Here is a 55,278-nt window from a genome sequence, read left to right on the forward strand (position 1 = left end):
GATACCCCCAATGATGATTACATCGATCGTCAGGCGGTGGCCGATGAAGTTGCCTATGCCCGAAAACTGAGCGCCAGATTCAGTTGGGCGCAGCTCGACGTGACGCGCCGCTCGATCGAGGAAACCGCGGCGGCGGTGCTGAAGCTATTCACCGATCGCCAGCGGCAGCGGCTTCCGGAATGACGCAGCCGAGATGACCATCTGGCGTGGACAACATCCGCTAATTCTCGCCTCGCAGAGCCGCGCGCGGCAGATGCTGCTCGCCGATGCCGGCATTTCCTTCGACGCCGTTCCGGCCGATATCGACGAGCGATCGGTGCAGAAGAATTCCGGTCTTTCTGCGCCCGGTGAAATCGCCGGCCTGCTGGCGCGCGAGAAGGCGCGGTTCGTATCTTCAAAAAATTCCGGCCGTTATGTCATTGGCGCCGATCAGACGCTGGCTTTGGGAAGCCGGCTGTTCAGTAAGCCGGCCGGCCGCGCGCAGGCCGCAGATCAATTGCGGCTGCTTGCCGGCCAGACGCACGAGCTGCACTCCGCCGTTGCGGTTGCCCGTGACGGCAAGCTAGTGTTTTCCGACGTCAGCATTGCCAGAATGACGATGCGGCGCTTGGCCGAGAGCGAGATCGAAGCCTATCTGGATCAGGCCGGTCAGGCGGTCACGACCAGCGTCGGCGCCTATCAGCTTGAAGGGCTAGGGGTGCATCTGTTCGAACGGATCGAAGGCGACCATTTCACCATTCTCGGTCTGCCGCTACTGCCACTACTGGCATTCCTGCGCGGCGAGGGTCTGCTCAATGTCTAGAATCATCACTTTGGCAGCGGCGATCTGATGCGGATTCTGGGACTCACCGGCTCGATCGGGATGGGGAAATCCACCACCGCAAAGCTGTTCACCGAGGCGGGCGTGCCGGTTTACGACGCCGACGCGGCCGTTCACAAAATCTATGAAGGCGAGGCGGCGCCCGCGATCGAAGCCGCGTTTCCCGGCACGACGGTGGACGGCAGGGTCGATCGCGCCAAACTGTCCGCCAAGGTGGTGCATGACCCTGCTGCCATCAAGCAGCTCGAGGAGATCGTTCACCCGATGCTCGGCGCCTCACGCAAGAAGTTCCTCGACGACGCCGAACGGTCCGGGACGCCGGTCGTGGTGATGGATATCCCGCTATTGTTCGAAACCGGCGGCGAGAAGCGCGTCGATGCGGTGGTCGTGGTCACGACCGATCCGAAAACCCAGCGCGAACGAATTTTGGCGCGCGGTACGATGACATCGGAGGCCCTCGACGCCATTCTGGCGCGGCAATTGCCCGATGCCGAAAAGCGCAAACGTGCGGATTTCGTCGTGGATACGTCGCATGGACTGGACCGGGTTCGCGCGCAGATCCGCGACATTCTGGCCGAGGTTGTTAAGATGCCGCAGCGGCGGATCTGATTCGCCGAAACTTTCGGTCTCTCACATCCATGCGCGAAATCGTCCTCGATACTGAAACCACAGGCCTCGATCCGCTGCGCGGCGATCGCCTGGTCGAGATCGGCTGCATCGAGATATTCAACCGCATGCCGACGGGGCAGACGTTTCACCGCTACATCAATCCCGAGCGCGATATGCCGGCCGAAGCATTTAACGTGCACGGCCTATCCACCGAGTTCCTCGCCAGCAAGCCGCTGTTCACCGAAGTGGTCGAGGAGTTCCTGGAATTTATCGGCGACGCGCCGCTGGTGATTCACAACGCCTCGTTCGACATCAGCTTCATCAATGCCGAGCTCGACCGCATCAAGCGGCAGCCGATTTCGCGTGAACGGCTGGTCGATACGCTGCTGCTGGCGCGACGCAAGCATCCGGGCGTGTCGAACCGGCTGGACGATCTCTGCTCGCGCTATGCGATCGACAATTCCCGCCGCACCAAGCACGGCGCGCTGCTCGACGCCGAGCTCCTGGCCGAGGTCTATATCGACCTGATCGGCGCGCGGCAGTCGCAACTTATCCTGGCGTCGGAAACCAGCATCACGATTACCAGCGGATTTGGCGACACGCCGCGGCGGCAGCGCGAGGTGCCGCTGGCGCCGCGAATCACCGAAGCCGATCGCGAGGCCCATCGCGCCTTCATCGCCACCTTGGGCGACAAGCCGATCTGGAACGATTTTCTTCTGGCAGCAGTCTAGCGGCAGAATAGACGCCGCCTGCTTTAGCTCGGCTTCGCGCCGGAAGCGGCCTGTGCGGCAGCCTGCCGCTCCATGTTCTGGCGGTACAGGCCGACGAAATCGACGGGGTCGAGCATAAGGGGCGGGAAGCCGCCGTCGCGCACGGCGGTTGCGATGATCTCACGCGCGAACGGGAACAAAAGTCGCGGGCATTCGATCATGACCAGCGGATGAAGCTGTTCCTGCGGCACGTTGACGATGCGAAATACGCCCGCATAGGCGAGTTCGAAGCTGAACATCACCTTGCCGGCATTTTCAGCCTTGCCCTCGATCGAGAGCGTCACTTCGAACTCGTTTTGCGCGAGATTGTTCGCCGAAACATTGATCTGGATGTTGATTGCCGGCTGCTGCTGTTGCGGCGCCAGCGAGGATGGCGCGTTCGGATTCTCGAACGACAGATCCTTCGTGTACTGGGCCAGCACGTTGAGTTGGGGAGGGGCCTGTTCGGGAGGCGCGCCGTTGCCGTTGGTCATGAAACTCTCTCCTGAAGCGCTCGCAAGCGCGGCCCGGGTTCGTCTGAAAATGCGTTTTCCGGGCGAGTGGCTATCATAGCCCCGGCTCATTCCACAAGGACGACGGCCCGGCGGCAGACCTGCCCGGTCACGAATTGTGGCGGATAGGCCCAATACCGCCCCGTCAGTCACCCGAAATGTATCCTAAATAATTGAATGTGCGTGATTTCCGGCCACGATCGTGTTTCCCCTCGCCGCTAAAACGCGCTACAATTAGCCCGCGCCAAAACGCGCCATTGGCCGGGCGAAGTTTCATGCCTACATGCTTCACTCTGAATGGATGATCAGGGAAAACTCGTAAAAGAGCTTCTCACCAGGAACGCTCGACCGCCGGGCCCGTTGCCGGCGCTGGAACCAGAAAGCGAATACGACGTGGATATTTACACCATCATCTTCCTGGCGCTGGCGGTCTTTATCTTCCTGCGCCTGCGCAGCGTCCTCGGACAGCGCACCGGGAGCGAACGGCCCTATGATCGGGCCGCGCCCAATGTCGCGCCGCGGACGCAGGACAACAACGTCGTTCCCATGCCGGGCACCGTCATTGATCAGGCGCCGCTGGCGCCGAACGCCGATGTGGCGCCGGCCGACCGCTGGAAAGGCGTTGCTGAGGCGGGCACGCCGCTCGCCGCCGGTCTCGACGCCATTGCCGCCCAGGACTCCTCGTTTGATCCGAGACACTTCCTTGCCGGCGCGCGCAGCGCCTACGAGATGATCGTGCTGGCCTTCGCCAATGGCGACCGCCGGGCGCTGAAGGATCTCTTGTCCAGCGAGGTCTATGAGAGCTTCGAGGCCGTGATCAAGGATCGCGAGAAGCACGAGCAGAAAACCGAAACGCGGTTTGTTTCGATCGACAAGGCCGAGTTGGTGAATGCGGAAGCCCGCGACCGCGCGGCACAACTGACGGTTCGCTTCGTGTCGCAGATGATTTCGGTCACACGCGACAAGACCGGCGCCATCGTCGATGGCAACCCCGATAAGGTCGCCGATATCACCGATGTCTGGACTTTCGCCCGCGACACGAGCTCTCGCGATCCGAACTGGAAGCTGGTTGGCACCGGAAGCGCGGGCTAAGACGCGAAGCCTTGCGGGGCTTGCGTTCGGCGTGCTCGCTTTGGCTTGCTCGCTTGCTCCGGCGGATGCCGCAACAATGCGTCACGCCCGTTCGCACAAAGTGGCGCATCCGCCACCCGCCCGTCACCTGCCATATCCGCAACTCGAATTCCCGCTTCAGATCAGCGGCGGTCAATATGCGCCGGTCGCGTGGTCCGAGATCGCGGGGTGGAGCGAGGACGATCATCTCGCCGCTTACCAGGCATTTCGCGCGAGCTGCAGGCCGATAGCGGCGCAGCAAAAGCCGCCTGCCGATCCAAAGGCACTTGGCACGTCGCTGCGCGATTCCTGCCGCATCGCCAGGAGCCTCGAACTATCCGATGGTGCGAAGGCCAAGGGCTTTTTCGAGGAGCACTTTCTTCCCTTGCGCATTTCGCGGCTTGGCGAAGGCGAGGGTTTCGTTACCGGCTATTATGAACCCATCGTCGACGGCTCACGGACGGAGAACGAGGTCTACAAGGTCCCGGTTTATCGCCGGCCGTCGAACCTGTTCGTCCGCGGCACCACGCAAAGCTCGGCCGGTTTGCCCAACAAGGGTCAGGTGTTCCGCAAGATCGGCCGCCGGAAGCTGGTGCCCTATTACGATCGTGCCGAAATAGAGGATGGCGCTATCGCCGGCCGCGGCCTCGAAATCTGCTGGCTGAAGGACCAGACGGACCTCTTGTTCTCGCAGATCCAGGGCTCGGCGCGGGTCAGCCTCGATGACGGCTCGACCCTTCGCATCAATTACGATGCGCATAATGGTTTTCCCTATACGCCGGTCGGCCGCATCCTGATCGAACGCAACATCATCCCCAAGGATCAGATGTCGATGCAGAAGATCCGGGAATGGATGGAACAGAATCCTAACGAGGCCGACGAGCTGCGGAGGCAGAACAAGGCCTATGTCTTCTTCCGTGAGGTGCAGCTTTCCGATAAGGACGAGGCGGTCGGCGCCCAGGGCGTGCCGTTGACGCCGGGTCGGTCGATCGCGGTCGACAAATCGCTGCATGTCTATGGTACTCCGTTCTTCATCGAGGGCGAACTGCCGATCGAGTCGGAGCAATCGAAGACGCCGTTTCGCCGCCTGATGATTGCGCAGGACACCGGCTCCGCCATCGTCGGTCCCGCGCGCGCCGATCTCTACTTCGGCGCCGGTCTCGACGCCGGCAAAGTGTCCGGCCGCCTCCGCCACAATGCCCGCTTCGTGATCCTGGTGCCGAAGAGCCTCGATCCGGTGGCGCGTGGCCGCAGGATGCCGGTGCCCGATGAACGGCCGTCGGAGACGATCGCAAAACTGTTCCCGCAAATCGATCCGTCCAAGGATCCGAAGCATGCCGGAAAGCCGCCCGAGGTTACGGCGGCGACCAGCGCCAAGCCCACAATGCAGGCGGCGACATCGTCGGCAACCGGGCCCTCGCCAACCCCGGCCATCCAGGCTGCCGTGGCAAAGCCAGTGCCGCTTCCCGAACCGCGGCCGAAGGTTGAAGCGGTTTCGGCGAAACCGCAGCCGCGTCACCTGCGCCGATATCGCCATCATCGATGAAACGCCGATCGTCGAGTTTGATTCCCGAATTGCCGGAGCCGCCGCGCCGCAAGCGCGGCCTGAGCGAAGAGGAGCGCGCGCTGTGGGAGAGCGTCGCCAAGCAGGTCAAGCCGTTGCGCAAGCGGCATCGCGCCTTGAAGCCGTCGGCGGTTCCGGCGGAAACCGAGCACAAAATCGCTCCGAAACCCGCCGCTTCATCAAGGCATATCGCGCCGGCGCGAATCGTTGCTCCTTCAAAACCGGAGCCGCCACCGCTGGCGCCGATCGGCCGCCGCGAGCGATCGCATCTGTCGCGTGGTCGCAAGGAGATCGATGCAAGGCTCGACTTGCATGGCATGACGCAGACGCGCGCGCATCGCGCGCTGTTCGGTTTTCTGCAGCGCGCCCATCATGACGGGCTGACCTTTGTGCTCGTCATCACCGGCAAGGGCAAGGTGGGCGCCGAGTCCGAGCGCGGCGTGCTGCGCCGTCAGGTGCCGCAATGGCTTGGGCTGCCGGAATTCCGCTCGCTGGTGGTCGGCTTCGAGGAAGCCCATGTCGGCCATGGCGGCGAGGGGGCGTTGTATGTGCGGGTGCGACGGGCGCGTTTCTAATCTCGCTCAGAACGGCCGCACGATTCCGACGCGCGGGATCAGAGTCACGATCCAGCCGAATACCATCGTCTTCCGATCATGCACCGAAATCGGCGGCACGGCCTTTGACGCAGGCAGCATTTTCACCGCGTGCAGGATCAGGAACAAGCACGTGGCCCAATTCGAAATCCAGCGGGAATAATCGAACACGATCGCAAACATGATGAGATAGCCGACGCTAACGGCGACGATCACGGCGGTGACGATGCGGCGATGCGCGTCAACGGCAAGAGTGAGGATCAGGTTGAGAAAATATCGCCAGAGCGGCGTATGCAGTCCGATCAGAAGCGCAAATATGGGGATACCGAGCACATTGTGCGGCAGGCGCTGCCAGGTATCAAGCATCTCCTTCGACAGCGGCTGATGCCAGATGTAACTGAAGCTCAGCAGCTTCGCTTGCGACGGATCGGCCATTCTTTCCTGCAGATGTCGGACCAGCTCAGGCTCCGGGACCGCCATCGTGCCGTCGAACTGTGCAGCGATGAACAGCGCGCCGAGGCCAATAAGCGACGCGATGCCGACCGCGGCGTTCTCCCGGTTAACTCCACACGCGAGGTAATGGCGCAGCACCACGATGGCGGCGATAGTCGGCACATACATCAGGAGATGAATGTGGTGGATCAGAATGAGGATGACTGAGAACACGGCGGACAGCAGCACGTAGGCGAGTGAACGCGCCGGAATCAGCAGCAGGCAAATCGCAAACATGCATCCATAGATGTCGAAATGCCCCAGCGTGTGCATAAATTCTTCAGGAAGAACGGTGAGCCCGCCATGAACACGAACGGCGGCAAATGCTTTTGATCGAAACCAAACGTCCGCCGGAATAGCTGCACGAACAGTCCTGCCGTGATCAGCCACACCGCGCCACCCAGCGCGAACACCAGCCATACCGGCACCTTGGCCGTAAACAGCGAGACCATCGCGCCGATCAGCGCGCGCTTGGTGAAGCCGAAATGATAATCGACCAGCAGATGGATGTAGGGGACGTAAGGCGGCAGCGTGATCTTGTGCCAGAAGACCCCGATCAGCACGGCGGCATTGACGGCCAGCATCAAGCGCCAGGGGTTTTCCCACACCCGCAAGTTCATTCAATACCATCCGTCGTCCCTGCGAAAGCAGGGAGCCATAGCCGCTGGCCTCAACCGCAACGGGATAGCTGCCCCAGCCGAAGGGCACAACGAGTTTTGTGATGATGAGCGTCGCCCGGACATAGCGCAGCGCAATCCGGGGCCACGCGGGTTGACCGATCCCGGATTTCGCTACGCTTCATCCGGGCTTCAAATGCCCTACAAAATAAACCGGCTCAGATCCGAGTTCTTGGCGAGATCGCCGATGTGCTTCTGCACGTATTCGGCGTCGACCTTGATCGTCTCGCCATGACGGTCCGGCGCGGCGAATGAAATCTCGTCGAGCACGCGCTCCATCACGGTCTGCAGCCGCCGCGCGCCGATGTTCTCGACCGTGGAATTGACGGCGACAGCGATATCGGCCAGCGCGTCGATCGCGTTGTCGGTGATGTCAAGCGTCACGCCTTCGGTCTGCATCAGCGCGACATATTGCTTGATCAGCGACGCCTCCGGCTCGGTCAGGATCCGGCGCATGTCGTCGCGGCTCAGCGCTTCCAGCTCGACGCGGATCGGCAGGCGGCCCTGCAATTCCGGCAACAGGTCGGAGGGCTTTGCGATATGAAACGCGCCCGAGGCGATGAAAAGGATGTGGTCGGTCTTGACCGCGCCGTGCTTGGTCGTGACCGTGGTGCCCTCGATCAGCGGCAGCAGGTCGCGCTGCACGCCCTCGCGCGAGACGTCGCCGCCGAGGCGGTTTTCCCGCACGCAGATCTTGTCGATCTCGTCGAGGAACACGATGCCGTTGTTCTCGACCGCAGCAATGGCTTCGAGCACAAGTTGGTCATTGTCGAGCAGCTTGTCGGATTCCTCGTTGACGAGAATCTCGTGCGATCCCTCGACCGTCAGCCGGCGGGTCTTGGTCCGCCCGCCAAGCTTGCCAAAGATATCGCCGATCGAAATCGCTCCCATCTGCGCACCCGGCATGCCCGGTATCTCGAACATCGGCATGCCGCCGGAGGATTGCGTCTCGATCTCGATTTCCTTGTCGTTGAGCTCACCGGCCCGGAGCTTCTTGCGGAAGGAGTCTCGCGTTGCCGGGCTCGAGGCCGGTCCGACCAGCGCATCGAGCACGCGCTCCTCGGCGGCAAGCTGCGCGCGAGCCTGCACATCCTTGCGCTTGCGTTCGCGCACCTGCACGATCGCGACCTCGACGAGATCGCGGATGATCTGCTCGACGTCGCGGCCGACATAGCCGACCTCGGTGAATTTGGTGGCTTCAACCTTGAGGAAGGGTGCGCCGGCGAGCTTTGCTAGGCGCCGCGCGATCTCGGTCTTGCCGACGCCGGTCGGCCCGATCATCAGGATATTTTTCGGCAGCACTTCTTCGCGCAAATTGCCGGTGAGCTGCAGCCGTCGCCAGCGGTTGCGCAGCGCGATCGATACCGCGCGCTTGGCATCGGCCTGGCCGACAATGAAGCGGTCGAGTTCGGAGACGATTTCACGGGGAGAAAAGTCGGTCATAGGTCCTAGGTAGGTGTCCAAAGTTGCGAGAGCAAGCGGTGCACGAGGCCGCTAAATGATCGGCGGGCCACCCTGCCATAGTTTGATTACCTCGAAGGGGTGAACCAGCATGATGATGTTGAGCATCAGATTGTCGCGAATGTGGAGCGCCATCACGAGTTCGAACAACACTGCAACGGCGACGGTGACTGCGACGGGAAGTTTTCTCGCCAGCAGGAAGCCACCAATCATGAAGAGCATATCGGAGATCGAATTGACGATGGTATCTCCGAAATAATCCAGCGAGATCGTGCCGGCGCGGTAGCGATTGATGATCCAGTCGGAATTCTCGACCAGTTCCCAGCCGCCTTCGACCAAGATGGCGAGGATCAGGCGGCCCTGCCAGGCGAAGCGCGGGAAGGCGAGGAAGGTGGCGCCGTAGAACAGGAACCCGTGCAGGATATGCGATAGCGAATACCAGTCGGCAACGTGCTGCGAGTTTTCCGAACTCTGCACCACGCCGTGCCAGAGCTTGACGTAGCCGCAGGCGCAGATCGGCAGGCGTCCCATCCCGTACAGGATCGCGGCTTGGGCTGCGAGGATGCCGGCTGCGATCAACGTCCAATGCCAGGCCGAAAGCGTGACTGGAGCTTTCTCGATACTGCTGGTGGATGTCATGCGTTACGGATCATCAATAGGGCGGGACCATCAGGAGTATCGACCATACCAGCTTTTTCAAAGCCCGCCTTCGCATAGGCACGTACAGCCCGGGTGTTGGCCGGATCGGGATCAGTGACGATGCGTGGCGCGCCGCGCCTCAACCGATCCTCGACGAAGGTCCGGATGAGAGCCGAACCATGGCCGCGCCCGATCATGCCCGACTCGCCGATGAAGAGGTCGATGCCGCGGGTGCCGGGCGGATGTTCGCCAAAGCCAGAATTCCACGCCGTCAAATCATAGCATTGCAGGTAGCCGAAATCGTTACCTCCCGCCGAGACGATGAACTGATCCATCGCCGATTCATCGATATCGCCGCTGACCAGTTCATATTGTTCAGAGGGCTCGCCCCACCATTCGCGCACATGCGACCGCGCGAGCCACTGCCGGATCAACGGCAGGTCGGCCACGGTCATCGGGCGGAAGACATATTCCGGTTCCGGCGCCATGACCGGCGGCTCCCCTCAGAGCGTTTCGATCGTGACGTTCCGGTTGGTGTAGACGCAGATATCGGCGGCAATATCGAGCGCGCGCCGCACGATGGTTTCGGCGTCCTTGTCGGTGTCGACAAGTGCGCGGGCGGCCGCCAGGGCGTAGTTGCCGCCGGAGCCGATCGCCATCACGCCGGCTTCCGGCTCCAGCACGTCGCCGGTCCCGGTCAGGACCAGCGAGACATCCTTGTCGGCCACGATCATCATCGCTTCCAGCCGGCGCAGATAGCGGTCGGTCCGCCAGTCCTTGGCGAGTTCGACCGCCGCCCGGGTCAATTGCCCCGGATATTGCTCGAGCTTGCTCTCCAGCCGCTCGAACAGGGTAAAGGCGTCGGCGGTGGCCCCGGCGAAGCCGCCGATCACGTCGCCCTTGCCGATTTTCCGGACCTTTTTGGCGTTGGCCTTGATGACGGTCTGGCCGATCGAGACCTGGCCGTCGCCGCCGATTACCACCTTGCCGCCCTTGCGGACCGTCAAAATCGTGGTGCCGTGCCAGATCGGCAGGTTGTTTTCAGATGCTTGCATGAATTGCCCTCGTTCCCGTCAGATTTAGGGGTTGAGGGGGAGGGTTACAATCGCGCCGTTTCACCCCCGAATCCGGTCACCATGGACTGAAGTTCAGCCCTTTAAACGACATCCCGCAGTAGCGAAGGTGACATCCGCCTGTTAAAAGGGCCGCGTTTTCGGCCCCCACGCGGCCAAAGGGAAGCAGTTTCATGCGGACGGCGTCCATCAAGCGCAAGACCAAGGAAACCGACATCGAGGTCGCAGTGAACCTCGACGGCACGGGCGTATCAAAGGTTTCGACCGGCATCGGCTTTTTCGACCATATGCTCGATCTCTTGGCCCGGCATTCCCGCATCGATATCACGGTCAAGGCGGATGGCGACCTCCACGTCGATCACCACCACACCACCGAGGACGTCGGCATCGCATTCGGCCAGGCCGTCAAGCAGGCGCTCGGCACCATGGCCGGCATCACCCGCTATGCCTCGATCCATATGCCGATGGACGAAACGCTGTCCCGCGTCGTGATCGATATTTCGGGCCGGCCGGTGCTGGTGTTCAAGGTCGATTTTCCGCGCGACAAGGTCGGTCAGTTCGACACCGAACTGGTGCGCGAATGGTTCAACGCCTTCACCATCAACGCCGGCGTGACTTTGCACGTCGAGACTTTATATGGCGAGAACAGCCATCATATCGCCGAATCCTGTTTCAAGGGTCTGGCGAGGGCGCTCCGTGCCGCGGTTGCGATCGATCCGCGCGCGGCCGGCGAAGTGCCTTCCACCAAGGGTCAGCTCGGCGGCTGATTATCGTTCGCGTCTCGCGGCGGAGAGCTACGATGCGGGTTTATACAGTGCACGCCCCCGTGGGTGACGGCGCCGACCTGGCGGCGGCCGATAAGTTCGTCTTCGTTCGTGACGGCTTCCATTTCTGGGCTGCGGTTGCGAGCGTGATCTGGCTCCTTTGGCATCGGCTTTGGCTGGCATTGATCGGCTGGACCATTCTGATAATTGCGATCCAGTTCGGAATGTCGGCTCTCGGAGCCACCCGCGGCACGATCTTCACCGTTGACGTCCTGATCGCCATTCTGATGGGGCTCGAAGCGACCAGCTTGCGGCGCTGGACACTGTCTCGGCGCAAATGGCGCCAGCTCGACATCGTGGTCGCCGACGACCAGGAAGCGGCCGAACGTCGCTTCTTCGAGCGCTGGGCTGCGAAGCAGCGTGGCTTCACCAATGACCAATACGCGGTCGATCGCGGCGCGCCGCCGCCGACCCGCAACATTGCGGGCCAGCCGTTCTCCAAGCCGCCGCCGATGCCGCAGGGCGGAATCATCGGTTTGTTTCCGGAGCCGGGAGGTCCGCGATGACCGTCGCGATCGTCGATTACGGTTCGGGCAATCTTCACTCGGCGGCAAAGGCGTTCGAGCGGGCGGCGCGGAGCATGGAGGAGCCGCAGAAGGTCATGGTGACGCGCGATCCCGACGCGGTGTTCCGCGCCGACCGCATCGTGCTGCCCGGCGTCGGCGCCTTCGCCGATTGCCGCCGCGGCCTCGATGCCGTGGACGGCATGCTTGACGCGATGTCCGAAGCGGTGCGCGTCAAGGCGCGGCCGTTCTTCGGCATCTGCGTCGGCATGCAGTTGATGGCAACGCGCGGAAAAGAGCATGTCACGACCGACGGCTTCAACTGGATCGAGGGCGACGTCGAGAAGATCTCGCCGTGCGACGAAAATCTGAAAATTCCGCACATGGGCTGGAACACGCTCGACTTGGTCCGCGAGCACCCGGTGCTGGAGCGCCTGCCGCTCGGGCCGAACGGCCGCCATGCCTATTTTGTGCATTCGTATCACCTCAATGCCTTGAACGAATCGGATGTGCTGGCACGCGCCGACTATGGCGGCCCGGTGACGGCGATCGTTGGCAAGGACACCGCTATCGGCACGCAGTTTCACCCCGAGAAAAGCCAGCGTTTCGGCCTGGCTCTGATCTCGAACTTTTTGAAGTGGAAGCCGTGATCCTCTTTCCTGCCGTCGACCTGAAAAACGGCCAGTGCGTGCGCCTCGAACAAGGCGACATGGCGCGCGCGACCGTGTTCAATCTCGATCCCGCGGCGCAGGCCCGCGCCTTTGCCGAGCAGGGTTTCGAATATCTCCATGTCGTGGATCTCGACGGCGCCTTCGCCGGCAAGCCGATGAACGCGCTGGCGGTCGAAGGGATGCTCAAGGCCGTTACCATGCCAGTGCAGCTCGGCGGCGGCATCCGCGATCTCAAGACCGTCGAAGCCTGGCTCGACAAGGGCATCGCGCGCGTGATCATCGGCACGGCGGCGGTACGCGATCCGGAGCTGGTGAAGAGCGCCGCGAAAAAGTTTCCCGGCCGCGTCGCGGTCGGGCTCGACGCGCGCGACGGCAAGGTCGCGGTCGAAGGCTGGGCCGAGACCTCGCAGGTGACCGCGCTCGAAATCGCGCAGCGGTTCGAGGATGCCGGTGTCGCCGCGATTATCTTTACCGACATCGCCCGCGACGGTTTGCTGAAAGGCCTCAACCTCGATGCGACCATCGCGCTGGCCGAGCGCATCTCGATTCCGGTGATCGCCTCGGGCGGCTTTGCTTCCATTGAGGACGTCAAGGCGCTGCTCGAGCCGCGCGCCAAAAAGCTCGCCGGCGCCATTGCGGGCCGCGCGCTCTATGACGGCCGGCTCGACCCCGCCGCAGCTTTGACGCTGATCCGCAACGCGCGCGCCGCGGCCTAGGAGTTTTGCGATGTTCAAGGTCCGCGTGATCCCCTGTCTCGACGTCAAGGACGGCCGGGTGGTCAAGGGCGTCAATTTCGTCGACCTGCGCGACGCCGGCGATCCCGTCGAAGCGGCGATTGCATACGACGCGGCCGGCGCCGACGAATTGTGCTTCCTCGACATCACCGCGACCCACGAAAACCGCGGCACCATGCTGGATGTCGTGCGGCGCACGGCGGAAGCCTGCTTCATGCCGCTGACGGTCGGCGGCGGGGTCCGCACCATCGATGACATCAAAACCCTGCTGCGCTCCGGCGCCGACAAGGTCTCGATCAATTCGGCCGCCGTCGCTAACCGCGAATTCGTCAAGCGGGCGGCGGAAAAATTCGGTGAGCAGTGCATCGTGGTCGCGATCGACGCCAAGCGGGTCAAGCGCGGCGGCGGTTCGGACCGCTGGGAGATCTTTACCCATGGCGGTCGCAACTCCACCGGGATCGACGCCATCGAATACGCCCAGGAAGTTGTCTCGCTCGGCGCCGGCGAAATCCTGCTGACCTCGATGGACCGCGACGGCACCCGCCAGGGCTTCGACCTGCCGCTCACGCAGGCCATCGCCGACAGTGTCCCCGTACCGGTCATCGCCTCCGGCGGCGTCGGCAATCTCGACCACCTCGTCGACGGCATCCGCCAGGGCCACGCCACCGCGGTGCTGGCGGCCTCGATATTCCACTTCGGCGAATTTACCATACGCCAAGCCAAGGAGCACATGGTGCGCGCCGGGCTGCCGATGCGGCTCGATCCCTGACGACTCCCTCTCGCAAAAGTGCTAAGTCCTTGCCCGGGACGGCGACCCGGCCTTTGGCCGGGCGCGAGTGTTGAGTTCGGTTGATGTCGCGTTTCACGATCCATGATCTGGCCGCCACCATCGATGCACGGGCCGCATCGGGAGGAGAGGCGTCCTACACCCGCAAATTGCTCGACAGGGGCGCGGAGCACTGCGCCAAGAAGCTGGGCGAGGAAGCCGTCGAGACCGTGATCGCGGCAGTCGAGAACGACCGCAGCCACCTGATTGCCGAAAGCGCCGATCTGCTGTTTCATTTGCTGGTGCTTCTGAAGGCGCGGGGCGTGAAGCTTGAAGAGGTCGAAGCCGCGCTGGCGCAGCGGACGTCGATGTCCGGGCTCGAGGAGAAGGCGTCGCGCAAGCGCGACTGACCGCGAGGACAGCTGATGGATATCCGGGCTCCCGACCAGCAATATAACCCCTACCGCGTCTTCACCCGCGAGCAGTGGGCGCGGTTGCGCGACGACACGCCGATGACGCTGGAGCCGGGCGAATTCGAGCGGCTGCGCTCGATGCATGACCGCCTCGACCTGCAGGAGGTCGAGGATATTTACCTGCCGCTGTCGCGCCTGTTGTCGATCTATGTCGACGCCACGCACCGGCTCTATCAGGCGCAGCGCCAGTTCCTCGGCATCCGCGACCGCAAGGTGCCCTACATCATCGGCGTCGCCGGTTCGGTCGCGGTCGGCAAATCGACCACCGCGCGCGTGCTGCAGGCGCTGCTCGCGCGCTGGTCGCCGCGTCCCAAGGTCGACCTGGTGACAACAGACGGTTTCCTGTTTCCCAATGCCGTGCTCGAGCGGCAGGGATTGATGCAGAAGAAGGGCTTTCCCGAGAGTTACGATCTGCCGATGCTGCTGTCGTTTCTCTCCGACATCAAGGCCGGGCGCCGGCCGGTGCGGGCGCCGGTCTATTCGCATTTGGTCTACGACATCGTGCCGAACGAGTGGATCGAGGTCGACCGCCCGGACATCCTGATCGTCGAGGGCGTCAATGTGCTGCAGACCGGCCGTTTGCCGCGCGACGGCAAGGCGGTGCCTGTCGTGTCCGACTTCTTCGACTTCTCCGTCTACATCGACGCCGAGGAGCCGGTGCTGCGCGAATGGTATGTGCGGCGCTTCCTGGCGCTGAGGGACACCGCGTTCCACGATCCCAAATCGTATTTCCATCGCTATGCGGTGCTCTCCGACGAGGAGGCGACCGCTACGGCGATCGCGATCTGGGAGCGCACCAACCTTGCCAATCTCGAGGACAACATCCTGCCGACCCGTCCGCGCGCGACGCTGATCCTGAAAAAACGCGCCGATCATCTCGTCGAGACGGTCGCGCTGCGGCGGCTGTAAGGCCTCGAACTTCGTAGGGTGGGCAAAGGCGCACTTGCGCCGTGCCCACCGTCTTCTATCCGATCGGTGATTGACATGGTCGGCACGCTTGCGCTTTGCCCACCCTACAAATTCACCTCACGCCGCGATGTGCCGTGACGCGACGAGCCCGGCGAGTGCCTCGGCGAGCTTTTCGCGGTCGAGCGGCTTGATCAAGAATCCGTCCATGCCGGCTTCGAAGCAGGCGTAGCGATCTTCCACCAGGGTGTTGGCGGTGAGCGCCAGGATCGGCGTCCGGCTACCCGGTTCGCCGGATTCGAGGGTGCGAATCCGCTTGGTGGTTTCAATGCCGTTGAGCTGCGGCATCTGGATGTCCATCAGGACGAGGTCATAGGGGCTGCCGGCGGATTTCGCCGAGAGCCAGGACTCCAGCGCCTCTTCGCCGTTGGTGGTGATGACGGCGTGATGGCCGAGCCGGCCAAGCAGCGAGCGGATCAGCAGCGCATTGATCTGGTTGTCCTCGGCAACCAGGATCGATAAGCCCTTGGCCGACGGAGCTGCGGGCGTCTCGCTCGGGTCGATTGCCGGCTCCAGGCTCGGCGCAGCCACTTCCGGCGCGGCCATCAGGCGGGCCGCGAGCGAGGCCGCGCGCAGCGGCTTGACGAGATAGCCGGTGAGGGCGGACGTGGCGGATGGTTGCATTTCATGCCGCGTCGCCGGCGTAAACATCACGATGCGCTGCGCAGCATGTAGGCGCGCGGCTTCGCCGAGCCGTTCGATTTCGGCCAGTCCCAGCGCGTGATCGATCAGCACGGCGTGCCAGGGGCGCTCGGGCAGCAGGGCCTCTGCGACGGCGGCGTCGGATATCATGCAAGTCTGCCCGCCCCATCGCTGCAGCCGCCGCGCGGTCAGCGAGGCCTCGATGCTTGCGGGCGAGACCAGCATGATCGAATGGCCGGATAGATCCGGCGCCGCAAAGGAGGTTTGTTCGCCGCCGGCAGCGGCAAGGGCAAGCGACACTTCGAATGCCGAGCCCATGCCCGGCGTGCTCTCCAGCGTGATGCGGCCGCCCATGCGCTTCACGATGCGGTCGGAGATGCTGAGGCCGAGTCCGGTGCCGCCATAGCTGCGCGCGATCTTGTCGTCCGCCTGCTCGAACTCGCGAAAGATCCGCTCGCGCGCTTCGGGGGCGATGCCGATGCCGGTATCGCGCACCAGGAAACTGATTTCATTGGGCCAGATGCCGGGCTCGACGATCAGCGCGACGCCGCCGGTCGAGGTAAACTTGATTGCATTACCGGCAAGATTGAGCAGCACTTGCCTCAAACGCGCCGCGTCGCCGACCACGTGGGTCGGCAGCCGTTCGTCGACATAGGCGGCTACCTCGATCTTCTTGGCCTCCGCGCGCGGCGCCAGTAGTTCGGTGATGTCCTCGATCAGGCCCGACAATGCGAACGGGCGGTGTTCGAGATCGATCTTGCCGGCCTCGATCTTGGAATAATCCAGCAGTTCCTCGATCAGCGAGAGCAGCGCATCGCCGGAGGTCTTCACCGCCTTGACATAGGTCGCCTGTTCCGGCGTCAGCGGCGTGTCGATCAACAGGCCGCTCATGCCGATGATGCCGTTTAGCGGCGTGCGGATCTCGTGGCTCGCCATCGCGAGGAAGCGCGACTTGGCGCGGCTTGCCGCGTCTGCCTGGTCGCGGGCCTCGGTCAGCGCGCGTTCGCTCTCGGTGCGATCGGTAACGTCGCGGCCGACGCTTTGCATCTCTGCCGGTCCCCCAGCGTCGTTGCGAACGAGGCCCTCGCGCCACGCGATCCAGCGCGGACCGAGCGGCCCCTCGATCCGCTGGTCGTGAACGCGGGTGCCGCTCGGTTCGAGCGCGGTATCGCCCTGTTCGAGAACGGTAAGCGCGAAACGGCTGCCGATCAGCGCATCGCGCGGCATTTGCGCCAGCTCGCAATAGGCGTCGTTGGCGTAAGTGATGCGGCCCTCGCCGTCGCGCAGAACGATCAGGTCGCCCTGCGATTCGAACAGCCGCCGGCTACGCTGCTCGGCTTCCTGCAATTCCCAGTTCCGGTCGGCCAGCGCTTCATTATGCAGCGCAACCTTGCGCATCTTCTTGCGCAGCAGGCGGAGCCGGACGCTGAACGTGGCGAGTGCGACGCAGGCGATCGCAAACAGGAAGGCGACGCCGATCGCAAAAGAGTGCGGGTCATAGCCGGAATTTTCCGTCTTGGCTCCGGCGATGAAGCCATAGGCACTGCCAAACACGACCGAGAAGATCATGAAGGAGCGCAGCGCGAAGGTGAGCCAAGGATGACGGCGGCCGAAGCGACGAAAGCGAAGTTTGATCCGGAAAGTCCGCCCCATTGCCAATGACCCTGCTGCTTGAATTGAACCGGCCTGCTTCGCCGCCTCTCTCAGGCAGACGATGCGTCGCCGACGTTGCAAAGTGCTTGAGGCTCCCAGCGCGTAACAGTCGCGATGAGAACAGGGTGAATGAAGTGTTAAAGCGACGCCGCTTCGATGCGGTGGCGGTCGCCGCGGGCGCTGACGATCAGGGCGGCGGCATCGAGCAGCGAAAAACTCGTCGAGGACACGAAGATGCGGTAGTCGGCCGGTCCATCCCTGGAAAGATAGATCACGGGATCGGAAGCGGAGGGCTTCCGGGAGATCGTTACCAGAAGCGGCGGCGCGTTGCTCTCGCAGGCGCCGGCTTCGGCCGTATCGATGTCGTCGATCACGGTGAAGTCGGCCGCTTCCGCGTCGTCGGAAATCTGGACCCGCACCGTTGCGCGGCCAGGATCGCTGGTGAAACTGACGTGCCGGTGCGCCTGCCAGGAGAGGGCGGCGATCTGGACGGAAGTGCCTGATATTTCGATGCAGGGCCGCGGACCGGCCAAGAACTCGCCGCGCGCGAACAGGGCGACAATTGCCAGCGGAATCACCGAGGCCAGAATCTTCAAACGCAACATGACACGCTACTCGTTCGCCATAAACCCGCGACACGGGGCTTATGGTTGGCAGAGGGTAAAGGAAACTAGTTACCGCCATGTTGACGCCGGTTGTTTTTGGTTGATCCGGCATCCTGATCGCGAGTGGAACGAAGCGATCCCACGTTGCAGTCGCATAGTAAGATCTCATACCCCACGTATGCGGAGTATCCAGTACGCCGGGGTCTTTCGGTTCGATCACTGCCGTCTCTGGAATACTGGTCGCCCGGTCAAGCCGGGCGATGACAACGGAATGTGCGTTCGCTATCTCGCGGCGCATTGCGCCCGAGGTTTGCTCTCAACCTTCCCGCCCTCCGATTCAGAGGGCGCAGGGAAGACCGGGTGCGCGCCGCACCCGCGGTCTCGTGTGCAAAGTGCGCAAAAGAAAACGCACACGAGCATACAGGTACAGCGGGAGCATCCCGGCCTTCCCTGCGCAGTGGCTTTACGGCTTACTTCGAGCTCTCCCCGGTGAACGGCTCTTTTGCCACCGTCGCTCCGCGAGCTAACCCGCGAAACTTAGCGCCAGCACCGACGCCAGGACCACACGACTTCGCCGTACGCGTCAGGCGCCACCGTCTTGCGCGCCATTCGCGTCCACCGCATCCCACCGCACGTTCGTGACGATCGCGAGCCGCCCCTCCATCGGGTGAGACGGGCGGAGTTATGCGGCTGATTTGCCATACGCGTTAAGCGAAATATTTTTGATTCTTTTGCTTCTTGGGCTTGACACGATTTCGGAAAATCAGAAGTGATTTGCCTGTCGTCGGGTTGTTGCAGTTGCAATTGGCCGCCGTCATTCTACGACGTGCAGTCGCGCATCATAATTCGCGCCAAAGAGGCTCGCCCCTGAATGACGAGTGGATAGACCGTCTAAGCCGCCCGCCGCAGATCTTCTGCCAGCGCGCGATAGGACAGCGCTTCCGCCAGATGCAGCCGGCCGATCTTTTCCGCACGATCGAGATCGGCGAGCGTGCGCGCGACGCGCAGCACGCGGTGATAGCCGCGCGCGGTCAGCTTCATGGTTTCGGCGGCATCGCGCAGTAGCTTTTGCCCTTGCGCATCTGGCTGCGCGATCGTCTCCAAAAGCGAGGCTGGCGCTTCGGCATTGGTGCGGATGTGCGGCATGCCGGCCGCGGCATAGCGCGTGAGCTGGATGTCGCGCGCGGCGGCGACGCGGGCCGCGACTTCTGGCGAGCCTTCAGAAGGCGGCGGCAGGATCAGGTCGGCGGCGGTCACCGCCGGCACCTCGATGCGCAGATCGATGCGATCCATCAGCGGGCCGGAGATGCGCATCTGATAGTCCGACGTGCAGCGGTCGACCGGTGCGCGCCTGCAGGAATAGCCGGGATCATAGGCCTGGCCACAGCGGCAGGGATTCATCGCCGCGACCAGCATGAAGCGCGCGGGGTAAGTGACGCGGTGATTGGCGCGCGACACCGATACCTCGCCGTTCTCCAGCGGCTGGCGCAGCGAGTCCAGTACGCGCGGATCAAACTCCGGCAGTTCGTCGAGGAACAGCACGCCCTGATGCGCTAGCGAGATTTCGCCGGGCCTTGCGCGCAGCCCGCCGCCGGTCAGCGCGGCCATGCTGGCGGAATGGTGCGGCGCGCGGAACGGTCGCCGCGCGGTCAATGCGCCGTCGCGGATTTCGCCGGCGACGGAAGCGATCATCGACACTTCCAGAAGTTCAGACGGCGACAGCGGCGGCAGGATCGACGGCAGTCGCGCCGCCAGCATCGACTTGCCTGCGCCGGGCGAGCCGATCATCAGCAAATGATGCCCGCCGGCCGCCGCGATCTCTAGCGCGCGCTTGGCGCTCTCCTGGCCCTTGATGTCGCGTAGGTCCAGATGCGTCGCTTCTGGCTCGTGCACTTTCGGCTGCGGGCGCGACAGCACCTGTGTGCCCTTAAAATGGTTGGCGATCTGGATCAGCGATTTGGCGGCGATGATCTCGATGTCCGGGCTCGCCCAGGCCGCTTCCGTCCCGCACGCCGCGGGACAGATCAGCCCCTCTTCGCGTGCATTCGCCCCGATCGCCGCCGGCAACACGCCCGCGACGGCGGCGATCGAGCCATCAAGCCCAAGCTCGCCGAGCACGGTAAAGCCGTTGAGCGCATCCGGCGGGATCGCGCCGATCGCCGCCATCAGGCCGAGCGCGATCGGCAGATCGTAATGGCTGCCTTCCTTCGGCAGATCGGCCGGCGCGAGGTTGACGATGATCCGCCGCGCCGGCAGCGCCAGCCCCGAGGCGATCAGTGCCGAACGCACCCGCTCCCGCGCCTCCGACACCGCCTTGTCGGGCAGACCTACGATTGCAAACGCTGGTAGTCCCGGCGCGACCTGCACCTGCACGTCGACCGCGCGAGCCTCGATCCCCTCAAACGCTACGGTAGATACGCGCGCTACCATGCTGCCCCTCGTGACGCAATCGAAGGTAGCGGGGAACCGGAGGGTAAGTCAAGAACATTAGAAGAACATTGTGTGCAAAAGGTCTAGCAGCGCACATTCTGCATCGACAGACCGGTGCTGAACCGGATCGCCAATATTTCGACCCGCAACGGGGTGCCTAGCGCTCCGTTCGCATGTACGGGCTCTGCTCGGAAATAAGCTTCAGCGCCGGATCATCGGCGAGAGTGCGCGCTGCCTCTGTCTTTGCAGGGCTCACATTCTCGTGGCTAGCCCGGAAGCTCCAGACGCCAAACCAGACGACGAGCATTCCCGCGCCGATCGCTATGATATCTTTGGTCATTTGCCGGGCCTCCAAACTGGCTGCCAAGCGGCTGAGATGTGGACCCCTTTATTTCGGCTTGGGCGCCGGCTGGTCCTGTGGCCGGACGCTCATGTTGCTCTCGGGCATCTTGTCGCGGCCCTGGTCGCTATTTTCGTCCCTCCCGCCCGAGGTGGAAGTTCCGCTACCGCTCGGGTTGGACGTACTTGCCCCGGTGGTTGCATTCGGCGCGGCGCTGGGATTTGCCGAACTGGCGGCGGGATCGCCGGTCGTAGATCCCCGCCCGCTGGGGGCGCCCTGCGCCAGGGCGAACGTGCAACTGCCAAGCAATACGCCCAGGATGATCGCGATGCGTTTCATGGTACTTCCTCTCTGAGGAAAAACCAATTTCGGCGGTCCGCGATGGTTCCTAAAGTACGCCCTTTCGATTGGAGTTCTCTAAGGCTCGCCTGAACCGCGCGCACGGCGGGAGCGCATCGATGATCCGGGGCCAACCGCCGGTCAGCCCCGGGGGGAGCATGGATCTCAGAGCTGCATGTTCATCGGCTCAGGATAATACCTGAAACCATCGCCGTTCTTGGCGACGTGGCCGTAGCCTGGCCAGGCGAAGTGATAGGACATGACAGGGATCTTCTGAGCCGCGAGCATGTCCAGCATCTTCACCCGCGAGGAAGCTGCCTGCTTCGGGTCGGTGTCGTAGGAGAACTCCATCCGCGGTTTCTCCAGCAGCAGCACCGCGTGATGCGAGAGGTCGCCGAGGAAGCAGAAGGATTTGCCTTTCGAACTGACCATGAAGATGGTGTGGCCGACGGTGTGGCCGGGAGCTGAGAGCGCGGTCACGCCCGGCAAGAATTCCTGGTTGTCCTTGATGAACACGATGCGGTCGCGCACCGGCATCAGGTTCTTGCGCGCGTGAATGACAAAATCCTTCAGCTGGCTGCCGAGCTTGCCTTCATCGGTCCAGAAATCGAAATCGCTCTGTGCGATGTAGACCTGCGCGTTTGGGAATAGCGGCTTGTCGTCGGCGCCGACCAGGCCACCGATGTGGTCGATATGGGCGTGCGAGCACACCACGGCGTCGATATCTTCAGGCTTGATGCCGGCCGCCGCCATGCTCTTCTGCTGCTGGCCGGTGGTCGGGCCGAACGCCTTCGAGGTGCCCATTCCGGTGTCGAACAGGATCAGCTTGTCGCCGGTGTTCACGATCGGCGAGTTCTGCTCCAGCACGACGTTGTCCGGATTGAGGAAGTTGTCGGACAGCATCTTCTTCACTTCCTCCTTCGGAACGCCGGTAAACGTGCCGGAGGGATCGCCGAGCGGCAGCGGGCCGTCGGAGACAACAGTCACTTCGGCGTTGCCGAGAACGAAGCGGTGCCAGTAGGGCGTCTGCGTGCCGAGTTTTGGTGCTTTTGCCAACGCGCTGCCACCGAGCATCGTTGTCGCACTGAGCCCGGCGCCGAGCGCAAGCAAAGATCGTCGCGAAAGATTCGTCGTCATGCGGCTTCCTCCACTAATTTATTGATTGCAGTACGTGCCCGGACGGATTCATCCGTGCCTACAGGCTGCTCCCGCTTCCCGAAATTGGCAAGTGGGATGAGGAGACACGACAGGGATGCGAAAATGACGATGACGCGCCGCGGCGTTTGGCGAACCGTTTATTCTCGATGGTATCCCACATTTCCGCCGCGACATGGGCCCCCGAGCCGCGACTAATGACGACGATGTCGCGCGCGGCGTATCGCGTTGAGGCGTTGTTGCAGGAGAGGATTTCGATGATTACTGCGTCGACAGCTACCAATCGTAGTCGTCGTACATCCACTCCCTTGGGTATCGAGGCCGCGCTCTCGCTTGCGGCGGCGACCGCTCTGGTTTGCGCAAGGTCGGGGCTGGCTGCGTCGGAGGCGGTGATGTTTTGGGCGGGTTCTGCTCAGAAACCTTTGCGAGCGCGCGTTTCATCTCTTCCTGGCTCGCCTTCAGCTGCGCAATCGCTTTTGAATTGTCGCTGGCCATTTGTTGCTGGTTCGCCTTGAGCTGTTCGATGGTTCGCTCCAGGTTCGCGAGGTCGCGCGCGATCGTTTGCAGCAACTGTGTCTGTTCGGGAAGCGCGGCGGTCGTTGGCGGCGAGGCGTCTTGCGGTGGTGCGGCCTGAGCCAAGGTCGGTGCTTGCGGTGGTGCTGCCTCCGCCGCGGTCACCTGAACGGTAGATGGAGCAGGCTGCGCGGGCGATGGCGGATTTTCCGGCGGCAATGGTGGCGATGAAACGGGCTGCGGCGCCCACCAAGCGACAACCAGCTTGGCGCCGCCGCCATAGGACGACTGCAAAACCAGGGCAGCGACAATGATGCACGCCGCCAGGGGCAAGGCAGCGAGTGTCCGGAGCGCCGGCCTTTTTTCCGGTAATAGCGGGGCAGGTCGGGCCGAAGGCGGATGCGCAGTATCGCGCTCCATTTTTGCAACCTGCTCAGTCAAATGCGCGAGCTGCTCATCCGCGCGTTTGATCTGTTCGCGGGCGTGCGCGAGCCTCTCATCGGCGCGCGCGACCGGAGCATCGTGGGATTCAGTTTCTTTCGGTGTAGGTGTGGAGTTCATTGGCGTTTCCTTTCCGTCCAATGTCATCCGACGGTGGCCGGCCGAGCATCCGGCAGCGCTCCGTGCAGTCTTGCCCAAAGAATGGCCGCATGATGGTAGATATGGGATCACATCGCGATAGCATCGTAGAATCCAGGGGCCACTCCCGGCGGCGTAGCAGAACGGTGCCGCGGCTCTCCTCGTCGGTTCCAATCTGCCGGCAGGAGGCGCACGCAATTCATCCGGCTCAAATCCGGTCGCGTATGAGCGCGCTGCGAATGAGTCGGTCGATAGCGCGCCGGCGAAATTATTTCCCGGCGCGCTTCTTCTCGATGGTGTCCCAGATCTTGCCGGCGACGTCCGCGCCATTGAGACGCTGAATCGCCCGGATGCCGGTCGGCGAGGTCACGTTGATCTCGGTGAGGTTGCCGTCGATCACGTCGATGCCGACGAACAGCAATCCGCGTTCACGGAGCGCAGGTCCCAGCGTGTCGCAGATCTCGCGCTCGCGCGGAGAAAGTTCGGTGGCCTGCGCGGCACCGCCGCGCACCATGTTGGAACGGAGGTCGTCGGGGGCGGGGACGCGGTTGACGGCGCCGGCGAACTCGCCGTCGATCAGGATGATGCGCTTGTCGCCGTGCTTCACCTCGGGCAGGAAGCGCTGAATCACCCAGGGCTCGCGGAAGGTGACCGAGAACATGTCGAACAACGAGCCGAAATTCATGTCCTGCGGCATCACGCGGAACACTGCGGCGCCGCCATGGCCGTGCAAGGGCTTCATGACCACGGCGCCGTGCTGGTCGCGGAACGAATTGATCTCGTCAAGGTCGCGCGAGATCAGCGTCGGCGGCATCAGCTGCGGAAAGTTCATCACGAACAGTTTCTCCGGCGCGTTGCGCACCGAGGCTGGGTTGTTCACCACCAGCGTCTTCGGGTGGATGCGCTCGAGGAAATGGGTCGAGGTGATATAGGCGAGGTCGAACGGAGGATCCTGTCGCAGCAGGATGACGTCGAAGACTTCGAGCGGCTCGCGCTTGGGCTCGCCGAGCGTGAAATGATCGCCGATCTCGTCGCGCACGGTAAGATGCTGGACCGGCGCCAGCAGCTCGTCACCGCGGAGCGAGAGCTTGTCCGGGGTGTAATAGGAAAGGCTGTGGCCGCGCTTCTGCGCTTCCAGGAGCAGCGCAAAGGTCGAATCGCCGCGGATGTTGATGCGCGCGATGGGGTCCATCTGGACGGCGACATTCAGTTTCATTGGAGTATCCGGCTCTCTGGAGGGAAATCTTGCTTACACGCTGGCGTCGAATGCCGCTAACAGGTGGCGTGGCAGACGCCGGGGCGCAATCAGGACCGCGTCAAATCGAAGCTCGAATTCGGCATGCTCGGGGTGCGCCATCAGCCAGGCTTGGGCGGCGTCGATGATGCGGGCCTGCTGGCGCGCCGTGACGGCGTAGGCGGCGTCATCGAGGCTGGCTCTAGCCTTGACCTCGATAAAAGCAATCAAACTGCGCCTCCTCGCCACCAGGTCGATCTCGCCATAGGGGGTGCGGAAGCGCTTTGCCAGAATGCGATAGCCCTTGGCCATCAGATAGGCCGCGGCGCGGCTTTCGGCGGAAAGCCCGGTGCGAAAGGCCGCGACCCGCTCGGGCGCGGCGAGTTTGGCGGGCGCATCGGGCGGCGTGGCGCCGTCAGTCTTCGCCATCGCTGCCTCTTGCTCGCTTGGCGGCTTCTTTGGCGAGCTCCAGCGCGCGGGCATAGACCTCGCGGCGCGGCCGCCCCGAAAGCTCGACCGCATGCGCCACGCTGTCCTTGACGCTTTCGCGCGCCAGCGACGATCGCAGCAGGTCGTCGAGGTCATGTTGGGGCATGACATCGGCGTCCTTGCGCGGCGGGCCGATCACGAGCACGAACTCGCCGCGGGTTTCCAGCGTATCGGCGGTCTTGGCCAGCTCGGTGATGGGGGCACGCTTGATGTCCTCGTGCAGCTTTGTGAGTTCGCGGCAGATCGCGGCGTCGCGCCCGGCCATGATCTCGGCGAGGTCGGCGAGCGTTTCCTGCACGCGGTTGCCGGATTCGAACATCACCAGCGTGGCATCGATCCTCGCCAATTCGGCCAGCCGCGTCCGTCGTGAGACTTGTTTGGCCGGCAAAAATCCCTCGAAGTAAAACCGGTCGGTGGGCAGTGCTGCGACCGAAAGCGCCGTCAGCACCGAGGACGCACCGGGCACCGCGATCACGGCGTGGCCGGCCGCAGAGACCTCGCGCACCAGCTTGAAGCCGGGATCGGAGATCAAGGGCGTGCCGGCGTCCGATACCAGCGCGATCGACGCGCCCTGCGCCAGCCGCTCCAGGATTTTCGGCCTTGCCATCGCCGCGTTGTGCTCGTGATACGGCTTGAGCTCTGCCGAGATCGCATAGCGCTCGATCAGGCGGCGGGTGATGCGGGTGTCCTCGCAGGCGATGATATCGACGCCGGCCAAGATCTCCAGCGCGCGCAAGGTGATGTCGCCGAGATTGCCGATCGGGGTTGCTACCAGATAGAGGCCAGGAGCCGGCTTCGCGGCATTCAGAATGTGGCCGCCAATCAGAAATGTTCGGTTGGCCGAACCTGGATCGGTATCGAAGCCGTAGCTTGAACTGGGCTTTGCGCGCATCACGGCAATCTAAAGCGGTCTTGGTGCAAGCGCTATATCTGGCGGGATGGCGGCAAAACCGAAGTTCCCGGCATTATGCGGCGAGATCGTAATCCTTTTGTTTTGGTTAACTAATCCTCGACAATATGCAGAATCCCGCAGGTTGGGTTCAGTAGCGGTTCAGGTGCCTCGGCCCAGAAAGCCGGAATCCTGACCGACGGCGGTCGGTCAAGAGAAGAGACAGATGGTAGGTCCGCTCAATCGTAAGCCCGGATCCTCGGTTCCGTGCCCGTCAAGCCCGACCCGGCGGACGGCACTCGGTCTAATACTCGGAGCACCGCTGCTCGGCGGCTGCGCCGGCGGCCCGGTTTCCAATCCGTTCGGCCCGTCCGCGCCCGAGGGGCCCCCAGGCCCGCAGCAACAGCCGCTTGCGGTCGGCACCGGGCAGGTCAAGGTCGGCCTGATCCTGCCGCTCTCGGCCGCCGGCAATGCCGGCGTCGCCGCGCAATCGATGAAGAATGCAGCCGAAATGGCGTTGGCGGAATTCCAGAATCCGAACATTCAGCTTCTGATCAAGGACGACGGCGGCAGTCCGCAGGGCGCCCAGCAGGTCACCCAGCAGGCGCTCGGCGAGGGCGTGGAAATCATTCTAGGCCCGCTGTTTGCGGCCTCGGTGCCGGCGACTGCGCAACTGACCCGCGCACGCGGCATTTCGGTGATCGCGTTCTCGACCGATTCCAGCGTCGCCGGACGCGGCGTTTATCTCCTGAGCTTCCTGCCGGAGTCCGACGTCAATCGGATAGTCGATTATTCGGCCAGCATCGGAAAGAAATCGTTTGCGGCGCTGTTGCCCGACAACGCCTATGGCAACGTGGTGGAAGCGGCGTTCAAGCAGGCGGTCGGCCGCAAGGGGCGCATCGTCGCTTTCGAGAAATACACCGCCGATCGCGCCGGGGCGGCGCGGACGGTGGCGCAGTCGCTCGGCTCGGCGGACGCGCTGTTCATCGCCGACGACGGCGAATCGGTCGTGGCGGCGGCGGATGCCTTGACCGCGGCGGGCGCGAATTTGCGCAATATCCAGTTGCTCGGCACCGGGCTCTGGGACAACCCGCGCGTCTATGCAAGCGCGACGCTGCAGGGCGGGCTCTATGCCGCGCCGGATCCGTCGGGCTTCCGCGCCTTCTCCGGCCGCTATCGCGCCAAATACGGCGCAGACCCCGTGCGCACTGCAACGCTGGCTTATGATGCAGTCGCGCTGGTTGCTGCGCTGTCGAAGCAGCAGGGCGGCCAACGCTTTGCGCCGGAGACGCTGACCAACCCATCTGGCTTCGCCGGCATCGACGGCCTGTTTCGATTCCGCTCCGACGGCACCAACGAGCGCGGCCTTGCGGTGATGAAGGTCGCCAGCGGCGGCAGCACGCCGGTCGCGGGTTCGCCGAAAAGCTTTGGGGCGTGATGGCCGCGTAGCCCGGGTGGAGCGAAGCGCAACCCGGGGACTGTCTCGGAAGCGGATACACTTTTCCCGGATTGCGCTTCGCTCCATCCGGACACAGCTTTGCGTTACGCCGCGAGGTCCGCCACCACGGCGTCCAGCACTGGAAAACCGTCCTTGGTCACCCGCAGCCTGCCGTCGGCGTCGACGGAAATCGCGCCTTCCGCGCGCAGGATGGCGATCCGGTTCGGGTCGAGCGCTCGGCCTGACAATGCCGCATAGCGGCGCGGATCGATGCCTTCGGCGAGCCGCAGCCCCATCAGCAAAAATTCGTCGGCGCGTTCTTCGCTGTTGAGGTGATCGTCCGTGATGACGCCATGGCCGTTGGCCTCGACGCGCATCAACCAGGCCTCCGGGCGCTTCTCGGTCGCGGTCGCGTGTCGTGCACCGTCAACGTTGAGCCGGCCATGCGCGCCGGGGCCGATGCCGGCATATTCCTCGCCGCGCCAGTAGACCAGATTGTGCTGGCATTCCGCACCTTCGCGGGCGTGGTTCGAAATCTCGTAGGCCGGCAAGCCGTGCTGCGCGCAGACTTCCTGTGTCACGTCATAGAGCGTGCGCGCCACCGCCTCATCCGGTGTCTTCAGTTTGCCGGCGGCATGCAGGCCGAAGAACGGCGTGCCTTCCTCGATGGTGAGCTGGTACAGCGAGAGATGCTCGGCGGCTTCGGAAATCGCGAGCTTCAGTTCATCCGCCCACATCTGCGGCGTCTGGTCGGGGCGAGCGTAGATCAGGTCGAACGAGTAGCGGTCGAACGCGGTGCGCGCGATCGCGACCGCATCGAGCGCCTCGCGCGCGCTGTGCAATCGTCCGAGCGCCTTCAGCGAGGCGTCGTCGAGCGCCTGCACGCCAAGCGAGACGCGGTTGACGCCGGCTGACCGATAGCCGCGAAACCGCGTCGCTTCCACGCTGGTCGGATTGGCCTCCAGCGTCACCTCGACATTGCCGGCGACGCGCCAGTGCTTACCGATCGCATCAAGAATCGCGCCGACGGTGTGCGGCTGCATCAGGGACGGCGTGCCGCCGCCGAGAAAGATCGACGTCACGGTTCGCCCCGGCGCCCGCGCCGCCGTGGTTTCGATCTCGCGGGCGAAGGCGCGGGCAAAACGCTCCTCGTCAACAGGTGCGTGGCGGACGTGGCTGTTGAAATCGCAATACGGGCATTTCGACAGGCAGAACGGCCAGTGCACGTAGACGCCGAAGGCATCTCTGGGGCGGGGTCGCTCGCGACTAGCCAAGGCAGATCTCCGCCAGTTTGACGAAGGCGCGGGCTCGGTGCGATAGGCCGAGGCCCAAAGGCGGCAGACCGTGCTTCTCAATCGAGGTCATCTCGCCAAAGGTCCGCGTGTGCCCGTCGGGCAGGAATGCCGGATCATAGCCGAAACCGGCGGTGCCGCGCGGTGGCCAGACCAGGGTTCCATCGGCGCGCGCCTCGACTTCCTCGAGATGGCCGTCCGGCCAGGCGACGCACAGGGCCGAGACGAAATGCGCTGTTCGGCGATCGGGCGTGGTCGCGCCGCGCTCCTGTAGCAGCCGCTCGATTCTTGTCATCGCCGCCATGAAATCCTTGCCCTCGCCGGCCCAGCGCGCCGAATAGATTCCGGGCGCACCATCGAGTGCATCGACCACGAGACCGGAATCATCGGCAAAGGCTGGCAATTGCGCGGCCTTCGCCGCCGCGATCGCCTTGATCGCCGCGTTCGCCCGAAACGTCTCGCCGGTTTCCTCGGGCTCGCCGAGACCCAGTTCGCCCGCGGAAACGGCCTCGACGCCATGCGGCGCCAGCAATTCCCGCATCTCGGCAAGCTTGCCGGAATTGTGGGTCGCGATCACGAGCCGGCCGGTGATTCGACGGTGCATGTGCGATCAGACTACGCCACAGCCAGTTTCTGCAAGTCCACCAGACGCGCGACACCCTTGCGCGCCAGTTCCATCAGCGCCAGGAACTCGTCCTGCGAGAACGGCGTCTTCTCGGCGGTGCCCTGCACCTCGATGATGCGGCCATCGCCCGTCATGACGAAATTGGCGTCGGTCTCGGCCTCGGAATCCTCGGCATAATCGAGGTCGAGCACCGGCGTGCCCTGATAGATACCGCAGGAAATCGCGGCGACATTGTCGCGCAGCACGCTGGCTTTCAGCATGTTTCGGTTCTTCATCCAGCCTATGCAGTCAGCCAGCGCCACCCAGGCGCCGGTGATCGAGGCCGTGCGGGTGCCGCCATCGGCCTGGATCACGTCGCAATCAACCGTGATCTGGCGCTCGCCGAGCGCTTCAAGGTCGACGGCCGCGCGCAAGGAGCGGCCGATCAGCCGCTGGATCTCGACCGTGCGGCCGCCCTGCTTGCCGGCCGCCGCCTCGCGCCGGGTCCGCTCCAATGTGGCGCGCGGCAGCATGCCGTATTCGGCGGTGACCCAGCCGCGGCCTTGGCCCTTCAACCAGGGCGGCAGCCGTTCTTCCAGCGTGGCGGTGACCAGCACATGGGTGTCGCCGAACTTCACCATGCAGGAACCTTCGGCATATTTGACCACGCCGCGTTCCAGCGACACGGGGCGCAACTGATCGGGCGCACGGCGGCTCGGCCGCATGGGGAATCCTTTCAAAAATCGACGAAAATTCGTTCGCGGTGCTTGTAGGAGGGGGAACGGGCAGCGGCAAGGGTTTTTGCCTTGTTTCGGAATGGAGGTTCGGTTCTGACGGATCAAACCGAACCTCTATCGTCTTATTCTGACGCGTTTTCTTCACGCGAACCGGCATCCACCCCGGATCAAATCCGGGGCAGGCTTTCGCTCGAAAACGCTATGGCGAAGGCGGCGCTTGTCATCGGCTCTCTGGATCGACAAATTAGGGGGTATCAGGGAGTTAACAGTGGCCCACCACGATCCGATTGGCCTGATCGCGCCGCATGCGGGGCTCGCCCAGCTCAATGAGCGTTCGCGTGATATTTTTCGCCAAATCGTCGAGAGCTATCTCGCGACCGGCGAGCCAGTCGGCTCGCGCAACATCTCGCGCCTGATCGCGGTGCCGCTGTCGCCGGCTTCCGTCCGCAACGTGATGTCGGACCTCGAGGCGCTCGGCCTGATTTATGCGCCGCATACCTCGGCCGGCCGCCTGCCCACCGAACTCGGCCTGCGCTTCTTCGTCGATGCGCTGATGCAGGTCGGCGATCTCACCGAGCCCGAGCGGGAATCGATCCAGAACCAGCTTGCCTCGGTCGGCCGGGCGCAATCGGTCGAAGCGGCGCTCGGCGAGGCGCTGACGCGGCTGTCCGGCCTGACCCGCGCGGCTGCGGTGGTGCTGACCGCCAAATCCAATTCGCGGCTGAAACACATCGAATTCGTCCGGCTGGAGCCGGAGCGCGCGCTGGTCGTGCTGGTCGGCGAAGACGGCCAGGTTGAAAACCGCGTGCTGACGCTGCCGCCCGGCGTGCCCTCGTCGGCGCTGACGGAGGCGAGCAATTTTCTCAATGCGCGGATTCGCGGCCGTACGCTCGCTGAAGCACGCCTCGAACTCGAAACCGCGATGGCGCAGAGCCGCATCGAACTCGATCAATTGACGCAAAAGGTGATCGAGGCGGGCATTGCGAGCTGGTCGGGCGGCGAAAACGAGGACCGGCAGTTGATCGTGCGCGGGCACGCCAATCTGCTGGAGGATCTGCACGCGCTGGAAGATCTCGAACGCGTAAAATCGCTGTTCGACGATCTCGAGACCAAGCGCGGCGTGATCGATCTGCTGGGCCGGGCCGAGCGCGCCGAAGGCGTGCGGATCTTCATCGGATCGGAGAACAAGCTGTTCTCGCTGTCCGGTTCCTCCACCATCATCGCGCCCTATGGCGACGCTTCAGGCCGCATCGTCGGCGTTCTCGGCGTGATCGGGCCGACCCGGCTGAACTACGCGCGGGTGATTCCGACGGTGGATTACGCCGCCCGGATCGTCAGCCGGATGCTGGGCGGCTAATCCGCCACGAATCGACCCCAATCCTGGCTTTGTTGTTTTGACGCATTTTCTTCACGCGAACCGGGGCCCAACCCCGGATCAAGTCCGAGGGCGTGCTTCGCTCGAAAACGCTATGGAACGCTTGATTTTCGGCCTCTAAAGCACGATATCCGGCTCAGCAAATCCCCATCCAACCAGATGCGTTTTTTGAGAAGGTAGTCTTATGACCGATCCTAACCGGCCGAGTGACGACGGGGCACAACCCGCCAACCAGACCGGCGAGCCCGTGGTCTCAAAACCCTACATCATGCCCGACGACCCCGAGGAAGGGTCGGTAGAGGCGTTGACGAAGGAAGCGGCGGAAGCGCGCGACAAGATGCTGCGCACGCTGGCGGAGATGGAAAACCTGCGCAAGCGAACCGCCAAGGAAGTCGCCGACGCGCGCGCCTACGGCATTACCGGCTTCGCCCGCGACATTCTCGAAATCGCCGACAATCTGCAGCGCGCGCTCGATGCCATGCCGGCCGAAACCAAGGCCGGCGCCGATCCGGCGCTGAAGGCTTTCATCGAAGGTGTCGAGCTGACCGAGCGTTCGCTGCTGAACACGCTGGAGAAGAACGGCGTCAAGAAGTTCGATCCGTCGGGCGAGAAGTTCGATCCCAACTTCCAGCAGGCGATGTACGAAGTGCCCGACCCGTCCGTGCCGCAGGGCACGGTGGTTCAGGTTGTGCAGGCCGGCTTCATGATCGGCGACCGCGTGCTGCGGCCGGCACTTGTCGGCGTCTCCAAGGGCGGCGCCAAGGCTGCGCCAGCGGCCAACAATGAGCCGAACAACGCGGCGTAAGCTGTGCTTGCCCCTGATCCTGAGGAGCGGCGTTAGCGGCGTCTCGAAGGATGAAGGCCCCAGTCGGGACATATGGTTCGAGACGGCGCTTGCGCGCCTCCTCACCACGAGGGTTTGCCGGGAAGCCCGGGCCTAAACCGCGATATCCTCGGACTTGATGCGCTTGACACCGGCCTTGGTCATGTCGGCCCAGGCTTTTGCGAGCGAGCCCTGGGTGTCGATGCCGCGGCAGGCGTCCTCGATCACATAGGTCTCAAAGCCGGCCTTGCGCGCATCGAGGGCACTCCATGCCACGCAGAAGTCGGTCGCGAGGCCGGCAAGGAACACCCGCTTCACCTTGCGCGCGTTCAGGTACGCGGCGAGCCCCGTCGTGGTCTTGCCGTCGGCCTCGGTGAAGGCCGAATAGCTGTCGACGTTCTTGTTGAACCCCTTGCGAATGACGAGCCCGGCATGCGGGATCGAAAGGTTCTTCGACAGCGACGCGCCCTCGGTGCCCTGCACGCAGTGATCGGGCCATAGCACCTGCTTGCCGTAGGGGAGATCGATGGTTTCGAACGGCTTCTTGCCGGAATGGGTGGATGCGAACGAGATGTGGCCCGCGGTGTGCCAGTCCTGCGTCATCACCACATTGGCAAAGCCCTTGGCGATGCGGTTGATGATGGGAACGACCTGATCGCCGTCCTTCACTGCGAGGCTGCCGCCCGGCAGGAAACAGTTCTGGACGTCGATCACCAGCAGCGCCGATGCGTCGTCCGGCTTGATCGGAGAGGCCCGAAGTTCGGTTGGAATGCTTGACATCGCCGTCCCTCCCAAAGCTGCGCCGAGCCCGGCGAGAATTTGCCTTCGGTCGAACATGGTGCATCTCCCTGTCGAGGACCGGGAGCCAGCAAATCAGGTCGCCGCGAAAGCGTAAAGCAGCTTTACGCGGCGCTTCGCGACTGAATCTTCGGCATCGCGGGCGGCCAGACCTCGAATTCCGCAATCAGCCCCGCGGATGAATTCCGTCCCGCACGGCGCGGAAGCGCGGAAAGGCCTTTGTCCAGTCGTCGCGCGGCGAAGAGCCGATGATGCGCATCGAGGTCTGGGCGCCGAACCGCAGCCACTGCACGATCGTAACAGGTGTATTGTCCTTGCCGCTGATGGCGTCGATCCGCGTCTCGTAGCCGGGCTGGCCATCGATGCGGACCGGCTCGGACATCGTGATACGCCCGTCGCGTACGCCGGGAATAGTGGTGGCGATCTGCTGGGCAAAGCGGCCGCGATCGTCAGGCGACGCTGCCGTCGAGCCGATCAGGCCGATGATCATGAAGGGCGCGACCTCAAAGCCTTTCTTTTCGTCGCTGTCGGAGAGAATGAGGGCTGCGCCCGGCGCCAGCGTGCGGACGTTCTTGAAGCTCGAGAGCTCGCTGATCTTGAACGGCATCAGCCCGAGTTGCTCGTCGACCGGCACCTCGATGCGGATCACGGCGGATGCGAACATCTGGCGCACGGCATCGTCGGTATAGATCTTCGAGGCGTTCTCGGGTACCTGCACGGCGACGTAGCCGGAGAAGGTAGGACCGGGCAGGATCATCGAATAGCGGCGCACATTATTGGCCCCGTCCTTGGCATTCTCCACGGTGTAATAGGCGAGACCCGCCGCGGTCTCGATGCTCTCCGGCTTGATGCCGCCGGTGCCTCCGGGATTGGCCTTGAAGGCATTGGCGACCTCGCCATAGGCCTCCGCCGGCAGGTCCGCGACCAGCACCTTGACGCCCTGATCCTCGGTCTCGAAGCCGATGAATGATTTAGCTTTGTTGAGGCCGACCAGCGGCGTCATGCCGACTCTGGCGCCCGGCGGAAAGACCGGGTCGGCGGCAAACGCGGAAGTGGCAACGGCAGAAGATACGGCGGCAACGATCAGGGCAACCGCAGCGAAGTAGCGAAGGGGCTTCATGGAGGATCTACCGGGTTTGCATGGAGGCCGTTCAGTGGCCGGACGATGCAGCGCGTGGAATCTCTAGTGGAATCTCTGGCCTCGGGGTACGACAGGGTCGTTCCAGTCGGCCCGCTTTTAGCGGTTTTGATGTCCCTGCAACAGGGCAGGGTAGGCGTCCGTTCCCCTGTTACGTTCCGATATCTCAGCTTTTTTGCGGCTTTCTGCCCGGTCTTCGGGCTCTTTTTGAGGCGCCTCCAGCGGCCAAATACCGCTCCCCTCGAACGCGTCCCCGGCCCGGGTCGATAGGCCGATACCGCAGTGCTGCGCAACGTCTCCGCGGCGCGATCGATGAGCGGCCTTGCCGATTTCTTAACCGCGCTCCAGGCACTGGCCCCGTCCCGCCCCGGGCTGACATATTCTTCCAAACGTCAGGCTTTTCAGGCCCTAAGCTTGCGTTCGGTCCTTGCAGGCCTAACCCACCCTCCTATATGAGGCTCACCGTCGCAATATCGCGAGTATTTGAACGTTGGGGGTTCGGTTAGGTGCGCCGTCCAGGGCCCAGCCAACCTGCCGCAAAAAGAAGGATATGAGGACCATGGGAAAGGTCATTGGGATCGATCTCGGCACCACGAATTCGTGCGTCGCCGTAATGGATGGCAAGACTGCAAAAGTCATCGAGAACGCGGAAGGCATGCGCACCACGCCTTCGATCGTTGCCGTCACCGATGACGGCGAGCGCCTCGTCGGCCAGCCCGCCAAGCGTCAGGCGGTGACCAATCCCGAGCGGACGTTCTTTGCGGTGAAGCGCCTAATCGGCCGCCGCTACGACGACCCGATGGTCGAGAAGGACAAGAAGCTCGTCCCCTACAAAATCATCAAGGCATCGAACGGCGACGCCTGGGTCGAAGCCGACGGCAAGACCTACTCGCCCTCGCAGGTCTCGGCCTTCATCCTGCAGAAGATGAAGGAGACCGCGGAAGCCCATCTTGGTCAGAAGGTCGAGCAGGCGGTCATCACCGTTCCCGCCTACTTCAACGACGCGCAGCGTCAGGCCACCAAGGATGCCGGCAAGATTGCCGGTCTGGAAGTGCTGCGTATCATCAACGAGCCGACGGCGGCAGCGCTCGCCTACGGTCTCGACAAGACGAAGGCAGGCACCATCGCGGTGTATGACCTCGGCGGCGGCACCTTCGATATCTCGATTCTCGAGATCGGAGACGGCGTGTTCGAGGTGAAGTCCACCAACGGCGACACCTTCCTTGGCGGTGAAGATTTCGACATGCGTCTCGTTAGCTATCTCGCGGACGAATTCCAGAAGGAGCAGGGCATCAATCTGCGCAGCGACAAGCTTGCCTTGCAGCGCCTGAAAGAGGCCGCCGAAAAGGCCAAGATCGAGCTGTCCTCGACGACGCAGACCGAAATCAACCTGCCGTTCATCACGGCCGACCAGACCGGGCCGAAGCATCTGACGATGAAGCTGACGCGCGCCAAGTTCGAGGCGCTGGTCGACGATCTCGTCCAGAAGACCATCGAGCCCTGCCGGAAGGCGCTGAAGGATGCCGGTCTCACCGCCGCCGAAATCGGCGAAGTGGTGCTCGTCGGCGGCATGACGCGCATGCCGAAGGTCCAGGAAGTCGTGAAGCAGTTGTTCGGCAAGGAGCCGCACAAGGGCGTCAACCCGGATGAAGTCGTCGCGATCGGTGCCGCGATCCAGGCCGGCGTGCTGCAGGGCGACGTCAAAGACGTGCTGTTGCTCGACGTGACCCCGTTGTCGCTCGGCATCGAGACGCTGGGTGGCGTGTTCACCCGCATCATCGACCGCAACACCACGATCCCGACCAAGAAGAGCCAGGTGTTCTCGACCGCCGAAGACAACCAGAATGCGGTCACTATCCGTGTCTTCCAAGGCGAACGCGAAATGGCGGCCGACAACAAGGTGCTCGGCCAGTTCGACCTGATGGGCATTCCGCCGGCGCCGCGCGGCATGCCGCAGATCGAGGTCACCTTCGACATCGACGCCAACGGCATCGTCAACGTCTCCGCCAAGGACAAGGCGACCGGCAAGGAGCAGCAGATCCGGATCCAGGCATCCGGCGGTCTCTCCGAAGCCGACATCCAGAAGATGGTCAAGGACGCCGAGGCCAACGCGGCCGAGGACAAGAAGCGCCGCGAGGCGGTCGACGCCAAGAACCACGCCGACGCGCTGGTGCATTCCACCGAGAAGGCGCTGGCCGAGCACGGTTCGAAGGTCGAAGACTCCGAACGCCGCGCCATCGAGGATGCCGTCAGCGATTTGAAGGAAGCGCTGAAGGGCAATGACGCCGAGGCGATCAAGGCCAAGACAAACACGCTGGCACAGGCGTCGATGAAGCTCGGCGAGGCCATGTACAAGCAGCAGGCCGAGGCGGATGCCAAGCGGGACGCTGCCAAGGACGACGTGGTCGACGCGGAATTCACCGAGGTCGACGACGACAAGAACAACAAGAAGTCGGCATAAGCGGGCTTCGATCATGACCCTCCTCCAAAGAGCGCGAGCGCTGCGTTCGATGGGTGAGGGTCATTTTTCTTTAAGCCGATGGCGGCATCTTTTTTCGATTGAGGGTGCCTTCGGCATGAAGACGAATTCGGGCGGGTTTGACTGATGTCCACCAAGCGCTGCTATTACGAAACCCTGGAAGTCGATCGGAACGCGGACGAGTCCAAGCTGAAGGCGGCGTTCCGCAAGCTGGCGATGAAATGGCATCCGGACAGGAATCCAGGCGATGCCACCAGCGAAATGAAGTTCAAGGAGATCAACGAAGCCTACGAAGTCCTGAAGGACGGCGATAAGCGCGCCGCCTATGACCGTTACGGCCATGCCGCGTTCGAGCAGGGCATGGGCGGCGGCGGTCCCGGCTTCGGTGCGGGCTTCGCCTCGTCGTTTTCAGATATTTTCGAAGACCTGTTCGGCATGGCCGGGCAGCGCGGGCGCGGCGGCGGACGCGAGCGCGGCGCCGATCTGCGCTACAACATGGAAATCACGCTCGAGGAAGCCTATCTCGGCAAGACCGCGCAGATTGAGATTCCGGTCTCGGTCACCTGCGAGCCCTGTTCGGGCACCGGCGCCAAGGCCGGCACCAAGCCGAAGACCTGCGCGATGTGCGGCGGCGCCGGCCGCGTCCGTCAGGCGCAAGGCTTCTTCACGCTGGAGCGGACCTGCCCCGGCTGCCAGGGCCGCGGTCAGATGATCGAGGATGCCTGCCCGAATTGCTCGGGCACGGGACGGGTAACGCGCGACCGGACGTTGTCGGTGAACATTCCGCAGGGCGTCGAGGACGGCACGCGCATCCGGCTTGCGGGCGAGGGCGAGGCTGGCGTCCGCGGCGGTCCGCCCGGCGACCTCTACATATTCCTGTCGCTGGCGACCCACGAATTCTTCCAGCGCGATGGCGCCGATTTGCACTGCCGGGTTCCGATCTCGATGGTCGCGGCCGCACTCGGCGGCGAATTCGAGGTGCCTACCATCGACAAGGGCAAGACCAAGGTGAAGGTGCCGGCTGGAACGCAGTCCGGCCGCCGTTTCCGCATTGCATCAAAGGGCATGCCGGTGCTCCGCTCGCGCCAGACCGGCGACATGTATGTCCAGGTCATGGTCGAAACGCCGCAAAATCTGACCAAGAAGCAGCAGGAGCTGCTCGCTGAGTTCGAAAAACTGTCTTCCGGGGCCACCCAGCCGGAGGCGGTGGGCTTCTTCACCAAGGTCAAGGACTTCTTCGGCAACCGGGCGAGTTCCTGAGCCGTATGCACGTCGCCCGGGGTGAGCACAGTTCTCGCCGTCAGTCATGATTCATTCAGCTTGCACAGGGTGTTATCGCCGGGTCGCGCGCACTTTGGCGCGGGCGACAGGATACCGTTTGGCTTGACCATATCCCCATCGACCTATACGTGTTTATGACTGTTTTCTGACATCCCGCTCGTCAGCGGGTCCCGCCTGGTAGCGACATGCCTTTGCAATCGTCCGTGCGTGCGTTGAAGAAGCCTCTCCGTCTCGACGATGAGGTTCGCTTCCTCCGTTCATGGATCGAAAAGCCGCTGCACATGGGCGCGGTGATGCCGTCGAGCAAAGTGCTCGCTCGGACTATGGCGCAATATGTCGACGTCGAATCCGAAGGACCGGTCATCGAACTTGGGCCCGGGACCGGCGCGATTACCAACGCGCTGATCGAACATGGTGTTGATCAGAGGCGGCTCGTGCTGGTCGAATATAATCCCGGCTTCTGCGCACTGTTGCGCGACCGCTATCCGCAGGCCAAAGTGGTGCAGGGTGACGCCTATGCGCTGCGCACCTCGCTCGATGACGTGCTGGACGCGCCAGCCTCCGCTGTCGTTTCGGGCCTGCCGCTTGTGACCAAGCCGATGTTGACGCGCCTGAAGCTGATCCGCGACGCCTTCACGGCGCTCGCGCCCGGCGCACCTTTCGTACAGTTCACCTATTCGGTTGCGCCGCCGATTCCGAAATCGCTGCCGGGCGTGTCCACAGAAGCTTCCGAGCGGATCTGGATGAACCTTCCGCCCGCCCGGGTCTGGGTGTATCGCAAAGGCTAAGCCGCCCAGCGCTGTCGCGCGGGCTCGTCCTGAACGCGATTTCTGAATATGTCCGCGCTGAAAATCCTCGTGATCCCGGGATCGCTACGATCAGGCTCGCTCAATGCGAGGCTGGCGGCCGTCGCCGCGCACGAACTGGCGCAAGCAGGCGCGGAAATCACCCGCATCTCGCTCGCCGACTTTCCGCTGCCGATCTATGACGGCGACCTGCAGGCGAAATCGGGCGTGCCGAAGCATGCGGTCAATCTGAAGCGCATGATGGCGGCCCATCACGGTGTGCTGATCGTGACGCCGGAATACAATTCCTCGGTGCCGGCGCTGGTGAAAAACACCATCGACTGGGTGAGCCGGGTGCAGGACGCACACGAGACCCGCGGCCAGGTGTTTCGCGATCGGGTGTTTGCGATTGCGGCGGCCTCTGGCAACCGGCTCGGCGGCGCCCGCGCGCTGGCCGCGCTGCGGCTGATTCTCTCCGCCTGCCACGCCCAAGTGATTCCGAACCAGTTCGCGCTGGCGTTCGCCGACGATGCCTATGATGAGATGGAACGCCTGAAGAACGCCGCCGACAGCGAGGGGCTGAAGGCGCTGGCGCGGCAGTTGATCGATGTTTCCCAACGCATGATGTGAGGTGATATGCAGCCAGCCGATATCGCAACCAGAGATCGCCTGATCGTCGCGCTCGACCTGCCCGGGGTGACTGAAGCGGAAGCGATGATCGCGCGGCTTGGCGATAGCGTGCGCTTCTACAAGATCGGCTATCAGCTCGCCTATGCCGGCGGCCTGCCGCTGACGCAGCAACTGGCGAAATCAGGCAAGAAGGTTTTCGTCGATCTCAAGCTGCACGACATCAGCAATACGGTGGCGCGCGGCGTCGAGAGCGTCGCCAAACTGGGCGCGACCTTCCTCACCGTGCATGCCTATCCGCAGACCATGAAGGCCGCAGTCGAAGCCCGTGCCGGATCGGGCCTGAAAATTCTCGCCGTCACCGTGCTGACCTCCTACGACGATGGCGATCTGCATGCCGCAGGCTATCGGCTCAACGTCTCCGACCTGGTGGAAGCGCGCGCGCAACAGGCACAGGTCCTTGGCGTCGACGGCCTCGTGAGCTCGCCGGAAGAGGCGGCCGTGCTGCGCAAGATCGTCGGTCACCAGATGCGTCTGGTGACGCCGGGCATCCGCCCGGCCGGGGCTGCGACCGGCGACCAGAAGCGCATCATGACACCGGCGCGGGCGATTGCCGCCGGCGCGGATTATCTGGTGGTCGGCCGGCCGATCACGGAAGCGGCCGATCCCAAGGCGGCGGCGGATGCTATTCAGGCGGAGATCAAGCAGGCGTTGGCGTAGTCAAACGCGAAACAAGAAACGGAGATCGAGATGGCGAAGGGATACTGGATCGGACGCGTCGACGTTCACAATGATGAAGGCTACAAGCCGTACATGGCGGCCAACCCGGCCATCTTCCAGAAATTCGGCGGGCGCTTCATTGTGCGCGGCGGCAAGTTCACCGCCGTCGAGGGCCAAAGCCGCTCGCGCAATGTCGTGATCGAATTCGACAGTTATGAAACCGCATTGGCCTGCTACAACTCGCCGGAATACCAAGCCAACATCAAGGTCCGGCAGCCGCATTCGATTGCCGATCTTATCGTCATCGAGGGCTATGACGGGCCGCAGCCCTGACGGGGAAGGCGGTCCGTAGGCCTGATCGGTTGCCGGAACGGCCTCGTCCCGCTATAGGGCGTGCAGAGGTAATAGCCATGGCCGATATGCGATTGATCGTTGCGGGGGCCGGCGGCCGGATGGGCCGCGCGCTGGTGCGCGTCATTTCGGAAACTCCGGGCGCGGTTCTGGCCGGCGCGCTAGAAGCGCCGGGTTCGGAACTTCTGGGCAAGGATGCCGGCGTGCTCGCGGGCCTGCCGGAAAATGGCGTCAAGCTTTCGGCTGACCTGTGGGCGCTGTCGGCCAATGCCGACGCGATTGTTGATTTCACCGTCCCCGGCGCCACCATCGCCAATGTCGCAATCGCCGCCGAACGCGGCCTGGTCCACATCATCGGTACGACCGGGCTATCGGCGTCCGACATGGCGGTCATCAAGAGCGTCACCTCGCACGCCGTCGTCGTGCAGTCCGGCAATATGAGTCTCGGCATCAATCTGCTCGCCGCGCTGGTCAAGCGCGTCGCACAGTCGCTGGACGAAAGTTTCGACATCGAAATTGTCGAGATGCACCACAAGGCCAAGATCGACGCGCCCTCGGGCACGGCTTTCCTGCTCGGCGAAGCCGCCGCCGCCGGCCGCGGCGTCGACCTGCACGCCCGCTCCGCGCGCGGCCGCGACGGACATACCGGCGCGCGCCGGCCCGGCGACATCGGCTTCGCTTCGCTGCGCGGTGGTACCGTCACCGGCGATCACAGCGTGATCTTCGCAGGCCCCATGGAACGCATCGAACTGACCCATCGCGCCGAGGACCGGACCATGTTCGCGCAGGGCGCGATCAAGGCCGCGCTGTGGGCGCGAGGCAAGGCGCCCGGTTTCTACACGATGACCGATGTGCTCGGGTTAGCCGACTTCTAACCATCGAAAAACGGAATCTTGGAATGAGCGATCGTCTTCTCGTGCTCGTGCGGCACGGCCAGAGCGACTGGAATTTGAAGAACCTGTTCACCGGCTGGAAGGACCCCGACCTCTCCGAACTCGGTGTCTCGGAAGCAAAAGAGGCCGGCCGCAAGCTGAAGGCGCAGGGACTGACGTTCGATGTTGCCTTCACCTCGGTGCTGAAGCGGGCGCAGCGCACGCTCGACCTGGCGCTGGCCGAAATCGGCCAGACCGGATTGGCGACCAAATGCGATCTGGCGCTCAACGAGCGCGATTACGGCGATCTCTCGGGGCTCAACAAGGACGACGCCCGCAAGAAATGGGGCGAGGAGCAGGTCTTGATCTGGCGCCGCTCCTACGACGTGCCACCGCCCGGCGGCGAGAGCCTGAAGGACACGCTGGCGCGCGCGCTGCCCTACTACGTGCAGGAGATTTTGCCTGGCGTGCTGCGCGGCGAGCGTACGTTGGTCGCCGCCCACGGCAATTCGCTGCGCGCGCTGATCATGGTGCTGGAGAAGCTTTCGCCGGAGCAGATCCTGAAGCGCGAACTCGCAACCGGCGCGCCGGTGATCTACCGGCTCAACGCGGATTCGACGGTCGCGTCGAAGCTCGATCTGGCAGCGTGAGCTCAAATTGTCGGGTGGGCAAAGCGACTTGTCCGCCGTAGCTCAACGAGCGAAGGTGGAAGCGTGCCCACCATTTCAGTTGGCGATCGGGAGAGATGGTGAGCACGGCGCAAGAGCGCCTTTGCCCACCCTACGAATTCAATCCGACTTGTCCCGCTTCCCAGCCGAGCATCGCCTGCTTGCGGGTGATGCCCCAGTGATAGCCGGTCAGCGCGCCGCCTTTGCCGAGTGCGCGGTGGCAAGGCACCACGAACGATACCGGGTTGCGGCCGACCGCAGCGCCGACGGCGCGTGACGCCTTCGGGCTTTTGATCTTGGTGGCGATATCGGAATAGCAGACCGCGCGGCCCATCGGGATCTTCAAGAGCGTCTCCCACACCCGCACCTCGAAATCGGTGCCGATCAGCACCACGCGCAGCGGCTGATCCGGCCGCCACAGCCGCGTATCGAAGATGCGTTGCGCGAGACCGATTGTGCCGTCATGGTCTTCGACATAGGTCGCGTTCGGCCAGCGCCGCTTCATGTCGGCGAACGAGACCTGTTCCTGGCCGGGATCGGCGAAGGCCAGGCCCGCGAGCCCGCGGTCGCTGGCGATCACGATCGCGGTGCCGAACGGCGAGGCATGGAAACCGTAGCGCAGCGTCATGCCGGCGCCGCCGTTCTTCCATTCGCCCGGCGACATCGCCTCATGGGTGACGAACAGGTCGTGCAGCCGACCGGGGCCCGAGAGCCCTGAGTCAAGCGCCGCATCGAGCACGCTGGCGGAATCGCGCAGCAGACCCTTGGCATGATCGAGGGTGAGCGCCTGCATGAACGCCTTCGGCGTCAGCCCGGCCCAGCGGCGGAACAGATGGTGCAGTTCATCCGGCGTCACGGCGGCGGCATCCGCCATCGCCTCGATGGTCGGCTGTGCACGCCAGCGTTCCGAGATGAAGGCAATCGCACGGCGCACTGAATCGTAATCGCGCAGCGCGGCGTTCTGGAGGCCCGGCTTGGCCAGGCGCTGGTCATGTATCGCTGATATCATCATGGGGTCCGATTTAGGGCGCATGCGACCTCCAAACCACCCGATTTCTGACAACGTAGCGTTTTCAAGCCAAGTGGGAACCGGTTCGCGTGAAGAAAACTCGTCAAAGGAAAAGCCTCAAACCACCGGAGTATATGTCGGCCCGCGCTTGGCGACCTGTAGCGCAGCCAGTAAGGCTTTGGCAAAGCTCGCCTTTTCGTCGGGTCCCAGAACCTGGCCGATCGACACCCGGTGGCCGCGGGAGACCAGGTAAAGCCGCTCGATGCCGAATTCTGGGTCGCCGGTCTGCTCGAGCTGCACCCAGAGCGGATTGCAGGACCATTCCATCAGATGGCCGCGATGGCTGACCCGCCGGACCCGCAATTCCGTTGGCGTCACTACGATGTCCTCGGTGGCATCAGCGCTGCGAAAATTGATCCGGAACGCCCAGTAGATCACCAGCGCATCGAGGCCGAAAAAGCCGATCACCGGCCAGGCGCCCATCAGCCAGAATGCGACGCCGGCGACAAAGCTCACCGCGCCGATGAATGTCATCAGCACCAGGAAACCGGTGCGGTTGAGCGAGCGATGCGGCGTCACCCGGGCCGAAAACAGCGTTGGCTGGTCAAGCGCCGGATCAAAATCGTTGCTTGCGGTCATCGCGTATCAGTATACCCCGATCATGGCCAAAATCACCCGCTCTTCCGGCGCCAAAACCAGTGTTCCGTCCGTGCCGAAGAAGCCGGCAAAGAAGGTCGCCAAAGCGTTGCCGAAGGCGAGGAAATCGCCGAAGCCGAAACCCTGGACGCCGGCCGAGATCCGCGAGGCGTTCAGCCGCTTTCGCAAGGCCAATCCGGAGCCGAAGGGCGAGCTCGAACATCTCAACCCCTATACGCTGCTGGTCGCCGTGGTGTTGTCGGCGCAGGCGACCGATGCCGGCGTCAACAAGGCGACGCGCGCGCTGTTTGCAGTCGCCGACACGCCGGGGAAGATGCTCGCGCTCGGCGAAGACAAGTTGCGTGACTACATCAAGACCGTCGGGCTCTATCGCAACAAGGCGAAAAACGTCATCGCGCTGTCGCGAAAACTGATCGACGAATTCGGCGGCGAGGTGCCGCGCACCCGCGCCGAAATCGAATCGCTGCCCGGCGCCGGACGCAAGACCGCCAACGTCGTGCTCAACATGGCCTATGGCGAGCACACAATGGCCGTCGATACGCATGTATTTCGCGTCGGCAACCGTACCGGGCTCGCGACCGGCAAGACGCCGCTCGAGGTTGAGTTAGGGCTGGAAAAGGTGATCCCGCCCGAGTTCATGCTGCACGCCCATCACTGGCTGATCCTGCACGGACGCTATACATGCCTGGCCCGCAAGCCGCGCTGCGAGGTGTGCTTGATCAACGATCTCTGCCGCTGGCCGGAAAAGACGGTGTGAGTGCTTCAACCTCGCTCCGCCTGGAGCGGGGCGAGGGAGAAGATCACACCACCGGCATTCCCGTCTTCCTCGCCGGCTCGATCAGCTCCGGCCGCGGGCCCGACAGCCGCTTGTGCATGTGGACCATGAAGGCCATGCCGAATAGCGGCGTCGCCAGATTGACGATCGGGATCGACACGAACGCCGCGATGAAGAGACCCGCGGTGAATACCGTGGCCGCATTGTCCTTGCGCATCGCCTTGGCTTCCGCCGGCGGGCGAAAGCGCATCGCGGCGAGTTCGAAATATTCGCGGCCCAACAGCCAGGCGGTGGCAATGAAGAAGATCAAAAAGCCTGCGCCTGCGAACAGTACGAAGGGCAGGGCGATCAGATAGACTAAGATCGTCAAGAGCGCCGTCTTGATCCCCTCGGGGATTGCGACGCCGAGCGGCAGCGCGTCGCCGGGACGCTCCGCCGGATAATGTTCGCGCTCGACATGGTCGGCGACGTCGTCGACGAACACGCTCGCGACCAGCGAGGTGACCGCCGGCATCAGGAAGATCCCGCCGAGCACGACGCCGAGCCCCGCCGCGATCGAGATAATCCAGGAAAGGATATGGAGCGATGTATGGAAACCCGGTCCCAGCATCGCCTCGGCCCAGCCTTCGCCATAATCGGCAAACCAGCTCAATAGCCGCTGCAAGCCGATCGCCAGCACGGTGATCAGCACCAGCGCCAGCCCGATGGAGCGCCACAGGATCGTGCGCATCGGCGGCGACAGGATCTGCGAAAGCGCCTTGACGGCGGCGTCCAACATGGCGGTTCTGCCTCTTGTGAAAAAGCCCTCGCGAGAGGTAGATAGCCGCGGGGGCTTCGGCAAGAGCCTCCCGGCGCCTGGGGAGAGACTGCTGTCAAAACAACGCCGCAAGAGGCTGCCATGACCCGCGTCGAGGAAATCTACCCTGACAACAAGATCGTGCTGCGCGAGGTAGGTTTGCGCGACGGCCTGCAGCTCGTGAAGATGTTTCCGTCCACATCAGCCAAGCAGCGCTGGATGCGCGACGAATATGCCGCCGGCGTGCGCCACTTCGAGGTCGGCTCGTTCCTGCCGGCCAAGACGTTTCCGCAGTTCGCCGATGTACGCGAGATTATCGCGACCGTGGCGTCGCTGCCCGGCGCCTACGGCATTGCGCTGACGTTGAACGAGCGCGGCGTCAACGAGGCGCTGGCCTCGGGCGTGGCCGAAGTGGCGTCGGTGGTTTCGGCCACTGAAGAACACAGCCAGGCGAATGCCAACCGCTCGCGCGAATCCGCCATCGCCAACATCAGGCGGCTCTGCGAACTCCGCGACGCCAGCGCGCATAGGCCAGTGGTGAACGCCGCGATCTCGATGGCGCTGGGTTGTTCGATCGTGGGACCGGTGGACCCTGCGGAAGTGCTGCGGTTGACGGAAAAACTGTTCGAGGCCGGCGTCGACATGGTCGCGATTGCCGACACGGTTGGTTATGCGGGGCCGAAGCAGGTTGGCGAGTTGACCGCTGCAGCGGTGAAGATCGCCGGCGCAAAACCGATCTGCATTCACCTGCACGACACGCGCGGCATGGGCATCGCGAACGCTTCCGCTGCGCTCGATTCGGGCGCGCGCGTGCTCGACGGATCGCTCGGCGGCCTCGGCGGCTGCCCGTTCGCGCCCGGGGCGACCGGCAATGTCGTATTCGAGGACTTGGTGTTCCTGTGCGAGAGCAAGGGATTTGCGACCGGCATCGATATTGAGAAGCTGATCGCCGTGCGCGGCATTCTGAAATCGGAAATGCCGGACGAGGCGCTCTACGGCGGGCTGGCACGTGCGGGGCTGCCACCTGGGAGAGCGGTGGCGGTGTGATCGGCGTCGACTGGGTTGGCTTGCGACGACACTTCTACACGGACGGTATGTTTCCTCTCCCCTTGCGGGTAGGGCTAGGGAGAGGGATGGCGGCATCGGCGGTGCGTGTTGTTCAACCGGAATCGTGCTGGTCCAGGCTGTTGGCAATCTGTTCGGTCCGTACTCGCGGAGAGAACCCCTCTCCCCAGCCCTGCCCCGCAAGGGGGGAGGGAGCTTACTGCCCGTGCAGTAAGAGTGCCGCACCCGTCCGCACTGCCCATGAGGCTGTGCTTTACAGCCGGGCCATCCGCAATCGCAGCGCGTTGCCGACGACGCTGACCGATGATAGCGCCATCGCGACGGCCGCGATGATAGGGGACAGCAAGAGGCCGAACGTGGGATACAGAATGCCGGCGGCGATCGGGATGCCGGCGGCGTTGTAGATGAAGGCGAAGAACAGGTTCTGCCTGATGTTGCGCATGGTTGCCTGTGACAGCCGGCGGGCGCGGACGATGCCGCCGAGATCGCCCTTCAGCAAAGTGACGCCGGCGCTTTCCATCGCCACATCCGTTCCCGTGCCCATCGCAATGCCGACTTCGGCCGCGGCGAGCGCCGGAGCGTCGTTGACGCCGTCGCCGGCCATTGCGACGATCTTTCCGGCCTTCTGCAGTTTTGCCACCACGGCGCTCTTTTGATCGGGCAGCACTTCCGCCTCGACATCTGATATCCCGAGGTCGCGCGCGACGGCGTTCGCCGTGGTCTTGTTGTCGCCGGTCAGCATGAGGACCTTGATGCCCTCGGCCGCCAGCGCCTTCAGCGCGTCATGTGTCGACGCCTTTACGGGATCGGCGATGGCGAACAATCCCGCGAGCTTGCCATCAATCGCCACGTTGATCACGGTCGCGCCGTCGCCGCGCAGGCGTTCGCCGTGTTCGTTGAGCGAGCGGGTGTCGACGCCGAGCGACTGCAGGAAGTTCGCATTGCCGAGCACGATGGTCTTGCCATCGACCTTGCCGGTGGCGCCCTTGCCCGTCGGCGAGTCGAACTGGTCCACCTTGCCGAGATCGAGATAGCGTTCCCTGGCCGTTCGCACGATGGCCTCGGCCAGCGGGTGTTCGCTGGCCCGCTCGACCGTTGCAGCCAGCCGCAGAACTTCTGCTTCTTCAAATCCCGCGGCCGGCACGATCGCAACCACCTTCGGCTTGCCTTCGGTCAACGTGCCCGTCTTGTCGAGCACCAGCGTGTCGACCTTCTCCATGCGCTCCAGCGCTTCGGCGTTCTTGATCAGCACGCCGGCCTGCGCGCCGCGCCCGACGCCGACCATGATCGACATCGGCGTGGCAAGGCCAAGCGCGCAGGGACAGGCGATGATGAGAACGCTGACGGCTGCGACCAGGCCGAACGCCATGCGCGGCTCCGGTCCGAACCATGCCCAGGCGCCGAACGCGATCAGCGCCACGGCGATGACAATGGGCACGAACCAGCCGGAGACCTGATCGGCCAGCCGCTGGATCGGCGCGCGGGAGCGCTGCGCGTCCGCCACCATCTTGACGATCTGCGACAGCAACGTGTCACGGCCGACCTTGTCCGCGCGCATGATGAAACCGCCGGACTGGTTGAGTGTGCCGGCGATGACCTTGCTGCCGGGCTCCTTGGTGACCGGCATGGATTCGCCCGTTACCAGCGACTCATCAAGCGAGGAGCGGCCTTCGAGGATGATGCCGTCCACCGGCACCTTTTCGCCCGGTCGGACCCGCAATTTATCCCCCACTGCCAGCGCGTCGATTTCGACCTCATGATCGGCGCCGTCGTCGCCGATGCGGCGGGCGGTCTTCGGCGCAAGCTGCAGCAGCGCCTTGATCGCGCCCGATGTCGCTTCGCGCGCACGGAGTTCGAGCACCTGGCCGAGCAGCACCAGCACGGTGATGACCGCCGCCGCTTCGAAATAAACCGCGACCGCACCGCCGTGGCCGCGGAAGGTGGCCGGAAACATGCCGGGTGCGACCGTGCCTATCACGCTGTAGACATAGGCCACGCCTGTGCCCATCGCGATCAGCGTGAACATGTTGAGATTGCGCGTCACTAGCGATTGCCAGCCGCGCACGAAGAAGGGCCAGCCGGTCCACAGCACCACCGGGGTGGCAAACGCGAACTGGATCCAGTTCGACAGCGTCTGATCAACCCAGCCATGGCCGCCGACGAGATGGCCGCCCATTTCGAGGACCACCGCCGGCAGCGCCAGCACAAGGCCAATCCAGAAACGGCGCGTCATGTCGGCGAGTTCCGGATTCGGCGGCGCATCGGGGCTTGCCACCTCCGGCTCCAGCGCCATGCCGCAGATCGGACAGCTTCCGGGGCCGAGCTGACGGATCTCTGGGTGCATCGGGCAGGTGTAGGTCGTGCCCTCCGGCACGGCTGCCTTAGGTCTCTTGTCCTTCTCAAGATAGGCGACGGGATCGGCGGCAAATTTGGTGCGGCATCCGGCCGAGCAGAAATGGAAGGTCTCGCCGTGATGGTCGAAGCGGTGCTTGCTGGTCGCGGGGTTCACGGTCATGCCGCAAACGGGATCGCGCACGGTTGCCGCACCTTCAGCTTGGTGGCCGTGATTGCCGTGGCTATGGCCGCCGCAGCAGGCACCCTTCGAAGCGCAGTGCCGATCGGCGTTTTCATTGTTGTTCATCATCGTCTCCGGCACTTGAAGCCCATACCCTGTGGGGGTATATAGGCCGCATGCGAAAAGACATCAAGGCATCCTGTCAGAAACGCCTCAGCCGGATCGAAGGTCAGGTCCGCGGCCTGTCAAAAATGGTCGAGGAGGATCGTTACTGCATCGACATCGTCACCCAGATCTCCGCTGTCCGGGCCGCGCTGCGGCGCGTCGAGGAGGAGGTGCTCAGGGATCACGTGTCGCATTGCGTCGAACACGCCATTACCAGCGGCAACAAGGCCGACCAGCGCGAGAAGATCGCCGAACTGATGGAGGTGATCAGCCGTTCCGACCGGTAACGCATCGGCGGCGTCGTGTTGCTAGACCTCATCCCTGAGAAGGCGCGAAGCGCGTCTAAGGATGAGTGGCAGTCGGGGCCTCGTGGTTCGAGACGGCGCTAAAGCGCCTCCTCAACATGAGGGGTTAATAGCTGGTATGAGGGCTATGCCACAACTTCCTGCGTCCGCGGCTTCATACGCCGCTCCGGCGTGCGGACCGGGACGTATTCGACGGCGAGATAATGTTCCGACACGGTGACGCGTTCGACCATCGTCCTTACCACCGTCACTTCTTCAGCCGCAGCCGGAAGCGGCGTCTCTTCGTTAATCGCTTCAGGAACAAGCGGCGGCGACTTGACCTCTGGAAACACACCGAATTCGCCCGCTACCTCCGGGAGCGGCTTCTGCTTGTCGGCCCAGTGCAGGGCGGTGTAGTCGAAGCCGTGCACGATGGTGGGTTTGACGACTTCGAAATAGGGCGAGATGTCGAAATCGCGCGGCATGTAGAGCGAGGAATCGCGAATATGCAGGATTTCGCGCCGGGCCTTTCGTGATGCGGCGCGGGTGATTTTGGGCAAGATCGGGTAGCGCACGGCATCGAACGCTTGCGCGATCAACGCCGAGCAGATGATTTTCGTGGGATCGCCGGAGCCGAACGCGATCATGCGCCGCCGCCAGCGCTGCGGTATCGGCAGCGGAATCAGGTAGCGCATCAGATCGACGATGTTCTTGGTGTCGTAGCCGAAGCCGATGCGGTTAATGGCGTAGCGGCACACCGTGGTGCGGTCCTCGTAGGACAGGCCGATCGGCCGGCAGATGCGGGTGTGATAGGGAAAATATTTCGACAGTGGCGCCGAGGTGACGCCCTCGCCGATGTTGGCCTCGATCAGGACATGCGGTTCGCCGTCGGGTTCGTGCGCGCCGTCGACCGGACCGACATAGAGCGCGCCGTGTGACCAGGTGGACTGCGTGAGGTATTTGATGATGCCGGAAATCCGGTTGTTGCCTTCGACCAGCAGCACGTCACCAGGCTCGATGACGCCGCGCAGATGCTCGGGGTCGCTGGGCGTGAACGGCTCATAGCCCGGGACTTCCTTCTGCAGGTAGCCCGCAATTAACTGGCCGATCGTGTCGAGCATTACGCCCATGAAACTCCCCAAGAGCGGCTTTTCTTCCGCTTTTTTTGTTTCCTTATCATGGTCGCAAGCCGTTTCAATTTAGTTCATGCGCGAGGCGGATCAACCATGATTGATTTACCATGAGTGTTGCTGCGTCACGTGAGATGCGGCACAGTTCGCTAGCTGTTCTCACGTCCTTCAGGTCCCGGAAACCATGACATGACAATGACCCGCCGCACCTTCCTGTCGGCGTCCGCAGGACTGGCGGTGGTTCCGGCTTTTTCCGGTGCGCGTGCGGCGGCCGCACCCTTGCCGCGGGAAGCCGACATCGTGGTGATCGGCGCAGGCGCGGCCGGCATTGCTGCGGCGCGGCGGATCATGGCGGCGAACCGCAAAGTGATCGTGGTGGAGGCGGCGAGCCAGATCGGCGGCCGCTGCCAGACCGACGTTTCGACTTTCGACGTACCGTTCGATCGCGGCGCGCGCTGGATGCACAATCCCGAGACCAATCCGATGATCAAGCTGGCGCGGGCGGCCGGGCTCGAGATCACGACCGCGCCATCGGGCCAGAAGATCCGCATCGGCCGCCGCAATGCCCGCGCGGGCGAGACGGAAGAATTTCTCGCCGCCCTAGTGCGTGCCAATCGCGCTATCGATGACGCTGCGCGGCGGTTCGATGTCTCCTGCGCTTCCGTATTGCCGAAGGACCTCGGCGACTGGGCCGGCACGGCGGAATTCGTGTTGGGGGCCGGTTTCTCCGGCAAGGATCTGAAAGACGTCTCGGTCGCCGACAAGTCTCGCGCGCAGGATCGCAACACCGCGATCGGCTGCCGCCAAGGGTTGGGCACGCTGATCGCAAAACTCGGTGAGCAGGTGCCGGTGGCGCTGTCGACCCCGGCCAGCCGGATTTCCTGGAGCAACCGCGACGTCATGGTGGAAACACCTGCCGGCAAGATCGTCGCGCGCGCCGCCGTCATTACGGTGTCAAGCAACGTATTGGTCGCCGGCAACATCAAATTCGCGCCCGACATCCCGAAGCGCATGATCGACGCGGCTTCGAAACTCAGTCTCGGCAGCTACGACCGGATCGGCCTGCAAATGTCAGGCAATCCGCTCGGCCTCGCCCGTGACGACATCATCATCGAGCAGAGCAACTCGACGAAGACGGCGCTGATGTATGCTAATCTCGGCGGCTCGTCGCTTTGCACGCTCGATGTCGGCGGCTCCTTCGGCCGCGATCTTTCCGTGCAGGGCGAGAAGGCCATGGTGGCGTTTGCGGCGGAATGGCTGACGAAGTTATACGGCAGCGAGGCGGCGGCCGCGGTGACGAAATCGAGCGCGACGCGCTGGAATGCCGCGCCGTTCGCGCTCGGCGCGATGTCGGCGGCCGGTCCCGGCGGGCAGTCCTCGCGAAAGGTTCTGACCGAACCGATCGGCTGCATGTATCTTGCCGGCGAGGCTACCCATGAAACGCTGTGGGGAACCATCGACGGCGCCTGGGAGAGCGGCGAGCGCGCGGCAGAGGCGGCGTTGCGGCGGATCGGCGCATTGAAGGACCTCGAGCCGGAAGCGCGGCCAGCGAAGCAGCGGCGGCGTGCACCGTCTCCGATCAACTGATGGCCCGCCCCAAAGCGCTGATCTCCTGGTCAAGCGGCAAGGACTCCGCCTTTGCGCTGCATGAAGTGGTGCGCGCAGGCGAATTCGAGGTCATCGGCGCGCTGACCACGGTGACCGAGACGTTCGGCCGGGTATCGATTCACGGCGTGCGGCAGGAGATCTTGCAGGCGCAGTGCGAGGCCGCCGGCCTGCCGCAGCGGATCGTGCCTATACCGTATCCCTGCCCGAACGAGGTTTATGAGGCGCGGATGGGCGAGGCGGTCGCGCAAGCCGTCGCCGATGGGATCACGCATATGATCTTCGGCGATCTGTTTCTGGCCGACATCCGCGCCTATCGCGAACAGAAGCTGGCGGGCACCGGAATCACACCGCTATTTCCGCTCTGGGAGCGGCCGACGCCGGAGCTGGCGCGAGCGATGATCGCGAGCGGGCTGGAGGCGCATCTCGCGACCGTCGATCTGCAGAAGCTGTCGGCGGAATTCGCAGGCCGGAGATTTGATGCGACGCTTTTGGCCGATCTGCCCGAAGGCGTCGATCCCTGTGGCGAGAACGGCGAGTTTCACACCTGCGTGGTGGCGGGCCCGATGTTTTCGGGGCGGGTGGCGGTCGCAACGGGCGAGTGCGTCGAGCGCGATGGGTACGCGTATTGCGATCTGATGATGGATGAAGAATCTTCCGTCGTCCCGGCCAAGCGAAGCGCGAGCCGGGACCCATAGCCACCGCTGACTATTGCTTACGGATCTCGGGCCGCAATCCTGTCCACAAACTTGCTGCAGTGGTTATGGGTCCCTGCTTTCGCAGGGACGACAGTGGCTTACCGCAAGACGCCATCCAGCGCCGGCAGGCCGAAGATCACCGCGGCCGCGATCAGCGCGTAGCAGATCGCGCGGAATACGGCTTCGCTGGCCTTGCCGAACAGCGAGGCACCGAACCAGACGCCGATTCCGTAGACAGGTCCGACCACCAACGCAAACCTGATTGCATCGAATGTGATCAATCCGGTCGCGGCGTAGCTGACGGCGGAGAAGACATCCGAGGCGCCGAAGAACAGCAGGATGTTGGCGCGCGCGATGACGAACGGAAGAGGCCGGCCGAGCCAGTAGCCGACGATGGGCGGGCCGCCGGTCTGGGCCAGCCCGCTGCAAAGGCCTGACAGGCCGCCAATGCCGATCGAAACCGCCGCATGGTCCTTGCCGCGGTAACGCCAGCCCGAGAGCAACAGCAGCAGCAGCGCGAAGACGAAGGCGGAAATGATCCAGCGCGTCGTTACCGGTTCGAGGCGGCTCAGGAAATAGGTGCCGATCGGCACGCCGATCAGCGCACCGGCTACCATGACCGCTGTCGCCTTGCGGTCGGCCTTATCCCACGCGCCAGGCAGCAGCGGTGCGGCGGCGACGAAATCAATGATCAGCAACAGCGCGGCCACGAGCCGCGGGTCGGCGATCGAGCTTGCCAGCGGCATGAAGATCAGCGCCGAACCGAACCCCGAAAATCCGCGCGCCGTTCCCGAGACGAAGGCGACGACGCAGATCGCAATTGCGGCGTTGAGGCCGATGTCAGCCGGAATGAGCACCGCTGGGTTCATGCGGCATCATCCCCGCAAGGTGCCGCCGGTCTTCTTCGTCACCTCGGCTACGATCTTGGCCGCCACGGCCTCGATCTCCTGGTCGGTCAGCGTCTTCTCGCGTGGCTGAATCGTCACGGCAATGGCGACCGACTTCTTTTCGGGATCGATGCCCTTACCCTCGTAGACGTCGAAAACGATGACGTCCGTGATCAGCTTCTTGTCGACGCCTTGCGCGGCGCGCACGATTTCGCCGGCCTTCACGCCGCGATCGACGATGAAAGCAAAATCGCGCGACACCGGCTGGAACGCGGAGAGTTCGAGCAGCGGCTTGGCGCGGGTCGGTTTCTTCTTGGCATCGGGAATGCGGTCGAGAATCACTTCGAACGCGATCAGCGGGCCATCGGCCCCGAGCGCCTCCAGCGTGCGCGGATGCAGTTCTCCGAAATAGCCGAGCACGTTCTGCGGCCCGATCTGGATGGTGCCGGAACGCCCCGGATGCAGCCAGCTCGCGCCGCCCGGCACGATCTGCAGCGCCTGCATCGGCGCGCCGGCAGCCGCGAGCACCGCGAACGCATCGGCTTTGGCGTCGAGCGCGTCGGGCTGGGCAGAGCCGGACCAGTGCCGGCCCATGCCGTTTGAGGACGCAAAGCCGTGGCGCACACCTGAGGCTGCGACGAACTGGTTCTCCGGCTTGTCGCCTTTGAAGACCTGTCCGACCTCGAACAGCGCGACGTCGGAGTACCCGCGGTTGGCATTGGCCTGCGCCGCGGCGACCAGGCCCGGCAAAAGGCTCGGCCGCATGTCGGATAGATCGGAAGCGATCGGGTTGGCGAGCGCGAGCTCCGCCTGGCCGCCGCCGAACAATTCGGCATGCGGCTTGGAAATGAACGACCACGTCACGGCTTCCACCATGCCGCGCGCAGCGAGCGCGCGCTTGGCGCGGCGGGTGCGGTTCTGGATCGTGGTCAGGACCGGCTTTCGGGCTTCGTCGCCACGCTCGAACGGCGTCATCGGCACCCTGTCGACGCCGACGATGCGAACGATTTCCTCGACGATGTCAGCCTTGCCGTGCACGTCCGTCCGCCAGGAGGGGACGGCGACCTTGACCACCGGGCCGCTGCCAGCGACCATGAAGCCGAGATGGCCGAGAATGCGCCGCATCTCGACCAGCGGCACCTCGATGCCCGCCAGGCGTTTGACCTCGCTCAGCGGGAAATCGATGATGCGATCGTCGCCGAAGGCGTTACCGACGACCACGGTCTCCGACGGCGTCCCGCCACAGAGCTCCATAACGATTTTTGTCGCGAGCTCAAGCCCCGGCACCATGAAGGCCGGATCGACGCCGCGCTCGAAACGGTAGCGCGCATCGGAATTGATGCCGAGCTTGCGTCCGGTCTGCGCGATGTTGATCTCGTTCCACAGCGCCGATTCGATCAGCACGTCGGTCGTATTCTCGTCGCAGCCGGAAGCCTCGCCGCCCATGATGCCGGCGAGCGATTCGACGCCGTGCTCATCCGCAATCACGCAAATCGAGGGATCGAGCGCATAGGTGCGGCCGTCGAGCGCCAGCAGGCTCTCGCCTTCCTTTGCGCGGCGTACGGTGAGATCGCCCGTCACCTTCCTGGCGTCGAACACA

Annotated in this window: 57 protein-coding genes and 1 pseudogene (2 of these 58 cut by a window edge); 30 read left to right on the plus strand and 28 right to left on the minus strand. The window is 63.7% G+C overall.

Going from position 1 to position 55,278, the window contains the following annotated elements; genetic code table 11:
• The 4 genes in view from HCN58_RS07645 to dnaQ are tightly spaced (at most 27 nt apart) and all read left to right on the plus strand, a layout consistent with a single transcriptional unit that may run on beyond the window.
• Positions 1-183: the end of a pyruvate, water dikinase regulatory protein gene (locus HCN58_RS07645; RefSeq protein WP_171578764.1), read on the plus strand. Its footprint begins 657 nt before the window's first position; 183 of the gene's 840 nt are visible here — the last part of the coding sequence; its start codon lies beyond the left edge, outside the window; its stop codon occupies positions 181-183.
• Between the two features lie 10 nt (positions 184-193).
• Positions 194-802, plus strand: coding sequence for a Maf family protein (locus HCN58_RS07650; RefSeq protein ID WP_171578765.1), 609 nt, complete (start codon positions 194-196; stop codon positions 800-802).
• A 27-nt stretch (positions 803-829) separates the two neighbouring features.
• Positions 830-1,429 carry a dephospho-CoA kinase gene (coaE, locus tag HCN58_RS07655; RefSeq protein WP_171578766.1) on the plus strand — a complete coding sequence of 200 codons (600 nt, stop codon included), beginning with the start codon at positions 830-832 and terminating at the stop codon, positions 1,427-1,429.
• Complete coding sequence (gene dnaQ / locus HCN58_RS07660) at positions 1,429-2,160, plus strand: DNA polymerase III subunit epsilon (RefSeq protein ID WP_311966799.1); 732 nt, start codon at positions 1,429-1,431, stop codon at positions 2,158-2,160. Before coaE ends, dnaQ begins: the two co-directional genes overlap by 1 nt.
• 23 nt (positions 2,161-2,183) lie before the next feature.
• Here the strand turns inward: dnaQ and secB are convergent, their stop codons facing one another.
• Positions 2,184-2,672, minus strand: a complete 489-nt coding sequence (gene secB, locus HCN58_RS07665) for a protein-export chaperone SecB (RefSeq protein ID WP_171578768.1) — start codon at positions 2,670-2,672, stop codon at positions 2,184-2,186.
• Positions 2,673-3,083: 411 nt separating this feature from the next.
• Here secB and HCN58_RS07670 point away from each other — a divergent pair, with 411 nt between their 5' ends.
• From HCN58_RS07670 to HCN58_RS07680, 3 genes are read left to right on the plus strand one after another with little or no spacing between them, the layout of a single operon-like run.
• A complete protein-coding gene (locus tag HCN58_RS07670; protein WP_171578769.1) occupies positions 3,084-3,782 on the plus strand; it encodes a Tim44/TimA family putative adaptor protein in 699 nt (232 codons plus the stop codon).
• On the plus strand, positions 3,706-5,346 hold the full coding sequence (gene mltA, locus HCN58_RS07675) for a murein transglycosylase A (protein WP_171578770.1): 1,641 nt from the start codon (positions 3,706-3,708) through the stop codon (positions 5,344-5,346). The genes HCN58_RS07670 and mltA overlap by 77 nt, the downstream gene beginning before the upstream one ends.
• Entirely contained in the window at positions 5,343-5,939 is a 597-nt protein-coding gene (locus HCN58_RS07680) for a Smr/MutS family protein (protein WP_171578771.1), read from the plus strand. The genes mltA and HCN58_RS07680 overlap by 4 nt, the downstream gene beginning before the upstream one ends.
• A gap of 6 nt (positions 5,940-5,945) precedes the next feature.
• On the opposite strand, the pseudogene HCN58_RS07685 reads toward HCN58_RS07680, so the two are convergent.
• The 5 genes and pseudogenes from HCN58_RS07685 to hslV form a co-directional block, all read right to left on the minus strand.
• Positions 5,946-7,069: pseudogene (locus tag HCN58_RS07685) on the minus strand (hypothetical protein).
• Between the two features lie 198 nt (positions 7,070-7,267).
• Positions 7,268-8,569 carry an ATP-dependent protease ATPase subunit HslU gene (hslU, locus tag HCN58_RS07690; RefSeq protein WP_171578772.1) on the minus strand — a complete coding sequence of 434 codons (1,302 nt, stop codon included), beginning with the start codon at positions 8,567-8,569 and terminating at the stop codon, positions 7,268-7,270.
• A 51-nt stretch (positions 8,570-8,620) separates the two neighbouring features.
• Complete coding sequence (locus HCN58_RS07695; protein WP_171578773.1) at positions 8,621-9,226, minus strand: DUF2585 domain-containing protein; 606 nt, start codon at positions 9,224-9,226, stop codon at positions 8,621-8,623.
• The gene (locus HCN58_RS07700; RefSeq protein ID WP_171578774.1) at positions 9,223-9,714 is read right to left on the minus strand and encodes a GNAT family N-acetyltransferase; all 492 of its coding nucleotides are present in this window, start codon (positions 9,712-9,714) and stop codon (positions 9,223-9,225) included. The genes HCN58_RS07695 and HCN58_RS07700 overlap by 4 nt, the downstream gene beginning before the upstream one ends.
• 15 nt (positions 9,715-9,729) lie before the next feature.
• Positions 9,730-10,281 (minus strand): ATP-dependent protease subunit HslV, encoded by a 552-nt coding sequence (hslV, locus tag HCN58_RS07705; protein WP_171578775.1) that lies wholly within the window; start codon positions 10,279-10,281, stop codon positions 9,730-9,732.
• Between the two features lie 191 nt (positions 10,282-10,472).
• Between hslV and hisB the strand changes: the two genes are divergently transcribed.
• The 7 genes from hisB (at position 10,473) to coaA (ending at position 15,179) form a co-directional block, all read left to right on the plus strand.
• Positions 10,473-11,066, plus strand: coding sequence for an imidazoleglycerol-phosphate dehydratase HisB (hisB, locus tag HCN58_RS07710; protein WP_171578776.1), 594 nt, complete (start codon positions 10,473-10,475; stop codon positions 11,064-11,066).
• A gap of 32 nt (positions 11,067-11,098) precedes the next feature.
• Positions 11,099-11,629 (plus strand): DUF2628 domain-containing protein, encoded by a 531-nt coding sequence (locus HCN58_RS07715; RefSeq protein ID WP_171578777.1) that lies wholly within the window; start codon positions 11,099-11,101, stop codon positions 11,627-11,629.
• Positions 11,626-12,276: an imidazole glycerol phosphate synthase subunit HisH gene (gene hisH, locus HCN58_RS07720; protein ID WP_171578778.1), complete on the plus strand. Its 651-nt coding sequence runs from the start codon at positions 11,626-11,628 to the stop codon at positions 12,274-12,276. Before HCN58_RS07715 ends, hisH begins: the two co-directional genes overlap by 4 nt.
• Positions 12,264-13,013, plus strand: coding sequence for a 1-(5-phosphoribosyl)-5-[(5-phosphoribosylamino)methylideneamino]imidazole-4-carboxamide isomerase (hisA, locus tag HCN58_RS07725; RefSeq protein WP_171578779.1), 750 nt, complete (start codon positions 12,264-12,266; stop codon positions 13,011-13,013). Before hisH ends, hisA begins: the two co-directional genes overlap by 13 nt.
• Before the next feature lie 10 nt (positions 13,014-13,023).
• Positions 13,024-13,800, plus strand: a complete 777-nt coding sequence (gene hisF, locus HCN58_RS07730; RefSeq protein WP_171578780.1) for an imidazole glycerol phosphate synthase subunit HisF — start codon at positions 13,024-13,026, stop codon at positions 13,798-13,800.
• An 83-nt stretch (positions 13,801-13,883) separates the two neighbouring features.
• Positions 13,884-14,207, plus strand: a complete 324-nt coding sequence (locus HCN58_RS07735; protein WP_171578781.1) for a phosphoribosyl-ATP diphosphatase — start codon at positions 13,884-13,886, stop codon at positions 14,205-14,207.
• 15 nt (positions 14,208-14,222) lie between these two features.
• A complete protein-coding gene (gene coaA, locus HCN58_RS07740) occupies positions 14,223-15,179 on the plus strand; it encodes a type I pantothenate kinase (protein WP_171578782.1) in 957 nt (318 codons plus the stop codon).
• Between the two features lie 117 nt (positions 15,180-15,296).
• On the opposite strand, the gene HCN58_RS07745 is transcribed toward coaA, so the two are convergent.
• From HCN58_RS07745 to rsmI, 10 genes are all read right to left on the minus strand, one after another.
• The gene (locus HCN58_RS07745; RefSeq protein WP_171578783.1) at positions 15,297-17,531 is read right to left on the minus strand and encodes a PAS domain-containing hybrid sensor histidine kinase/response regulator; all 2,235 of its coding nucleotides are present in this window, start codon (positions 17,529-17,531) and stop codon (positions 15,297-15,299) included.
• A gap of 137 nt (positions 17,532-17,668) precedes the next feature.
• Positions 17,669-18,136: a hypothetical protein gene (locus tag HCN58_RS07750; protein ID WP_171578784.1), complete on the minus strand. Its 468-nt coding sequence runs from the start codon at positions 18,134-18,136 to the stop codon at positions 17,669-17,671.
• Between the two features lie 891 nt (positions 18,137-19,027).
• Positions 19,028-20,566 (minus strand): YifB family Mg chelatase-like AAA ATPase, encoded by a 1,539-nt coding sequence (locus tag HCN58_RS07755; RefSeq protein ID WP_171578785.1) that lies wholly within the window; start codon positions 20,564-20,566, stop codon positions 19,028-19,030.
• Positions 20,567-20,723: 157 nt separating this feature from the next.
• Positions 20,724-20,906: a hypothetical protein gene (locus HCN58_RS07760; RefSeq protein ID WP_171578786.1), complete on the minus strand. Its 183-nt coding sequence runs from the start codon at positions 20,904-20,906 to the stop codon at positions 20,724-20,726.
• Between the two features lie 48 nt (positions 20,907-20,954).
• Entirely contained in the window at positions 20,955-21,245 is a 291-nt protein-coding gene (locus tag HCN58_RS07765; protein ID WP_171578787.1) for a hypothetical protein, read from the minus strand.
• Between the two features lie 165 nt (positions 21,246-21,410).
• A complete protein-coding gene (locus HCN58_RS07770) occupies positions 21,411-22,382 on the minus strand; it encodes an MBL fold metallo-hydrolase (RefSeq protein ID WP_171578788.1) in 972 nt (323 codons plus the stop codon).
• Positions 22,383-22,676: 294 nt separating this feature from the next.
• The gene (locus HCN58_RS07775) at positions 22,677-23,495 is read right to left on the minus strand and encodes a hypothetical protein (protein ID WP_171578789.1); all 819 of its coding nucleotides are present in this window, start codon (positions 23,493-23,495) and stop codon (positions 22,677-22,679) included.
• A gap of 265 nt (positions 23,496-23,760) precedes the next feature.
• On the minus strand, positions 23,761-24,708 hold the full coding sequence (gene gshB / locus HCN58_RS07780) for a glutathione synthase (protein WP_171578790.1): 948 nt from the start codon (positions 24,706-24,708) through the stop codon (positions 23,761-23,763).
• A gap of 33 nt (positions 24,709-24,741) precedes the next feature.
• On the minus strand, positions 24,742-25,155 hold the full coding sequence (locus tag HCN58_RS07785) for a YraN family protein (RefSeq protein ID WP_171578791.1): 414 nt from the start codon (positions 25,153-25,155) through the stop codon (positions 24,742-24,744).
• The gene (gene rsmI / locus HCN58_RS07790) at positions 25,142-26,107 is read right to left on the minus strand and encodes a 16S rRNA (cytidine(1402)-2'-O)-methyltransferase (RefSeq protein WP_171578792.1); all 966 of its coding nucleotides are present in this window, start codon (positions 26,105-26,107) and stop codon (positions 25,142-25,144) included. Before rsmI ends, HCN58_RS07785 begins: the two co-directional genes overlap by 14 nt.
• 223 nt (positions 26,108-26,330) lie before the next feature.
• Here rsmI and HCN58_RS07795 point away from each other — a divergent pair, with 223 nt between their 5' ends.
• On the plus strand, positions 26,331-27,542 hold the full coding sequence (locus tag HCN58_RS07795; RefSeq protein ID WP_171578793.1) for a penicillin-binding protein activator: 1,212 nt from the start codon (positions 26,331-26,333) through the stop codon (positions 27,540-27,542).
• A 104-nt stretch (positions 27,543-27,646) separates the two neighbouring features.
• Here HCN58_RS07795 and hemW read toward each other — a convergent pair whose 3' ends face one another.
• Genes hemW through rph form a run of 3 tightly spaced genes read right to left on the minus strand, consistent with a single transcriptional unit; the run spans position 27,647 to position 30,163 of the window.
• On the minus strand, positions 27,647-28,816 hold the full coding sequence (gene hemW, locus HCN58_RS07800; protein WP_171578794.1) for a radical SAM family heme chaperone HemW: 1,170 nt from the start codon (positions 28,814-28,816) through the stop codon (positions 27,647-27,649).
• Positions 28,809-29,438, minus strand: coding sequence for an RdgB/HAM1 family non-canonical purine NTP pyrophosphatase (gene rdgB / locus HCN58_RS07805; protein WP_171578795.1), 630 nt, complete (start codon positions 29,436-29,438; stop codon positions 28,809-28,811). Before rdgB ends, hemW begins: the two co-directional genes overlap by 8 nt.
• Before the next feature lie 11 nt (positions 29,439-29,449).
• Positions 29,450-30,163 carry a ribonuclease PH gene (gene rph / locus HCN58_RS07810; protein WP_171578796.1) on the minus strand — a complete coding sequence of 238 codons (714 nt, stop codon included), beginning with the start codon at positions 30,161-30,163 and terminating at the stop codon, positions 29,450-29,452.
• A 280-nt stretch (positions 30,164-30,443) separates the two neighbouring features.
• On the opposite strand from rph, the gene hrcA reads away from it, so the two are divergent.
• Positions 30,444-31,532, plus strand: coding sequence for a heat-inducible transcriptional repressor HrcA (gene hrcA, locus HCN58_RS07815; protein WP_171578797.1), 1,089 nt, complete (start codon positions 30,444-30,446; stop codon positions 31,530-31,532).
• A gap of 202 nt (positions 31,533-31,734) precedes the next feature.
• Positions 31,735-32,355 carry a nucleotide exchange factor GrpE gene (grpE, locus tag HCN58_RS07820; RefSeq protein ID WP_171578798.1) on the plus strand — a complete coding sequence of 207 codons (621 nt, stop codon included), beginning with the start codon at positions 31,735-31,737 and terminating at the stop codon, positions 32,353-32,355.
• Between the two features lie 132 nt (positions 32,356-32,487).
• Here grpE and pncA read toward each other — a convergent pair whose 3' ends face one another.
• A complete protein-coding gene (gene pncA, locus HCN58_RS07825) occupies positions 32,488-33,210 on the minus strand; it encodes a bifunctional nicotinamidase/pyrazinamidase (RefSeq protein WP_171578799.1) in 723 nt (240 codons plus the stop codon).
• Between the two features lie 127 nt (positions 33,211-33,337).
• A complete protein-coding gene (locus HCN58_RS07830; protein ID WP_171578800.1) occupies positions 33,338-34,291 on the minus strand; it encodes a hypothetical protein in 954 nt (317 codons plus the stop codon).
• A 577-nt stretch (positions 34,292-34,868) separates the two neighbouring features.
• Between HCN58_RS07830 and dnaK the strand changes: the two genes are divergently transcribed.
• The 8 genes from dnaK to HCN58_RS07870 all read left to right on the plus strand — a co-directional run bounded on the left by dnaK (position 34,869) and on the right by HCN58_RS07870 (position 42,074).
• Complete coding sequence (dnaK, locus tag HCN58_RS07835; RefSeq protein ID WP_171578801.1) at positions 34,869-36,770, plus strand: molecular chaperone DnaK; 1,902 nt, start codon at positions 34,869-34,871, stop codon at positions 36,768-36,770.
• A 144-nt stretch (positions 36,771-36,914) separates the two neighbouring features.
• The gene (gene dnaJ / locus HCN58_RS07840) at positions 36,915-38,048 is read left to right on the plus strand and encodes a molecular chaperone DnaJ (RefSeq protein WP_171578802.1); all 1,134 of its coding nucleotides are present in this window, start codon (positions 36,915-36,917) and stop codon (positions 38,046-38,048) included.
• 206 nt (positions 38,049-38,254) lie between these two features.
• Positions 38,255-38,857 carry a class I SAM-dependent methyltransferase gene (locus HCN58_RS07845; RefSeq protein WP_171578803.1) on the plus strand — a complete coding sequence of 201 codons (603 nt, stop codon included), beginning with the start codon at positions 38,255-38,257 and terminating at the stop codon, positions 38,855-38,857.
• A 48-nt stretch (positions 38,858-38,905) separates the two neighbouring features.
• Complete coding sequence (locus HCN58_RS07850; RefSeq protein WP_171578804.1) at positions 38,906-39,484, plus strand: NADPH-dependent FMN reductase; 579 nt, start codon at positions 38,906-38,908, stop codon at positions 39,482-39,484.
• 6 nt (positions 39,485-39,490) lie between these two features.
• A complete protein-coding gene (pyrF, locus tag HCN58_RS07855; protein WP_171578805.1) occupies positions 39,491-40,201 on the plus strand; it encodes an orotidine-5'-phosphate decarboxylase in 711 nt (236 codons plus the stop codon).
• 30 nt (positions 40,202-40,231) lie between these two features.
• On the plus strand, positions 40,232-40,534 hold the full coding sequence (locus tag HCN58_RS07860) for a DUF1330 domain-containing protein (RefSeq protein ID WP_171578806.1): 303 nt from the start codon (positions 40,232-40,234) through the stop codon (positions 40,532-40,534).
• Positions 40,535-40,611: 77 nt separating this feature from the next.
• The gene (gene dapB / locus HCN58_RS07865; RefSeq protein WP_171578807.1) at positions 40,612-41,427 is read left to right on the plus strand and encodes a 4-hydroxy-tetrahydrodipicolinate reductase; all 816 of its coding nucleotides are present in this window, start codon (positions 40,612-40,614) and stop codon (positions 41,425-41,427) included.
• A 23-nt stretch (positions 41,428-41,450) separates the two neighbouring features.
• The gene (locus tag HCN58_RS07870) at positions 41,451-42,074 is read left to right on the plus strand and encodes a 2,3-bisphosphoglycerate-dependent phosphoglycerate mutase (protein WP_171578808.1); all 624 of its coding nucleotides are present in this window, start codon (positions 41,451-41,453) and stop codon (positions 42,072-42,074) included.
• A 130-nt stretch (positions 42,075-42,204) separates the two neighbouring features.
• Here HCN58_RS07870 and HCN58_RS07875 read toward each other — a convergent pair whose 3' ends face one another.
• Positions 42,205-43,104 carry a methylated-DNA--[protein]-cysteine S-methyltransferase gene (locus HCN58_RS07875; protein ID WP_171579510.1) on the minus strand — a complete coding sequence of 300 codons (900 nt, stop codon included), beginning with the start codon at positions 43,102-43,104 and terminating at the stop codon, positions 42,205-42,207.
• Between the two features lie 114 nt (positions 43,105-43,218).
• Complete coding sequence (locus HCN58_RS07880; protein WP_171578809.1) at positions 43,219-43,740, minus strand: DUF2244 domain-containing protein; 522 nt, start codon at positions 43,738-43,740, stop codon at positions 43,219-43,221.
• 22 nt (positions 43,741-43,762) lie between these two features.
• Between HCN58_RS07880 and nth the strand changes: the two genes are divergently transcribed.
• Entirely contained in the window at positions 43,763-44,515 is a 753-nt protein-coding gene (nth, locus tag HCN58_RS07885; RefSeq protein WP_171579511.1) for an endonuclease III, read from the plus strand.
• A 43-nt stretch (positions 44,516-44,558) separates the two neighbouring features.
• On the opposite strand, the gene HCN58_RS07890 is transcribed toward nth, so the two are convergent.
• Entirely contained in the window at positions 44,559-45,311 is a 753-nt protein-coding gene (locus HCN58_RS07890) for a sulfate transporter family protein (protein WP_171578810.1), read from the minus strand.
• Positions 45,312-45,431: 120 nt separating this feature from the next.
• Here HCN58_RS07890 and HCN58_RS07895 point away from each other — a divergent pair, with 120 nt between their 5' ends.
• Positions 45,432-46,376 carry a hydroxymethylglutaryl-CoA lyase-like TIM-barrel protein gene (locus tag HCN58_RS07895; RefSeq protein WP_171578811.1) on the plus strand — a complete coding sequence of 315 codons (945 nt, stop codon included), beginning with the start codon at positions 45,432-45,434 and terminating at the stop codon, positions 46,374-46,376.
• Between the two features lie 271 nt (positions 46,377-46,647).
• On the opposite strand, the gene HCN58_RS07900 is transcribed toward HCN58_RS07895, so the two are convergent.
• Entirely contained in the window at positions 46,648-49,035 is a 2,388-nt protein-coding gene (locus tag HCN58_RS07900) for a heavy metal translocating P-type ATPase (RefSeq protein ID WP_283814544.1), read from the minus strand.
• Between the two features lie 50 nt (positions 49,036-49,085).
• Between HCN58_RS07900 and HCN58_RS07905 the strand changes: the two genes are divergently transcribed.
• On the plus strand, positions 49,086-49,361 hold the full coding sequence (locus tag HCN58_RS07905; RefSeq protein ID WP_171578813.1) for a metal-sensitive transcriptional regulator: 276 nt from the start codon (positions 49,086-49,088) through the stop codon (positions 49,359-49,361).
• 143 nt (positions 49,362-49,504) lie between these two features.
• Here HCN58_RS07905 and HCN58_RS07910 read toward each other — a convergent pair whose 3' ends face one another.
• Complete coding sequence (locus HCN58_RS07910; protein ID WP_171578814.1) at positions 49,505-50,488, minus strand: YiiX/YebB-like N1pC/P60 family cysteine hydrolase; 984 nt, start codon at positions 50,486-50,488, stop codon at positions 49,505-49,507.
• A 189-nt stretch (positions 50,489-50,677) separates the two neighbouring features.
• Between HCN58_RS07910 and HCN58_RS07915 the strand changes: the two genes are divergently transcribed.
• Both HCN58_RS07915 and HCN58_RS07920 read left to right on the plus strand, forming a co-directional pair.
• Positions 50,678-52,075, plus strand: coding sequence for a flavin monoamine oxidase family protein (locus HCN58_RS07915; protein WP_171578815.1), 1,398 nt, complete (start codon positions 50,678-50,680; stop codon positions 52,073-52,075).
• Positions 52,075-52,791, plus strand: a complete 717-nt coding sequence (locus tag HCN58_RS07920; RefSeq protein WP_171578816.1) for a Dph6-related ATP pyrophosphatase — start codon at positions 52,075-52,077, stop codon at positions 52,789-52,791. The genes HCN58_RS07915 and HCN58_RS07920 overlap by 1 nt, the downstream gene beginning before the upstream one ends.
• 98 nt (positions 52,792-52,889) lie before the next feature.
• Here HCN58_RS07920 and HCN58_RS07925 read toward each other — a convergent pair whose 3' ends face one another.
• Both HCN58_RS07925 and pheT read right to left on the minus strand, forming a co-directional pair.
• Positions 52,890-53,660, minus strand: a complete 771-nt coding sequence (locus HCN58_RS07925; protein ID WP_171578817.1) for a sulfite exporter TauE/SafE family protein — start codon at positions 53,658-53,660, stop codon at positions 52,890-52,892.
• 6 nt (positions 53,661-53,666) lie between these two features.
• Positions 53,667-55,278: the 3' portion of a phenylalanine--tRNA ligase subunit beta gene (gene pheT, locus HCN58_RS07930; RefSeq protein WP_171578818.1), read on the minus strand. Its footprint extends 797 nt past the window's final position; 1,612 of the gene's 2,409 nt are visible here — the last part of the coding sequence; its start codon lies beyond the right edge, outside the window; its stop codon occupies positions 53,667-53,669.

Source organism: Bradyrhizobium australiense, from assembly GCF_013114825.1.
GTDB lineage: Bacteria > Pseudomonadota > Alphaproteobacteria > Rhizobiales > Xanthobacteraceae > Bradyrhizobium > Bradyrhizobium australiense.

What these genes read in the sequence shown, in the direction of transcription:
- nth (WP_171579511.1), top strand. Translation starts at nt 43,763, where the DNA reads ATGGCCAAAATCACCCGCTCTTCCGGCGCCAAAACCAGTGTTCCGTCC.
- HCN58_RS07750 (WP_171578784.1), bottom strand. Translation starts at nt 18,136, where the DNA reads ATGTTGCGTTTGAAGATTCTGGCCTCGGTGATTCCGCTGGCAATTGTC.
- HCN58_RS07900 (WP_283814544.1), bottom strand. Translation starts at nt 49,035, where the DNA reads ATGAACAACAATGAAAACGCCGATCGGCACTGCGCTTCGAAGGGTGCC.
- HCN58_RS07925 (WP_171578817.1), bottom strand. Translation starts at nt 53,660, where the DNA reads ATGAACCCAGCGGTGCTCATTCCGGCTGACATCGGCCTCAACGCCGCA.
- HCN58_RS07760 (WP_171578786.1), bottom strand. Translation starts at nt 20,906, where the DNA reads ATGACCAAAGATATCATAGCGATCGGCGCGGGAATGCTCGTCGTCTGG.
- HCN58_RS07845 (WP_171578803.1), top strand. Translation starts at nt 38,255, where the DNA reads ATGCCTTTGCAATCGTCCGTGCGTGCGTTGAAGAAGCCTCTCCGTCTC.
- HCN58_RS07680 (WP_171578771.1), top strand. Translation starts at nt 5,343, where the DNA reads ATGAAACGCCGATCGTCGAGTTTGATTCCCGAATTGCCGGAGCCGCCG.
- rph (WP_171578796.1), bottom strand. Translation starts at nt 30,163, where the DNA reads ATGCGGCCGAGCCGCCGTGCGCCCGATCAGTTGCGCCCCGTGTCGCTG.
- dnaK (WP_171578801.1), top strand. Translation starts at nt 34,869, where the DNA reads ATGGGAAAGGTCATTGGGATCGATCTCGGCACCACGAATTCGTGCGTC.
- HCN58_RS07785 (WP_171578791.1), bottom strand. Translation starts at nt 25,155, where the DNA reads ATGGCGAAGACTGACGGCGCCACGCCGCCCGATGCGCCCGCCAAACTC.
- grpE (WP_171578798.1), top strand. Translation starts at nt 31,735, where the DNA reads ATGACCGATCCTAACCGGCCGAGTGACGACGGGGCACAACCCGCCAAC.
- HCN58_RS07735 (WP_171578781.1), top strand. Translation starts at nt 13,884, where the DNA reads ATGTCGCGTTTCACGATCCATGATCTGGCCGCCACCATCGATGCACGG.
- HCN58_RS07765 (WP_171578787.1), bottom strand. Translation starts at nt 21,245, where the DNA reads ATGAAACGCATCGCGATCATCCTGGGCGTATTGCTTGGCAGTTGCACG.
- HCN58_RS07880 (WP_171578809.1), bottom strand. Translation starts at nt 43,740, where the DNA reads ATGACCGCAAGCAACGATTTTGATCCGGCGCTTGACCAGCCAACGCTG.
- dnaJ (WP_171578802.1), top strand. Translation starts at nt 36,915, where the DNA reads ATGTCCACCAAGCGCTGCTATTACGAAACCCTGGAAGTCGATCGGAAC.
- HCN58_RS07850 (WP_171578804.1), top strand. Translation starts at nt 38,906, where the DNA reads ATGTCCGCGCTGAAAATCCTCGTGATCCCGGGATCGCTACGATCAGGC.
- secB (WP_171578768.1), bottom strand. Translation starts at nt 2,672, where the DNA reads ATGACCAACGGCAACGGCGCGCCTCCCGAACAGGCCCCTCCCCAACTC.
- HCN58_RS07920 (WP_171578816.1), top strand. Translation starts at nt 52,075, where the DNA reads ATGGCCCGCCCCAAAGCGCTGATCTCCTGGTCAAGCGGCAAGGACTCC.
- rdgB (WP_171578795.1), bottom strand. Translation starts at nt 29,438, where the DNA reads ATGCACCGTCGAATCACCGGCCGGCTCGTGATCGCGACCCACAATTCC.
- HCN58_RS07715 (WP_171578777.1), top strand. Translation starts at nt 11,099, where the DNA reads ATGCGGGTTTATACAGTGCACGCCCCCGTGGGTGACGGCGCCGACCTG.
- HCN58_RS07695 (WP_171578773.1), bottom strand. Translation starts at nt 9,226, where the DNA reads ATGACATCCACCAGCAGTATCGAGAAAGCTCCAGTCACGCTTTCGGCC.
- HCN58_RS07860 (WP_171578806.1), top strand. Translation starts at nt 40,232, where the DNA reads ATGGCGAAGGGATACTGGATCGGACGCGTCGACGTTCACAATGATGAA.
- coaA (WP_171578782.1), top strand. Translation starts at nt 14,223, where the DNA reads ATGGATATCCGGGCTCCCGACCAGCAATATAACCCCTACCGCGTCTTC.
- HCN58_RS07870 (WP_171578808.1), top strand. Translation starts at nt 41,451, where the DNA reads ATGAGCGATCGTCTTCTCGTGCTCGTGCGGCACGGCCAGAGCGACTGG.
- HCN58_RS07650 (WP_171578765.1), top strand. Translation starts at nt 194, where the DNA reads ATGACCATCTGGCGTGGACAACATCCGCTAATTCTCGCCTCGCAGAGC.
- HCN58_RS07795 (WP_171578793.1), top strand. Translation starts at nt 26,331, where the DNA reads ATGGTAGGTCCGCTCAATCGTAAGCCCGGATCCTCGGTTCCGTGCCCG.
- HCN58_RS07700 (WP_171578774.1), bottom strand. Translation starts at nt 9,714, where the DNA reads ATGGCGCCGGAACCGGAATATGTCTTCCGCCCGATGACCGTGGCCGAC.
- HCN58_RS07755 (WP_171578785.1), bottom strand. Translation starts at nt 20,566, where the DNA reads ATGGTAGCGCGCGTATCTACCGTAGCGTTTGAGGGGATCGAGGCTCGC.
- HCN58_RS07745 (WP_171578783.1), bottom strand. Translation starts at nt 17,531, where the DNA reads ATGGGGCGGACTTTCCGGATCAAACTTCGCTTTCGTCGCTTCGGCCGC.
- HCN58_RS07905 (WP_171578813.1), top strand. Translation starts at nt 49,086, where the DNA reads ATGCGAAAAGACATCAAGGCATCCTGTCAGAAACGCCTCAGCCGGATC.
- pncA (WP_171578799.1), bottom strand. Translation starts at nt 33,210, where the DNA reads ATGTTCGACCGAAGGCAAATTCTCGCCGGGCTCGGCGCAGCTTTGGGA.
- HCN58_RS07915 (WP_171578815.1), top strand. Translation starts at nt 50,678, where the DNA reads ATGACAATGACCCGCCGCACCTTCCTGTCGGCGTCCGCAGGACTGGCG.
- hslV (WP_171578775.1), bottom strand. Translation starts at nt 10,281, where the DNA reads ATGCAAGCATCTGAAAACAACCTGCCGATCTGGCACGGCACCACGATT.
- pyrF (WP_171578805.1), top strand. Translation starts at nt 39,491, where the DNA reads ATGCAGCCAGCCGATATCGCAACCAGAGATCGCCTGATCGTCGCGCTC.
- coaE (WP_171578766.1), top strand. Translation starts at nt 830, where the DNA reads ATGCGGATTCTGGGACTCACCGGCTCGATCGGGATGGGGAAATCCACC.
- hslU (WP_171578772.1), bottom strand. Translation starts at nt 8,569, where the DNA reads ATGACCGACTTTTCTCCCCGTGAAATCGTCTCCGAACTCGACCGCTTC.
- rsmI (WP_171578792.1), bottom strand. Translation starts at nt 26,107, where the DNA reads ATGCGCGCAAAGCCCAGTTCAAGCTACGGCTTCGATACCGATCCAGGT.
- hisB (WP_171578776.1), top strand. Translation starts at nt 10,473, where the DNA reads ATGCGGACGGCGTCCATCAAGCGCAAGACCAAGGAAACCGACATCGAG.
- gshB (WP_171578790.1), bottom strand. Translation starts at nt 24,708, where the DNA reads ATGAAACTGAATGTCGCCGTCCAGATGGACCCCATCGCGCGCATCAAC.
- hisF (WP_171578780.1), top strand. Translation starts at nt 13,024, where the DNA reads ATGTTCAAGGTCCGCGTGATCCCCTGTCTCGACGTCAAGGACGGCCGG.
- HCN58_RS07830 (WP_171578800.1), bottom strand. Translation starts at nt 34,291, where the DNA reads ATGAAGCCCCTTCGCTACTTCGCTGCGGTTGCCCTGATCGTTGCCGCC.
- HCN58_RS07875 (WP_171579510.1), bottom strand. Translation starts at nt 43,104, where the DNA reads ATGATGATATCAGCGATACATGACCAGCGCCTGGCCAAGCCGGGCCTC.
- HCN58_RS07890 (WP_171578810.1), bottom strand. Translation starts at nt 45,311, where the DNA reads ATGTTGGACGCCGCCGTCAAGGCGCTTTCGCAGATCCTGTCGCCGCCG.
- hisH (WP_171578778.1), top strand. Translation starts at nt 11,626, where the DNA reads ATGACCGTCGCGATCGTCGATTACGGTTCGGGCAATCTTCACTCGGCG.
- HCN58_RS07910 (WP_171578814.1), bottom strand. Translation starts at nt 50,488, where the DNA reads ATGGGCGTAATGCTCGACACGATCGGCCAGTTAATTGCGGGCTACCTG.
- dapB (WP_171578807.1), top strand. Translation starts at nt 40,612, where the DNA reads ATGGCCGATATGCGATTGATCGTTGCGGGGGCCGGCGGCCGGATGGGC.
- HCN58_RS07770 (WP_171578788.1), bottom strand. Translation starts at nt 22,382, where the DNA reads ATGACGACGAATCTTTCGCGACGATCTTTGCTTGCGCTCGGCGCCGGG.
- HCN58_RS07895 (WP_171578811.1), top strand. Translation starts at nt 45,432, where the DNA reads ATGACCCGCGTCGAGGAAATCTACCCTGACAACAAGATCGTGCTGCGC.
- mltA (WP_171578770.1), top strand. Translation starts at nt 3,706, where the DNA reads ATGTCTGGACTTTCGCCCGCGACACGAGCTCTCGCGATCCGAACTGGA.